The 57,671-nt window shown below is 61.2% G+C and carries 50 protein-coding genes and 5 pseudogenes (1 of these 55 running past the window's edge); 32 read left to right on the plus strand and 23 right to left on the minus strand.

Annotated elements, in window-relative coordinates:
- Positions 1 to 254, plus strand: a pseudogene (locus E1N52_RS34970) (IS256 family transposase); the annotation flags it as partial.
- Between the two features lie 152 nt (positions 255 to 406).
- Here the strand turns inward: E1N52_RS34970 and E1N52_RS34980 are convergent.
- Together E1N52_RS34980 and E1N52_RS34985 are read right to left on the minus strand one after the other, a co-directional pair.
- The gene (locus E1N52_RS34980; RefSeq protein ID WP_133188444.1) at positions 407 to 1,327 is read right to left on the minus strand and encodes a LysR family transcriptional regulator; all 921 of its coding nucleotides are present in this window, start codon (positions 1,325 to 1,327) and stop codon (positions 407 to 409) included.
- On the minus strand, positions 1,324 to 2,226 hold the full coding sequence (locus E1N52_RS34985) for a LysR family transcriptional regulator (RefSeq protein ID WP_133188446.1): 903 nt from the start codon (positions 2,224 to 2,226) through the stop codon (positions 1,324 to 1,326). Before E1N52_RS34985 ends, E1N52_RS34980 begins: the two co-directional genes overlap by 4 nt.
- A gap of 157 nt (positions 2,227 to 2,383) precedes the next feature.
- Between E1N52_RS34985 and E1N52_RS34990 the strand changes: the two genes are divergently transcribed.
- From E1N52_RS34990 to E1N52_RS35015, 6 genes are all read left to right on the plus strand, one after another.
- Positions 2,384 to 4,666, plus strand: coding sequence for a N,N-dimethylformamidase beta subunit family domain-containing protein (locus tag E1N52_RS34990; RefSeq protein WP_133188448.1), 2,283 nt, complete (start codon positions 2,384 to 2,386; stop codon positions 4,664 to 4,666).
- A gap of 1 nt (position 4,667) precedes the next feature.
- The gene (locus tag E1N52_RS34995; protein WP_205965712.1) at positions 4,668 to 6,065 is read left to right on the plus strand and encodes an aminotransferase family protein; all 1,398 of its coding nucleotides are present in this window, start codon (positions 4,668 to 4,670) and stop codon (positions 6,063 to 6,065) included.
- A gap of 376 nt (positions 6,066 to 6,441) precedes the next feature.
- A complete protein-coding gene (locus E1N52_RS35000) occupies positions 6,442 to 7,809 on the plus strand; it encodes an MFS transporter (protein WP_133188450.1) in 1,368 nt (455 codons plus the stop codon).
- Positions 7,810 to 7,839: 30 nt separating this feature from the next.
- Positions 7,840 to 8,955 (plus strand): porin, encoded by a 1,116-nt coding sequence (locus tag E1N52_RS35005; protein WP_133188452.1) that lies wholly within the window; start codon positions 7,840 to 7,842, stop codon positions 8,953 to 8,955.
- Positions 8,956 to 9,031: 76 nt separating this feature from the next.
- A complete protein-coding gene (locus tag E1N52_RS35010) occupies positions 9,032 to 9,457 on the plus strand; it encodes an acyl-CoA thioesterase (RefSeq protein WP_133188454.1) in 426 nt (141 codons plus the stop codon).
- Positions 9,458 to 9,549: 92 nt separating this feature from the next.
- Positions 9,550 to 10,473, plus strand: a complete 924-nt coding sequence (locus tag E1N52_RS35015) for a beta-keto acid cleavage family enzyme (protein ID WP_133188456.1) — start codon at positions 9,550 to 9,552, stop codon at positions 10,471 to 10,473.
- A gap of 495 nt (positions 10,474 to 10,968) precedes the next feature.
- Here the strand turns inward: E1N52_RS35015 and E1N52_RS35020 are convergent, their stop codons facing one another.
- A complete protein-coding gene (locus E1N52_RS35020) occupies positions 10,969 to 11,565 on the minus strand; it encodes a CFI-box-CTERM domain-containing protein (RefSeq protein ID WP_133188458.1) in 597 nt (198 codons plus the stop codon).
- 900 nt (positions 11,566 to 12,465) lie between these two features.
- On the opposite strand from E1N52_RS35020, the pseudogene E1N52_RS44640 reads away from it, so the two are divergent.
- A pseudogene (locus E1N52_RS44640) lies at positions 12,466 to 12,558 on the plus strand (IS5/IS1182 family transposase); the annotation flags it as partial.
- Here the strand turns inward: E1N52_RS44640 and E1N52_RS35035 are convergent.
- The 3 genes from E1N52_RS35035 to E1N52_RS35045 form a co-directional block, all read right to left on the minus strand.
- The gene (locus E1N52_RS35035; protein ID WP_133188462.1) at positions 12,534 to 13,274 is read right to left on the minus strand and encodes a GntR family transcriptional regulator; all 741 of its coding nucleotides are present in this window, start codon (positions 13,272 to 13,274) and stop codon (positions 12,534 to 12,536) included. The pseudogene E1N52_RS44640 and the gene E1N52_RS35035 overlap by 25 nt on opposite strands.
- 156 nt (positions 13,275 to 13,430) lie before the next feature.
- Complete coding sequence (locus E1N52_RS35040) at positions 13,431 to 14,780, minus strand: aspartate aminotransferase family protein (RefSeq protein WP_425468189.1); 1,350 nt, start codon at positions 14,778 to 14,780, stop codon at positions 13,431 to 13,433.
- 28 nt (positions 14,781 to 14,808) lie between these two features.
- On the minus strand, positions 14,809 to 16,005 hold the full coding sequence (locus E1N52_RS35045; RefSeq protein ID WP_205965713.1) for a phosphotransferase: 1,197 nt from the start codon (positions 16,003 to 16,005) through the stop codon (positions 14,809 to 14,811).
- Positions 16,006 to 16,541: 536 nt separating this feature from the next.
- Here E1N52_RS35045 and E1N52_RS35050 point away from each other — a divergent pair.
- From E1N52_RS35050 to E1N52_RS35130, 16 genes and pseudogenes are all read left to right on the plus strand, one after another.
- Positions 16,542 to 17,213: a haloacid dehalogenase type II gene (locus tag E1N52_RS35050; protein WP_133188543.1), complete on the plus strand. Its 672-nt coding sequence runs from the start codon at positions 16,542 to 16,544 to the stop codon at positions 17,211 to 17,213.
- A gap of 46 nt (positions 17,214 to 17,259) precedes the next feature.
- Positions 17,260 to 18,537, plus strand: coding sequence for an NAD(P)/FAD-dependent oxidoreductase (locus E1N52_RS35055; protein ID WP_133188464.1), 1,278 nt, complete (start codon positions 17,260 to 17,262; stop codon positions 18,535 to 18,537).
- Between the two features lie 84 nt (positions 18,538 to 18,621).
- Positions 18,622 to 18,918: an ATP-binding cassette domain-containing protein gene (locus E1N52_RS35060; RefSeq protein WP_133188466.1), complete on the plus strand. Its 297-nt coding sequence runs from the start codon at positions 18,622 to 18,624 to the stop codon at positions 18,916 to 18,918.
- Positions 18,919 to 19,203: 285 nt separating this feature from the next.
- A complete protein-coding gene (locus tag E1N52_RS35065; protein ID WP_133188468.1) occupies positions 19,204 to 20,823 on the plus strand; it encodes an ABC transporter substrate-binding protein in 1,620 nt (539 codons plus the stop codon).
- A gap of 90 nt (positions 20,824 to 20,913) precedes the next feature.
- On the plus strand, positions 20,914 to 21,870 hold the full coding sequence (locus E1N52_RS35070; protein WP_133188470.1) for an ABC transporter permease: 957 nt from the start codon (positions 20,914 to 20,916) through the stop codon (positions 21,868 to 21,870).
- Positions 21,867 to 22,781, plus strand: coding sequence for an ABC transporter permease (locus tag E1N52_RS35075; protein ID WP_133188472.1), 915 nt, complete (start codon positions 21,867 to 21,869; stop codon positions 22,779 to 22,781). Before E1N52_RS35070 ends, E1N52_RS35075 begins: the two co-directional genes overlap by 4 nt.
- Positions 22,778 to 24,613, plus strand: a complete 1,836-nt coding sequence (locus E1N52_RS35080; RefSeq protein WP_133188474.1) for an ABC transporter ATP-binding protein — start codon at positions 22,778 to 22,780, stop codon at positions 24,611 to 24,613. Before E1N52_RS35075 ends, E1N52_RS35080 begins: the two co-directional genes overlap by 4 nt.
- 458 nt (positions 24,614 to 25,071) lie before the next feature.
- The gene (locus E1N52_RS35085) at positions 25,072 to 25,806 is read left to right on the plus strand and encodes a cupin domain-containing protein (RefSeq protein ID WP_133188476.1); all 735 of its coding nucleotides are present in this window, start codon (positions 25,072 to 25,074) and stop codon (positions 25,804 to 25,806) included.
- Positions 25,807 to 25,808: 2 nt separating this feature from the next.
- Positions 25,809 to 27,134 (plus strand): NAD(P)/FAD-dependent oxidoreductase, encoded by a 1,326-nt coding sequence (locus E1N52_RS35090; RefSeq protein ID WP_133188478.1) that lies wholly within the window; start codon positions 25,809 to 25,811, stop codon positions 27,132 to 27,134.
- 56 nt (positions 27,135 to 27,190) lie between these two features.
- Positions 27,191 to 27,505, plus strand: a pseudogene (locus E1N52_RS35095) (aspartate/glutamate racemase family protein); the annotation flags it as partial.
- 154 nt (positions 27,506 to 27,659) lie between these two features.
- Positions 27,660 to 28,649: a threonine ammonia-lyase gene (locus E1N52_RS35100; RefSeq protein WP_133188480.1), complete on the plus strand. Its 990-nt coding sequence runs from the start codon at positions 27,660 to 27,662 to the stop codon at positions 28,647 to 28,649.
- A gap of 22 nt (positions 28,650 to 28,671) precedes the next feature.
- A complete protein-coding gene (locus E1N52_RS35105) occupies positions 28,672 to 29,661 on the plus strand; it encodes an ornithine cyclodeaminase family protein (RefSeq protein ID WP_133188482.1) in 990 nt (329 codons plus the stop codon).
- A gap of 21 nt (positions 29,662 to 29,682) precedes the next feature.
- A pseudogene (locus E1N52_RS35110) lies at positions 29,683 to 30,594 on the plus strand (amidohydrolase); the annotation flags it as partial.
- Between the two features lie 918 nt (positions 30,595 to 31,512).
- The gene (locus E1N52_RS35120; RefSeq protein WP_133188486.1) at positions 31,513 to 32,661 is read left to right on the plus strand and encodes an NAD(P)/FAD-dependent oxidoreductase; all 1,149 of its coding nucleotides are present in this window, start codon (positions 31,513 to 31,515) and stop codon (positions 32,659 to 32,661) included.
- A gap of 7 nt (positions 32,662 to 32,668) precedes the next feature.
- Positions 32,669 to 33,013: a (2Fe-2S)-binding protein gene (locus E1N52_RS35125; RefSeq protein WP_133188488.1), complete on the plus strand. Its 345-nt coding sequence runs from the start codon at positions 32,669 to 32,671 to the stop codon at positions 33,011 to 33,013.
- Positions 33,003 to 34,421 (plus strand): FAD-dependent oxidoreductase, encoded by a 1,419-nt coding sequence (locus tag E1N52_RS35130; protein ID WP_133188490.1) that lies wholly within the window; start codon positions 33,003 to 33,005, stop codon positions 34,419 to 34,421. The genes E1N52_RS35125 and E1N52_RS35130 overlap by 11 nt, the downstream gene beginning before the upstream one ends.
- 16 nt (positions 34,422 to 34,437) lie before the next feature.
- Here the strand turns inward: E1N52_RS35130 and E1N52_RS35135 are convergent, their stop codons facing one another.
- The 3 genes from E1N52_RS35135 to tnpB (E1N52_RS45605) are packed head-to-tail and all read right to left on the minus strand — an operon-like array spanning position 34,438 to position 37,133.
- Positions 34,438 to 35,340: a group II intron maturase-specific domain-containing protein gene (locus E1N52_RS35135; protein ID WP_205965714.1), complete on the minus strand. Its 903-nt coding sequence runs from the start codon at positions 35,338 to 35,340 to the stop codon at positions 34,438 to 34,440.
- On the minus strand, positions 35,286 to 36,896 hold the full coding sequence (gene tnpC / locus E1N52_RS35140) for an IS66 family transposase (RefSeq protein ID WP_133188492.1): 1,611 nt from the start codon (positions 36,894 to 36,896) through the stop codon (positions 35,286 to 35,288). Before tnpC ends, E1N52_RS35135 begins: the two co-directional genes overlap by 55 nt.
- A gap of 54 nt (positions 36,897 to 36,950) precedes the next feature.
- Entirely contained in the window at positions 36,951 to 37,133 is a 183-nt protein-coding gene (gene tnpB, locus E1N52_RS45605) for an IS66 family insertion sequence element accessory protein TnpB (protein WP_133188547.1), read from the minus strand.
- Between the two features lie 14 nt (positions 37,134 to 37,147).
- On the opposite strand from tnpB (E1N52_RS45605), the gene E1N52_RS45610 reads away from it, so the two are divergent.
- From E1N52_RS45610 to E1N52_RS35155, 3 genes are all read left to right on the plus strand, one after another.
- Entirely contained in the window at positions 37,148 to 37,408 is a 261-nt protein-coding gene (locus E1N52_RS45610; RefSeq protein ID WP_425468190.1) for a DUF5372 family protein, read from the plus strand.
- A 160-nt stretch (positions 37,409 to 37,568) separates the two neighbouring features.
- Positions 37,569 to 38,054, plus strand: a complete 486-nt coding sequence (locus tag E1N52_RS35150; protein ID WP_133188494.1) for a helix-turn-helix domain-containing protein — start codon at positions 37,569 to 37,571, stop codon at positions 38,052 to 38,054.
- Positions 38,055 to 38,340: 286 nt separating this feature from the next.
- Complete coding sequence (locus tag E1N52_RS35155; protein ID WP_133188496.1) at positions 38,341 to 40,434, plus strand: recombinase family protein; 2,094 nt, start codon at positions 38,341 to 38,343, stop codon at positions 40,432 to 40,434.
- 31 nt (positions 40,435 to 40,465) lie between these two features.
- On the opposite strand, the gene tnpB (E1N52_RS35160) is transcribed toward E1N52_RS35155, so the two are convergent.
- The 7 genes and pseudogenes from tnpB (E1N52_RS35160) to E1N52_RS35190 all read right to left on the minus strand — a co-directional run bounded on the left by tnpB (E1N52_RS35160) (position 40,466) and on the right by E1N52_RS35190 (position 44,467).
- Complete coding sequence (gene tnpB, locus E1N52_RS35160; RefSeq protein WP_133188498.1) at positions 40,466 to 40,675, minus strand: IS66 family insertion sequence element accessory protein TnpB; 210 nt, start codon at positions 40,673 to 40,675, stop codon at positions 40,466 to 40,468.
- The gene (gene tnpA, locus E1N52_RS35165; RefSeq protein ID WP_133188500.1) at positions 40,672 to 41,070 is read right to left on the minus strand and encodes an IS66-like element accessory protein TnpA; all 399 of its coding nucleotides are present in this window, start codon (positions 41,068 to 41,070) and stop codon (positions 40,672 to 40,674) included. Before tnpA ends, tnpB (E1N52_RS35160) begins: the two co-directional genes overlap by 4 nt.
- Positions 41,071 to 41,149: 79 nt before the next feature.
- Positions 41,150 to 41,560, minus strand: coding sequence for a reverse transcriptase domain-containing protein (locus E1N52_RS35170; protein ID WP_205965716.1), 411 nt, complete (start codon positions 41,558 to 41,560; stop codon positions 41,150 to 41,152).
- 331 nt (positions 41,561 to 41,891) lie between these two features.
- Positions 41,892 to 42,554, minus strand: coding sequence for a 3-oxo-tetronate 4-phosphate decarboxylase (otnC, locus tag E1N52_RS35175; protein WP_205965717.1), 663 nt, complete (start codon positions 42,552 to 42,554; stop codon positions 41,892 to 41,894).
- Complete coding sequence (gene otnK / locus E1N52_RS35180; protein ID WP_133188502.1) at positions 42,551 to 43,870, minus strand: 3-oxo-tetronate kinase; 1,320 nt, start codon at positions 43,868 to 43,870, stop codon at positions 42,551 to 42,553. Before otnK ends, otnC begins: the two co-directional genes overlap by 4 nt.
- A gap of 12 nt (positions 43,871 to 43,882) precedes the next feature.
- Positions 43,883 to 44,077: pseudogene (locus E1N52_RS35185) on the minus strand (NAD-binding protein); the annotation flags it as partial.
- Positions 44,078 to 44,251: 174 nt separating this feature from the next.
- Positions 44,252 to 44,467 carry a hypothetical protein gene (locus E1N52_RS35190; RefSeq protein WP_133188504.1) on the minus strand — a complete coding sequence of 72 codons (216 nt, stop codon included), beginning with the start codon at positions 44,465 to 44,467 and terminating at the stop codon, positions 44,252 to 44,254.
- 33 nt (positions 44,468 to 44,500) lie between these two features.
- Between E1N52_RS35190 and E1N52_RS44305 the strand changes: the two genes are divergently transcribed.
- On the plus strand, positions 44,501 to 44,650 hold the full coding sequence (locus E1N52_RS44305; protein ID WP_165979512.1) for a hypothetical protein: 150 nt from the start codon (positions 44,501 to 44,503) through the stop codon (positions 44,648 to 44,650).
- A 492-nt stretch (positions 44,651 to 45,142) separates the two neighbouring features.
- On the opposite strand, the gene E1N52_RS35200 is transcribed toward E1N52_RS44305, so the two are convergent.
- From E1N52_RS35200 to E1N52_RS35230, 7 genes are all read right to left on the minus strand, one after another.
- Complete coding sequence (locus E1N52_RS35200; RefSeq protein ID WP_133188506.1) at positions 45,143 to 46,120, minus strand: M14 family metallopeptidase; 978 nt, start codon at positions 46,118 to 46,120, stop codon at positions 45,143 to 45,145.
- Positions 46,117 to 47,589, minus strand: a complete 1,473-nt coding sequence (locus E1N52_RS35205; RefSeq protein ID WP_133188508.1) for an NAD-dependent succinate-semialdehyde dehydrogenase — start codon at positions 47,587 to 47,589, stop codon at positions 46,117 to 46,119. Before E1N52_RS35205 ends, E1N52_RS35200 begins: the two co-directional genes overlap by 4 nt.
- The gene (locus tag E1N52_RS35210; protein ID WP_133188509.1) at positions 47,582 to 48,691 is read right to left on the minus strand and encodes a tartrate dehydrogenase; all 1,110 of its coding nucleotides are present in this window, start codon (positions 48,689 to 48,691) and stop codon (positions 47,582 to 47,584) included. The genes E1N52_RS35205 and E1N52_RS35210 overlap by 8 nt, the downstream gene beginning before the upstream one ends.
- A gap of 319 nt (positions 48,692 to 49,010) precedes the next feature.
- Positions 49,011 to 49,508 carry an Lrp/AsnC family transcriptional regulator gene (locus tag E1N52_RS35215; protein ID WP_133188511.1) on the minus strand — a complete coding sequence of 166 codons (498 nt, stop codon included), beginning with the start codon at positions 49,506 to 49,508 and terminating at the stop codon, positions 49,011 to 49,013.
- Between the two features lie 44 nt (positions 49,509 to 49,552).
- Positions 49,553 to 50,962, minus strand: a complete 1,410-nt coding sequence (locus E1N52_RS35220; RefSeq protein WP_133188513.1) for an aspartate aminotransferase family protein — start codon at positions 50,960 to 50,962, stop codon at positions 49,553 to 49,555.
- 150 nt (positions 50,963 to 51,112) lie between these two features.
- Entirely contained in the window at positions 51,113 to 52,039 is a 927-nt protein-coding gene (locus E1N52_RS35225) for a 2-hydroxyacid dehydrogenase (protein WP_133188515.1), read from the minus strand.
- 4 nt (positions 52,040 to 52,043) lie between these two features.
- On the minus strand, positions 52,044 to 52,925 hold the full coding sequence (locus tag E1N52_RS35230) for a GNAT family N-acetyltransferase (RefSeq protein ID WP_133188517.1): 882 nt from the start codon (positions 52,923 to 52,925) through the stop codon (positions 52,044 to 52,046).
- A gap of 225 nt (positions 52,926 to 53,150) precedes the next feature.
- Here E1N52_RS35230 and E1N52_RS35235 point away from each other — a divergent pair, with 225 nt between their 5' ends.
- From E1N52_RS35235 to E1N52_RS35250, 4 genes are all read left to right on the plus strand, one after another.
- A complete protein-coding gene (locus tag E1N52_RS35235) occupies positions 53,151 to 54,665 on the plus strand; it encodes an aldehyde dehydrogenase family protein (RefSeq protein WP_133188519.1) in 1,515 nt (504 codons plus the stop codon).
- A 275-nt stretch (positions 54,666 to 54,940) separates the two neighbouring features.
- Entirely contained in the window at positions 54,941 to 55,609 is a 669-nt protein-coding gene (locus E1N52_RS35240; RefSeq protein ID WP_133188521.1) for a haloacid dehalogenase type II, read from the plus strand.
- A gap of 52 nt (positions 55,610 to 55,661) precedes the next feature.
- On the plus strand, positions 55,662 to 56,936 hold the full coding sequence (locus E1N52_RS35245) for an NAD(P)/FAD-dependent oxidoreductase (protein WP_133188523.1): 1,275 nt from the start codon (positions 55,662 to 55,664) through the stop codon (positions 56,934 to 56,936).
- Between the two features lie 58 nt (positions 56,937 to 56,994).
- Positions 56,995 to 57,671, plus strand: the start of a protein-coding gene (locus E1N52_RS35250) for an ABC transporter substrate-binding protein (RefSeq protein ID WP_133188525.1). The gene runs 922 nt beyond the window's last position; only the first 677 of its 1,599 coding nucleotides appear in the window; it begins with the start codon at positions 56,995 to 56,997; the stop codon falls past the right edge of the window.

Genomic DNA, 57,671 nt, shown 5'->3' on the forward strand with positions numbered 1-57,671 from the left:
GGCAGCATGTGCGGACCACGAATCCAATCGAATCGACGTTTGCGACGGTACGCCATCGCACGAGCCGCACGCGTAACTGTCTGTCGCGCGCGACCTTCCTCGCCATGGCGTTCAAGCTGATTGAAGCGGCCGAGCAGGGCTGGAGGAAGATTCGCGGTGCCGAGAAAATTGATCAGCTTCTGAAGGGTGTTCCCTTCAAAGACGGAACCCCGGTGATTGATAGCACACCGGCTCCTCAAGCGCTGGCCGCCTGATCATGCCGTCCCGCCCGCGTACACCACTATTGACGATTGCTCGCACCCGCGTGGATGCGCATGGAAAGTGTCACAGCAGAGGAGCCGCGCCGCCTCCGTCTGATTCCCGCCAGCCGCTACAAACCGGTTCACTTCTGGCTCCCCCGCTGACCTCATCGTCGATCGTCACCGGCGATTAATCGCGTCACCTGCTCCCAGAACCATTGGGCGCCCGGATCCCTGGCGCTACGCCGATGCCGGACCGCACTTAATGAAAAGCTTCGCTCCAACGTGCCGACGCTGCTGGCCCGGTAACGTCCGAGCAACGCAAGGGGCGCGATCAGACTACGCGGCAACCACACAGCGAGATTGCTCGTTGAGAGGATTATGGGTACGGCGAGATAGTGCGCGACCCGGAGTCGGACCTGGTTGGACAGGCCCTGCTCGGCAATCAGCTGTTCAACATCCGGAAAGCGGCCCACCAGCACGAACTCAAACTGTGCCAACAGTTCGCGCGTGACAGATTGACCCGCAAGCGGATGATGCTCGCCCATGACGAGCACATAGTCCTGATCGAATAAGTGCGCGCGCTCGAATTCGACGCCCATGTCGGGCAACTGCCCTAAGGCGATATGCGCGGCATTAGTTTCGAGCGCACTCGCGAGTTCGCCTAGCGGGATCCTGACCGAGCGGAGTCGCAGGTTAGGCGCGATCGTTGCCAGATGCCGGTGCAAAGTGGGCAGGAATGAAAGCTCGCCGCTGTCGCTCATGCTGATGACAAACGTGCGATCGGATTGCTCGGGCACGAATGTGCCGGCTTCCTGCAACGTGTCATGGATTTCACCAAGCGAGCGATGAATTCCCGGCGCGATTAGCTTCACCAGCTCGGTGGGTTCGACACCGCCGGAGCTGCGCCTGAACAGTTGATCCTTGAGCAGCAGCCGCAGACGCGTAAGAGCGCCGCTGACGACCGGCTGCGAAACGTCGAGGCGCAGCGCCGCGCGGCCAATATTGCGTTCTACGTAGACGGCGTCCAGCACTTCGAGCAGTGCCAGATCGATGCGCGCCTCGTTGGTCTGTGCGCGCCGGTTCATCGCGCCTCCCGCGAACTGCTCAGCGACGTACGGACAAGCTCACTCATCCACATCAACGCCGGGTCAAGCGCCGCGCGCGGGTGACGAAACAGATTGACTGCAACCGCACGTTGCTGGATCGGCGGCGCGACGATCCTGTATTTGCCAATCGCGACAATGGCGCGAGCAACACTGCGCGGCAACCACACCGCCAGGTCACCGCCGTGCAGCAACTCGGGCACCGACAGATAATACGACGTTCGCACGCTGACCAGTCTCGTCAAGCCAAGGTCCGCCATCAATTGCTCGACGTCAGGCGATTCGCCAGCCACCACGTACCGCGCCTGCTGCAACGCTTCGCGCGACGGATTGCGCGGTAACGCGTGCGAACGGGCGACAAGGAGCACAAACGGGTCGTTGAACAGATGCTCACGCACGATGTCATCGCCGAGCGCGCCGTAACTACCTATCGCGAAGTCGATTTCGCCGGCCTGCAGCGCCTGCGGGATACGCTGCGTTGGGATCTGGGTCGTCTCGAGCCGCACGCGCGGCGCCAGCTCCTCAACACGCTGCAGGAGCGACGGCACCGCGACGATCTCGATACTGTCGCTCATATGGAGGCGGAAGGTACGCTGCGCGGCACCCGGCTCGAAGCCGAAACGCTGCACGAGGCAGTCTTCGAGCAAGGTCAGCGCCTCGCGGATACGCGGCGCTAGCACGGTCGTCAGCTCAGTCGGCGCGACGCCGCTGCCGGTCCGGACGAACAGGCGATCTCCCAGCAGCTCACGCAAGGTGACCAACGCGTTGCTGACCCGCGGCTGGGACAGATTGAGCCTGACCGCCGCCCGGCTCACGCTGCGCTCGCTGTACACCGCATCGAAGATTCGCAGCAGATTCAGATCGATATCGTTGATATTCATGACACGAATATACGATCAAACGCCCGCCGTGTATTGGAAAAAATACGACGGACCTAGACTGCTGCGTAAGCCGTTTCGTAACGACACGGCGACCGGCTACACCGGTCAATCCACTTCGCGTCCGCGTCAGCGTCGCGCATCGAGGTAAGAGCAAAGCATGATTACAATCACCGGATACAGCGACATTCTCTCCGCCGAACCGGGGGAAACCGTCGAATTCAAGGTCTCCAGCAAGTCGCCACACCCTTTCACCGCAGAACTGGTGCGAGTGATTCACGCCGATCCTCATCCCGCTGGCCCCGGCATGCGCTTTGAGCCGCTTGGCCACGTGTTTGCAGGTACGTTCGCGTCGGTCGACAAGCCATTACAACAAGGTTCTTTTGCGCGTGTGAGTGCCGTGCCGGCGGTGGGCTCGGCAATCGGGCTCACGGCCGGCGCCCGGATCCAGCCGACTGCGCTCGGTCGCGGCGAGCAGTGCGTGCTATCGCAATGGAACACGGCACGACAAGCAGGTTTCGCGCTGCTGGTAAGTGAGCGAGGCATTGAACTGAGGCTCGGCGCAGGCCGGGGCCAGACGGAGGTGCGCGTGCTATGCGCGGCGCGGCTCGACGTCCGATGGTACGACATCTGGTTCGCGATCGACGCCGCATCGAACCGGATCGAGGTGGGCGTCGCCGAAGTCGACGACAGTGTCGCGAAGCCGTTGCGGTGCCGAACGCTCCAAACGCTCGACGCTGGATGGCGCGCGCCGCACCACGAAGCCGCCGCGGATCTGTTGATCGGTGCACTCGAGGACGATGCCGGCCGCGGCGCGCACTTCAACGGCAAGATCGAAGCGCCATTCGTCGCCAACACGCCGCCATCACTCGCAAGGCAAGCAACAACGGTCGAATACGCCGTGCCGCGTGCCAGTGACTTCCACGCGGATGTGCTTTTCGCCGCGTGGGATTTCGCACACGGCATCGACACGCTGGAGATCGCCGATACGACGCCGCATGCACGCCACGGTTCACTGCACAACCTGCCGACGCGGGCTGTGCGCAGCAGCGCATGGAGCGGCCGCGAGCGCTGCTGGCGCTCGGCGCCGGGCCACTACGCGGCAATCCATTTTCACGACGACGATCTGCATGACGCCGGCTGGGCGACCGATTTTACGTTTACCGTGCCTGCGTCGCTGAAAAGCGGCGCCTATGCGATGCGGTTGAGCGTCGAAAGCGCCACTGACTACCTGCCCTTCTACGTTCGCCCCGAGCTGGGCCGGCCGGGCGCCCCACTGGTGTTCGTCGCGGCTACCTACACCTACCAGGCGTATGCGAACTATGCGCGCGGCAACTTCGACGCTGCATTGCGCGACAAGGTCGAGCGATGGGGCGCGTATCCACACAATCCCGACGACCATCCGGAAGTCGGCCTCGCGACCTACAACCTGCATTCGGATGGCAGCGGCGTGACGTTCTCATCACGCCTGCGCCCAATGCTGACAATGCGCCCGGGCTTTTTGACTTTCGACGATCCGCGTGGATCTGGCTGCCGCCATTACATCGCGGACTCGCATCTGCTCGACTGGCTCGAGCACGAAGGCTTCGCATTCGACGTGGTCACGGACGACGATCTGGAGCGCTTCGGCGCCGCGCTGCTCGAGCCGTATGCCGCGGTGCTCACGGGCACACACCCCGAGTACCACACGGCCGCGACGCTCGACGCGTTAGCCGGCTACAAACGCAGCGGCGGCAACCTGGCCTATCTGGGCGGCAACGGCTTCTACTGGCGCGTCGGCTGTTCGGCGCGCGTGCCGGGCGCGCTCGAAGTGCGGCGCACCGAAGGCGGAGTGCGGGCATGGGCGGCAGAGCCCGGCGAGTACTTCCACGCGCTCGACGGCGAATACGGTGGACTGTGGCGCGGCAACGCACGACCTCCACAGCAGCTCGTCGGCGTCGGCTTCAGTTCACAGGGACCGTTCGAAGGTTCGCATTATCGCGTGCTCGACGCCGCACGCACGCTGGCTGGCGGGTCGCTGCTCAAGGACATCTCAGGGCCGCTGTTCGGCGGCTATGGCCTGTCCGGCGGCGGTGCAGCCGGGTTCGAACTGGATTCGACCGAACCTGCCGATGGCACCCCGGCTGGTGTTACGATCCTCGCGCGTTCCGAAGGCCATAGCGCAGCCTTCGGGCCGGCGCTCGACGCCCTGCTCTCGCACACGACGACACGCGCCCGAAAAACGCCCGACACACTGATTCGATCTGAAATCATTTACTACGAAACCGGCTATGGCGGCGCCGTGTTCTCGGTCGGTTCGATCACCTTCTGTGGCGCGCTTTCACACAACGACTACCGGAACGACGTGAGTACGCTGCTACGCAACGTGCTCGTCCGCTTTTCACACGTGCGCGATGCAAATGTCAATGCGTCGCCCGCAATCGAACAGACTGAGGTGAACTGATATGTCCGAGCACTTTCCCGCCCGCTTCGTCGGAGATACGCCGCATGGCGGCAGCGTGATGAGCTTCTATTTGCCGAAGGGCTCAGCACGCCCGCCTCGCGTTGCGCGCGGCGAAGGCATTTACCTCTACGACGAAAGCGGCGCGCAGTTTCTCGATGCCACCTCCGGTGCAGTCGTCAGCAATCTCGGCCATTCGAATCCACGCGTGATCGCGGCCATGATGGAACAGGCACAGCGTGTCACGTTCGCCTATCCCCGTTTCTTCGAGAGCGAGCACAATGTGCGTCTCGCCGACCGGCTGACCGGCCTCGCAGGCGAAGGATTCGAGCGGGCCTTCTTTGTCTCGGGCGGTTCGGAAGCAAATGAATCGGCACTCAAACTCGCGCGGCAATACGCGGTCGCGCGCGGCGAAGGCACACGTTACAAGGTCATTTCGCGCGATCCCAGCTATCACGGTTCGACGATGGGCGCGATGGCCGTCACCGGCGATTCGTTCACCGAATCCATCTATGGGCCAATGTACAGGGCCATGCCGAAGATTCCCGCGCCGCTGACCTATCGGTTGCCACCGGGCGTGAGCGCCGCCGATCACGTGGCGGCCTGTGTCCGGGCGCTGGAAGAGAAAATTCTCGAAGAAGGGCCACAGACGGTTCTGGCCTTCATCGTCGAGCCCATCGGAGGCTTATCGAGCGGTGCGCTCGTGTCGCCGGCGTCGTACTACCGTTCAATTCGAGAAATCTGCGACCGCTACGGCGTCCTGTTGATTCACGACGAAATCATGAGCGGCGCCGGTCGCAGCGGCGCGTTCCTGTCTTCACAGCATTGGGAAGGTTCGCGGCCTGACATCGTAACCCTGGCCAAGGGACTAGCTGCGGGATATACGCCGTTCGGCGCGGTACTTGCACCGAACCGCATCGTCGAGACCATTGCGAACCAAGGCGGCTTTGTTCACGGTCATACGTATTTCTCGAACCCGTTCTCGTGCGCGGTTGCAGCTGCTGTGCTCGACGAAGTGGTGGACCAGCGACTGGTCGAGCGAGCGGGACGGATGGGCAATTACCTCGACGCGCAACTCCGCGATCTGCAGCAGCGTTGCCGGCTGATAGGCGATGTCCGCGGCAAGGGGCTGTTGATGGCAATCGAACTGGTCGCCGACCCCGGCACGAAACGGCAGTTGCCTGCGACCATGAACGCCCCCGCGCGACTCACCAACTATGGCCTCGCGCACGGCATCGCGCTGTACAACCGGCGCGCCAACCGCGGTCAGTTCGGTGACATCCAGTTGATTGCGCCGCCGCTGATCGTGACGGAGCCGCAGATTGATGAACTGGTCGTACGGCTCGAGCGCTCACTTGCCGACTTCGAGCGCGACCTCGATCGCGAGGGCCTGCTCGCATGAGGTCATTGCCGAAACGCCTTCAAGATACAGCGCTCTCGCGAGCCGCGTAGTACGTGCGCGGGCCACCGCGCAGCGCATGCCATCGTCTTTCAACGAAGATGTGAAGCCGCGTCGCCTTCGGGCAACGCGGCTTTTTTCATTAGAGCTCCGATATATCGACGGCCGTAGACACGCGTTAAACCCACGTCGGCGTTTCCCCTATCTGCCGTCAAAGGCATGCTGGCAGACGCTTTGCGCGGATATTCGTTTCATGAATATCAACTAATCGGTAAAGCGCGTCGCGGACACAATTTTGACTTTCTACTGTTCGTCTCATGCCGTGTCACGTGCCTTCATGAGCACGGCCGGACTTCACTTTTCGACTAGGGAATCGCCCATGAATTCTTTGCCACAAGGCACCAATACTTCTGCCGCCCGGCGGCGACATGCGGTGGTGTCGGCCACGATCGGCAACGCGCTCGAATGGTTCGACATCATTGTGTTCGGCTTTCTCGCGATCACCATTTCGAAGCTGTTTTTCCCGGCTAAAGACGAGTTGACCTCGTTGCTGATGACCGTCGCGACGTTCGGCGTATCGTTCTTCGTTCGGCCGATCGGTGCGATCGTGCTTGGCATCTATGCTGACCGCGCTGGCCGCAAGGCAGCGCTGTCGTTGTCGATGCTGTTGATGACGGTCGGCACCCTGGCTATCGCATTCGCGCCGACGTACGCGTCGATCGGCCCGTGGGCGACGCTCGTGATCGTTGTTTCGCGCGTGATTCAGGGCTTCTCCGCAGGCGGCGAGTTCGGCAGCTCGACCACCTTCCTGCTCGAACACACGCCTGAAAGACAGCGTGGCTTCTATGCAAGCTGGCAAGTCGCAAGTCAGGGCCTGACCGCGTTGCTCGCTGCGCTGTTTGGCATGCTTGTGACGCTTCTGCCGCTCGACGCCCAACTCTCCTGGGGCTGGCGCGTGCCGTTCCTGTTTGGCGCGCTAATCGGACCGGTGGGCTTCTACATCCGTCGCAAGGTCGAGGAAACACCGGAGTTCGTCGCCGAGGCGCAAAAGGTTGCCGGCGGCGCAGCGCCGAGGTTCGCCAGCGGTCTGGGCGGTCTCGTGCCGGCTACCGGTCTGATCGTGCTGTCGACGATCGGCTCGTACGTCCTGCTGCTGTATATGCCGACCTACGCGATCCGTCAGTTGCATCTGACGCCGTCGCTCGCGTACTACTCCGTGATGGCCGCCGGCCTCGTGCAGCTCGTATTGTCACCATGCTTCGGTGCATTGGCGGATCGTGTTGGCGCGGCACGCGTGATGGCACCTGGCGGGCTCCTTGTTGGCTTCGGCATCTATCCGGCCCTCGTCTTCATCGATGCAGCGCCCAGCGTGACGCGCCTCGTCGCTATGCAACTGGTGCTCGGGATTGGTCTCGCCGCCTATTTCGCGCCCGTCCCGGCTTTGATGGGGCGCCTGTTTCCAACCGCCTCGCGCACAACCGGTCTGTCTATCAGCTACAGCTTTGCCGTAACGATCTTCGGCGGTTTCGCTCCGTTCATCATCACCTGGCTGATCGGGAAGACCGGCGACAACCTGTCACCCGCGTACTACGTCGCGTTTGGCGCGCTCGTCAGTCTGATCGCTTTGTGGTACTGCCGCGCGCATAGCGGCAGGGATCCGTCTGGCGCGATGGCGCCGTCCACCTCGCCCCTCGTTGCGCCGAAAACTTGCGGCGACGCAGCCCACGTCAACGACTGCATTCGTTAAGCCTTCTTTGCAAATTTTCCAGATAACGCCATGAAAATCACAACCCTCGCACTGGTTCCCGGGATGCTTGCTTGCGGTGTTGCAAGCGCACAATCGTCCGTCACGCTGTACGGTGCGATCGATACGGGCCTGCGCTATACCAGCAACGCCGCCACCGCAAAAAGCGCGACCAGTTGGGCGCTCGGCTCAGGTGCGCTGATGGGGAGCCGCTTCGGCCTCAAGGGCAGTGAAGATATCGGCGGAGGTACCGCCGTAAAGTTCGTGCTCGAGAACGGCTTCCTACCCACCACCGGCACATTCGATCAACAGGGGCAGCTATTTGGTCGTCAGGCCTGGGTCGGTATCGATAATGCGACCTACGGCACCTTGCAGATGGGCCGCATTTACAGCCTCCCGTTCTGGCAACTTTCCAACTACGACACGTTCAATTTTCCGAACTATCTGCAGGAAGCTTGGGAGACGCGCTTCTTCGGCGTGCGGCTGGATAACTCCATGAAGTATTCGATTGCGCGCAGCGGTTTTTCCCTGCAGTTGCAGCATTCGTTCGGCGGCCAGCCGGGCGACTTCCAGGCCGGCTCGACTGACGCCGTCGCGCTTTCCTACAACGGCAATGGCCTTGCTGTTGGCGCCATTGCGCAACGATCGAGCGACGCAGCGGACCGGCACGCGAACGTGTTCGGCGGCGGCGCAAACTATACGCTCGGACCGGTGGCGTTGTACGGGCTCTACATCTATTCCAGGCGCGACGCCGGATTTACGGTGGGCTCTACGACAGGATCGCCGCTAGCCAACACAAGCATGTTGTCCAATGTCAATACCGCGGCAGGCGTCAATACCCAGACAGCGAGTCGTGGCGACTCGTACGTGAACGTCGGCTTTAACTATCGCATAACCCCCGCGCTAAGCGCAGGCGTCAGTCTGATGTTCGACAACGTGGCCGGAGTTGCGGGAAGCGAGGGCGGCAAGCTGAAGACGCTCGTCGCACTCGTCGATTACCACCTGTCGAAACGCACCGACATCTACGCGGAACTCGACCGCACCGTCCTGAATGGCGCTTCCGTGACGGACCCCAACAGTCCGGTGGGCAGCTTCGGTGGACGGTCTAACCAGACGGGCGCAACACTCGGCCTGCGCACACTCTTTTGACACCGTTTGAGGCGCCCCTCTTGACCAGGTGGCGCGCCGGTTTGAAACCCCGCACAAGGATAAACGGAAACGAGAGATGGATAACAAGCGAGCATTCGAATCGGAAAAACGGGTCCGATTTCAACATTGCGATCCTGCGGGAATCATCTTCTATCCACAGTACTTCGTGCTTTTCCACGAACTGATAGAAGACTGGTTCAACCGCGGACTGGAAGTGAACTATGCCGACCTGATCGCCGTACAGCGGCTAGGCGTGCCCACTGTTCGACTGGAATGCGATTTTATCGTTCCGAGCACGATCGGCGACACGCTCCAGCTTCGCCTCGCGGTGCGAAGAGTCGGAACGACCTCCGTTGCTCTCTCGCTGATGGCGTTCTCAGGTGATGAACTGCGAGTGCGCATGGAACAGGTGATCGTGCTGTTTTCACTCGAGCGCCGCGCACCGGTGTCCATCTCCGAAGACCTTCGGCGTCGCATTGGGAAATTCTTCGCCTCTGAATAGGCGGCAGCAGGTCAAGAAGAAGTTTAAATCTGCATGGCTTTGCCGCGGTGAGCCCATGCAGGAATCAACCAGGCACTTCACGGAGACTTAGCATGGCTACAAATAAAGTGATCGTTCTCGTCGCTCCGACGGGCGGAATGGCGTTCAAATCGCAAAATCCGCATCTTCCGACGCAGCCCGATGAAATCGCTAGGGATGTCTATGACTGTTACAACGCTGGGGCCAGTGTCGTCGCGGTACATGCGCGCTTACCTAACGATGAAGCCACATGCAACGCAGAGATCTATCGCAGCATCAATGAGCAGATTCGGTCCAAATGCGACATCGTTATCAACAATTCGACCGGCGGTGGTGTTCACGGTGACATGATCAGACCGATCGAAGGCGGCATGTGGGACACCGTCTGGGAGGAGCGTCTTAAGGGCATGGGAGCTGGCGCTGAGATGTGCACCCTGGACGCGTGCACTTTTGTTGCCAGCTTCGGTGGGAAGGAAGTGCTGCTAAATACGTCACCTTCGCGTTGCCGATACCTCGCCGAAGAGATGAAAAACCGGGGTATCAAGCCAGAATGGGAGGTTTTCAGCCCCACGCACATCGTACAGGACGTCAATACCCTTATCCAGTTGGGGCTCGATGAGCCACCCTATGTGATCAATATGGTGATGAACGCGCACCGTGGTTTCCAGAATGCGATGCCGTATAACCCCAAATCTCTGCAGTACATGGTCGACTTGCTCCCGGAGAAAAGCATCTTCTGCGTGAGCGGAATCGGTCCGGCGCAACTGCCAGCGAGCGTAAACTCACTTTTGCTGGGCGGCCAGATCATCCGTGTTGGGCTCGAGGATAATCTCTACTACCGGCAAGGGCAACTCGCTCGCAATGTCGAACTTGTCGAGCGAACCGTACGTATTCTTCGCGAAATGGACTATGAAATCGCGACACCCGCTGAGGCCCGCCTAATGATGGGCTTGCCCCGTTCCGATACACCAGCGCGCCCGTATTTCTCCTTGACGTGACATAAAGCGCCCGGTTCCGGGAGCTCCAGTTGGCGGCAGTATTACTCGACAGCCACCAATCGGAATTCTGTTTGACCGGCTCCTGCATCAGATCGAGAGCGCGAATTCGCTGATGCGGGAAGTTGCTGTCGAGTTGCTCTATGCCGCCGTGGTCAACGATTCGCAGTATTGCCGACGTAGAAGCGAGCCGCCCGCCCCGATATAAGCCGGCCGACAACCCGACTGACATCTTCCGCGCTCGAAGGGCCGCTGCCCGGGGCGGAGCCGACGGTCGACCGACCGTGTGAAAGCGTTCGCGAACGTCCGTAGATGGCCGTCACCGGTAGTTCGGCAGCGGCGCGTTGGGCACTAATGTCGCAACGGTGCGTTCGATTCGGACTACGGCCGTTGGACGTAGTTTGGAGTGGCTGATGGGCCAAAGTCTTGCGCGCCATGACGCACTGGCTCCCTCAGTCACCGCGTACTCGGTTGACGGAAACCGTCGGCGGAGCGAACCTAGACCGGAGCGAGCATGGTGCCGCGGCAACGCCTGGCGCCGCAGCGACAGGTGTACTCGCTGGCTGAATCGCGCGCTTTCGCCGAGACTTCAAGCGCGTAGTCGACGATTGCAGACACTACTATATGGAATATGTAACGGAGCGCCGTCGATCTGCGAATCGCAAGCACGATGCTCGGTGACGTTCGGTAGTACGCGGCGACAAACAATCTTCCGATTGGCCGAGGTATGAGGAAGCGGTCTCGAAACTGTCGTAACGTGCGTACCTCGCTTGATTCACGTCCGTACAACTCGGTCGCGATAAAGCAGTTGCTGCCGCCGCTCGATTTGATGGGGCCGCCTAGGTAAGCGGTTATGCCTTCCAGGATCCCGCGCGCCGTTTCACGGCCAGCGTTCGTAAAGCTGGAAGCCGGGATCATGTCGCAACCAATGCAGTTGTAGTGGCTGTGGCCCAGGTTGCATTGAACACAAATCCATCCCTCGGACCCGTTCGCCAACGGGCCGAAGCGGAACGCCGTGCCGCCGTCATTGTTGCGGGCGGGAAGCGGATTAATAGTTTGGCAGTTCGGACATATGGCGGTCAGTGGTGCAACCATGACGACCTCATCACATCGTCGGCACTGGTAACAAGTGTAGTCAACGAGAGGAGTCGGAGCGAGTCAAACAGGTTGCCGCTGGTGTTACCTGATCCTGTTCCACGAGTCTTCCCACGGGACAACGGTCCAGGACTTGGCACAAGTCAAGGAGGGGGGGGGCGTAGCTCGTCGCACCGCTTCTGGGTCTGTTCGGCCGACGCGCAGCCCGTTCTGGAAAGCGAGCGCTGGCGTATGACCGCGTTAAGCACGAGCAGGCATTCAAGTGACGAATGCGCGACGGCAAGTTCGGCGGCATCGGGGCCATCTGACAGTGAGCGTCATTGTGCCGCGAATTAGCGCGGACCCCGGTCAATCGGACCGCCATCAGGTCCTAGGCCGCCGTTGAGATTGGCGATCTCATGCTGCCAGTCATCGTCCCAGGCGACGAAGCGGGCGCCATCGCTACGGGGCAACTGCGTCTTCGCAATGAGCGACGGCCGGTGTGCCGCGCCCACAAGCAGCACACCCTTCATAACGGAAATCTGACTCGCAAAGGCCTCTACGCGGCTCAATTTTCGGTCGGCGTAAACAACGTCGCACACCGAGGCCGCTCGCCTCCCATGTCATGACCATCTCGCGCCAGAATGCCTCGCCTTGCCGGGGGCGACGTGTGCCCGTCGGTCCAGCTGTCCCGCCCTTCGCGTTGTCCATCGCCTTGCTCCGCCGTTACGATGGCAATACCTTCGCATCGCGCTTATGCGCATTCAAGACGGGATTTGCTGACGGATACGCTGACTGCAAAGCAGAAGCGGCCGACATATCCTGATAGATCACCTGCGCATTGCGCCGCAGCGGACCTGCTGCTCAATCGATCTGCGATGCGGTTCGCTTAACGAGCATGCGAATCGATGCCCTGCAACGGAACGCTTTTTCAGTCGTATCAAACATTTCCGTCGTGTCGCCATTTGCTACGACAAGCTCGCATGCAGCTATTTCGCCTTCGCTTCGCTTGCCTGTGCCTTCGGACCGCTGGTGAGAATGTGGGCAGCCCCTAGCAATTTTCCGGCTTCCGAACGAAGCAGCTTGTTGCGCAAATCATCCCAGTGCTCCAGAAATGCATCACGAGCGGTTTCGAAGTCGCGGCTTTTCATGCACGCGATCAGGTGTTCATGTTCGCGCACTATCGTCTTCGGATCTTCGTAGAACTCCTGACGCTGAACCAAGAGAAGCTCAATTTCGCATTCCAGCATTTCATAGCAGCGCAGCAGTCGCGGACTGCCACTTGCGACGATGATTGCGCGGTGGAAATCCCGGTCCGCCGCGACCTGCAGAGAACGCGGAGCTTCGGGTGGTGCACTGCGTAGCCTCTCCACCGCCTCTATCGCGTCGTCGGGAATTTTACCGTTGAGGACAATCATCTTGACGGCTTCTGCTTCCAGGACGGCACGTAATCGAGTGACATCGACGATATCATCCGGGCCGAACTCGGGCACATAAAACCCGCGATTCGCCGCCTGCCGGAGGATCCTGTTACTCACCAGAAGTTGCGCAGCCGAGCGGAACGTGTGGCGGGAGACTTGATATTCCTCTGCCATGCGTATATCGCGCAGGAATTCGCCAGGTCTGAAGCGGCCGTTCAAAATGTGGGTTTTGAGCTTGTCGGCCACTTCAGCAACGGCCGACCCTCGCGCGGGTTCGCCGCTGTGGTGCGCTTTCGTGGTCAATATCATGGCAACTGGAAATTGGGATAGCAATCACTCGCCTGCAGGATTGTTAGGACTCGCACGCGCCTCGGGGGCGGGGCTTCGGGGCCCGCCATATTATAGTTTGGAACCGGGGGCTCGGCGTGGGCTCCCTGCGCGCCGGAATCGGGTCGGTGTCCGGGCTTAAAGCGACGCAAACGACGCTTCGATTTCGGTCAACAGACGGTCCGCATCCGCTTCCCTAAAGACGAGAGGCGGTCTGATTTTCAGCACGTTTGCGTCGGCACCCGTGGCAGAGATCAGCACGCGTCGCTGTCTGAGCCGGTTGACAATTGCGAGTCCGGTATCGATGTCGGATGCTTTCGTTTTCCGGTCCTTGACCAACTCGACACCGAAGTAAAGACCGGTCCCTCGCACGTCGCCAATCTGTTCGTGCTTTGCGGCGATGGAAGTCAAACCGTCAAGAATCATCTTGCCAACCCTTGTCGCATTGGCCATCAATCCTTCGTCCTGAATGACATCCAGAGTAGCTTCCGCTGCCGCAATAGCGACCGAGTTTCCGCCGAACGTGTTGAAGTAGCGCATATCGCGTCCGAAGCTTGCAACGACGTCCGAGCGCACGACGACGCCCGCTACCGGATAACCATTACCCATCGGCTTGCCCAGCGTAACAATGTCCGGATCTACGCCATGACGTCGATGACCCCACATGTGGGTGCCACTGCGCCCAAAGCCGCATTGCACTTCGTCCGCAATGAATAGGCCTCCGGCACTGCGCACGACGTCGGCAACAGGTTTGAGTACGTCGACAGGGTGCGAGTAGAGCCCGTCAGACGAAAACAACGAATCGACGATGAAGGCAGCAAGGCCGCCGCCATGACGCTTGATGTCCTCAATTTGCTGCGCGACGTTGTCCGCCATCCATCGGCCGATGTGTTCGGGCACGATACGGTACGAGTCCGGCGGTGGCACCGTACGGACCATCGGGCCAAGCGCGGACCGTTTTCCAAGCGACGGCGAAAAGCTCGCTGTGGCAGCGGAGTTTCCGTGATAAGCCTCAGATGTGACGATGACGCCCTCGTTACCCGTGTGATGGCGAGCAATTCGCATCGCCAGGTCATTGGCTTCGGAGCCGGTGCACGTGAACATGGTATGGCCGGCACCGATCTCCCCCTCGAAAGTAGCCAGCAGCTTCTCGGCGTAACGCAGGATACCGTCTTGCATGTAGCGTGTATGAGTGCAGAGCGTATCGAGCTGCCGGGATATCGCTGCGGTTACACGCGGATGCGCATGGCCCACGGATACCACGTTGTTATAAGCATCGAGATACTCATCGCCCGCATCGTCGTAAAGATACACGCCGGCGCCACGCGCGATTCGCAGAGGTTGAGAATAAAACAGGCGATACGCCGGTCCGAGCAGGCGGGAGCGGTGTTCGATATGTTCACGCGTCTTGCTGTCGAGAGATTCGACGGAGGCGGGATCGAAGCCGTTGGCCATATCTCCGCGAAACCCCTTTGGCAATGTACTCATTTCCAATCCTTGCAGTGATATCCCGAAACTACCGGGCGGTGGGCAGCAGAAGCTGGGAGACTTCGTCGAAGCTGCGCTCGAGGAACCATTCGAGCTGCACCCATCCCGCGGCGGTGTTGCGCAGGATGTACCTGCTGTTTTGCGGGAAAAGCCTTGCTCGCCAGGTGGTGAGCAATGCGCGCGTGACAACCCGGGCCATTGCAAGATGAGGGATCAACATCAATTCGCCGTCGGTCAGGTCCGCACCGCGCAAATAGCCGCGTAAGACGTCTCTCCCGTGGCCAAAAAAATCGGCTTGTCTGGCGTCATCGAGCTGGCCGGGAAGTTGGTTCATCAGCGCCGTCGACACGTCGATCGCAATAGCCGTGCGCACGGTGTCGCCGAAATCGATGATTCCGGTGACGAAACGTTCGTCGGTTGGGTCGACGACGATATTCGATGTGTTGAAGTCGTTGTGCAGGACCTGTGTACGGCAGAGCGCGAGTTGGGGCTCGATGGTCTTGAAGCGCTCCAGCGCCATTTCGATCTGCGCATGATGTCGTCTGTCGTCGACGTAATCCAACAAGTGGCGAAGATCGCTCAGATGCCTCACGTCCCAAGCCAACGTGCGCGAGTCTCCCGGGTGGGAGAAGGTACTGCACGCGTGCCGCAGAGCGGCTAGAAGTTCGCCGATCTTTTCTCGGTCTTGCGACGTTGAAGTCGTGGCTGCCAACGGCGCACCGGGCATGTACGAGAGAAGGCGGACATATCGATCTTCACCGCTGCTTGTTGTCACCTTCGGCAAGATCGCGCCCTTGACACTCGGCGATACCCGAGGCACGGGCAGGTCTGCTGCCACCTGTTCGAGATGCGCAAGCAGCTCAACCTGAAGACTTAACTCATCCCAGTCTTCGTTGGGGTTCGCAATCTTAAGAATCCATTTGCGACCGTCGTGGCCATCGAAGCGGAACGTGTCGTCCTTTTCAGTCGGAAAGCGAACGACACTGCCATTCAGACCAAATACCTCCTTGCCGATGGCAATGGATTCTTCCTCATCGACATGGGTAAATCCTGTGGCCAGGCCTCCGGCGTGGGAGAGCGGCAACCCTTCTGATGCGGTGTTTAACGACGAGATTCGAATCGAAGAGGGCATGAGCAGTGCCGTGTATGACGAGTGGCATGACGGAGACGTGCACGCTTTCTCGCCACACGCCTGTCTGCGCAGAACAAAAACCGGGCTGTCCATTCCACAACTCCAGAGGTTCGGTTTGGCAGCCGTGGAAGTCCGGCTTGGCTAGGATTGTAGAACAAAAAATACGGCTGGCACAAGGACGGCCGTCGGTTACATGAAGCACCTGTTCCCAGCGGGCGTTGCGCACTGGTTGAGAAAACCATTTGATGTGCTTCCGGCCAGAAGATCGTCTCGCACGCCGGAACGCCGCAGAATAGGCAATTCGGCGGCAGGAACGGTCTGTTGCGGGCTCCAGAGTGCGGGACAGCGTCTTGCTAGACGGACGGCCATCCGGTCCTATCCGGGAAATCCCGCGTTTCGGGGAAAAATCTGGCGCCGCCGATTTCTTTGCGCTATTGTTCAACAATTCTCTGCAGCCGACGCGCAGCGATGTCTCGAAATGCTCTGCTTGCTCGAGGCGCAAAACGGCACTGCTCAGATCTCGTGCATCAAACACGGCGAGCGTAGATCCGCAGCTAACTCGCCAGCCGACCTTCCTGCGATCTTCCCGTATCGACGGGCAAACATTCGATAAACAGAGGAACATTGACGTGAGCACCAGCCTGAGACCCAAGTACATTTCGTTCGATTGCTACGGAACGCTGATTAATTTTCAGATGGCAGACCTTGCGCGTCAGCTTTTCGCGGACCGCATCGCTGCCAAGGACATGCAGCAGTTCACGACGGACTTCGCGCGCTACCGCCTGGATGAAGTCATGGGTGACTGGCGGCCATACGACCAGATCCTCTGCAATTCGGTGCAGCGGACCTGTCGCCGCTGGGGCATCGAATACCGCGATAACGAGGGTCTTAAGTTTTACAACGCCGTGCCGACCTGGAAGCCGCATGCAGATGTGCCGGACGCGCTGGCGCGCCTTGCCGCGGAATACAAGCTGGTCATTTTCTCCAATGCGATGGACGCGCAGATTCCGTATAGCGTCGAAAAGCTGGGTGCTCCTTTCCACCGCGTTTATACCGCGCAGCAGGCCCAAGCCTACAAACCGCGTCTGCGTGCCTTCGAGTACATGATCGAGCAGCTCGATTGCAGCCCGAGCGACATTCTCCACGTCTCGTCCAGCATGCGCTACGACCATCTATCGGCGGACGACGCCGGGATCAAGAACAAGGTCTTCGTCTCGCGTGGCCACGAGCCGAGCTGGCCGGTGTGGGGCTGTCACGAAATCAAGGATTTGAGCGGTCTGCCCGCGCTCGTTGGTCTCTAAGCGTGACGGGTATGCGCGCGGAAGCCTGGCAGGCTGGGAGGATGTGATGAAGCTCGAATCGTACTGGCTCGATACTGCACCTGCGTTTGCCCGTGCGGTACCCAGCCCGGCCGTAGGCCGAACCGATGTTGTGATAGTCGGTGCGGGCTTTACCGGGTTGTCCGCGGCGCTCGCGCTCTCAAGGCAGGGGGCGTCCGTGACTGTGCTCGAGGCGGGCCGTGTCGTCGGTGAGGCGTCCGGCCGAAACGGGGGCCACTGCAACAGCGGACTCGCGCATGACTTCGCCGCGTTGGCCGGGCACATTGGCATCGCGAAGGCACGCGCGTTCTACCGGGCGTATGACGCCGCTGTCGACACCGTGGAGGCGGTCGTCGTGCAGGAGAACATAGCCTGTGACTTCGTGCGCGGCGGAAAGTTGAAGCTGGCGGCCAAGCCTGAACACTACGACAAGCTTGCGCGTGCGTGCGATCTGCTTCGCCGAGAGGTTGATCCGCACGTCGAGATGGTGCCGCAGTCGGCTCTCCATTCAGAGGTCAGTTCCGATCGTTTTTTCGGCGGTATGCTGCAAAAGACTAGTGCGCAGATGCACATGGGCAAGTTCGGCGTTGGGCTCGCGCACGCCGCGGCGTTACACGGGGCGCGGATCTACGAACAAGCGCCGGTAACTCAACTCGAGCAACTCCCGGGCGGGACGTTCCGTGTCACAAGTTCGCGCGGTGTGATCGACGCAGGACAAGTGCTACTAGCGACGGGAAATTCTCGGACAGGGCCGTTCGGGTACTTCCGGCGGCGAATGATCTCTGTCGGCAGTTTCATCATCGCCACGGAGCCGCTCGACGAGGCCTTGCTCGGGCGGCTGATGCCGCACCGCCGGACGTATGCCACCACGAAAAATATTGGCAACTACTTCCGCATCACGCCGGACAATCGCCTGCTGTTTGGGGGACGGGCGCGCTTCGCAATGTCCAATCCGCGCTCGGACGAAAAGAGCGGACTCATCCTGCGAGAGTCGATGGAAGCGACCTTCCCTGACCTGCGCGGTGTGGGCATTGATTACTGCTGGGGTGGGCTGGTTGATATGACCGCGGACCGCCTACCGCGCGCGGGCGAGCGTCGCGGAATGTACTACTCGGTCGGATATAGCGGACACGGTGTTCAGATGTCCGTGCATATGGGGCAGGTGATGGCCGAGGTGATGGGTGGCCGACCGGAGCGTAACCCCTGGCGCGACCTGGACTGGCCAGCGATCCCCGGCCATTTCGGCAAGCCGTGGTTCCTGCCTGTAATAGGTGCTTACTATCGGTGGCAGGATTGGTTGCATTGACTAGGGACGTTTCTCATCGGCCAACCCACGGTAGTAGCGGTTGCTGCCAGCAAAAGAATCGTCGCGGGGAGTGCGAGCGAAGGCATGAGCGAGATCGTGAAGGGCTTCGACTATACCGTGAAGAACGGCGAAGTGTTGGCCCTGATCGGCGCGTCAGGCTTGGGTAAGACCGCGCTCGAGCGGGTCGTGGTGGGGGCCGTCGAGCGACGAGGCGGCCTCGGCGCTCGACGCGGCCGCGGGCGAAGCAGTACTCGAACTACTGCGCGAACTGCGTCGAGAACTGGGATCACGGTGCGTGCGACGGTTTCGACGCCGTGGCGGCGATCTGTTCTCGGAAGTGCCGGGGGGGCGCTCCCTGCGACGAACGAATTCGGACCGTGAATATGGCCGGCGACGGAACAGTGGTCGGCCCCCGGGGCGTGCGGAAACGCCCATGTTTTCTGCCGATCGTCGGCACGTACCATCAGATGGAGGATGTCTGATATTGCCATCGATCAGCGGAGCAGAGGTCGGGCTCGGCGAACGAGGCTCCGCCGGATCAGTGAATGTGATGGCTACGGTTTAGTCCAGGACGGACTTCGTCGAACCATGACCTTCAGTGAATCATCGAGCTAACCAGCCGTTAACTATTTTTGCCACCCTTGGCTTACATCGCGGAGAAGTGCAATGAAAAAGGACACCTCACAGTACGGTGCCGTTGCGTCCGAGACCACGCTCGACCAGTTGTCAGCGAAGGGTGCTTCGCGCCGCGACGCGCTGCGTGCACTCGTCGCTGCCAGCCTCGCGAGCGTGACGGGCGGTGGTCTGCTCGTCACCAGCATGGCAGCCCACGCGCAAGCGACCCCGAAGCAGGGCGGCAAGATCCGCGTGGCCACCCAATCGTCGTCGACAGCCGATACGCTCGATCCGGCGAAAGGCGCGCTTGCGACGGACTACGTGCGCTGCAACATGATCTACAACGGTTTGACCGAACTCGATTCGCACTTGGGCGCGACCATGGCGCTCGCCTCGTCGGTCGATACGCAAGATGCGAAGGTGTGGGTCGCGAAGCTGCGCTCGGGCGTGCAATTTCACGACGGCAAAGCATTGACGCCAGCCGACGTGGTCTATTCGCTGATGCGCCACAAGGACCCGGCCACTGCATCGAAGGCCAAGACGCTCGCCGATCAGATCAGCGACGTCAAAGCAACCGGACCGAACGAAGTAACCATCACGCTGTCGGGGCCGAACGCCGACTTCCCGGCCATCCTCGCCGACGCGCATTTCCTCATCGTCAAGGATGGCACAAAGGATTTCACGAAAACGGCCGTGGGCACCGGCCCGTTCAGGCTCAAGGAATTCACGCCGGGTGTGCATACGGTCGTCTTCAAGAACGAGCACTATTGGAAGCCTGGCCTGCCGCACTTGGATGAGATCGAACTCATCGGCATCAGCGACGAAGCGGCTCGCGTCAATGCGTTGCTCTCGGGCGACGTGCAGCTCATCAACCAGGTGAGCCCGCAGTCGACCGGCCGCATCAAAGGTACACCCGGCTTTGTGGTGCTCGAGACGAAGACGGGGCAATACACTGACCTCATCATGCGCAACGATGGCGGCATCGCGGGCAACCAGGACTTCCGCCTCGGGCTCATGCATCTGCAGAACCGCGAGCAGATGCGCCAGGCCGTCTTCCAGGGTTACGGTGCGATCGGCAACGATCAGCCGATCGATCCGACCAACAAGTACTATTTCGCCGGCTTGCCGCAACGCAAGTTCGATCCGGACAAGGCGAAGTTCTACTTCAAGAAGGCGAACCTTGGGAGCACGCCGTTGCAGGTGTTCGCCTCGCCGGCCGCCCTCGGCTCGGTCGATATGGCGATGCTGCTGCAACAAGCCGCGCCGCAAGCGGGCCTCAATCTGCAGGTGATGCGAGTTCCCGCCGACGGCTATTGGTCTAACCATTGGATGAAGCATCCGCTCAGCTACGGCAACATCAACGCCCGGCCGACCGCCGACATGCTCTTCACGCAATTCTTCGAGTCCAGCGCGCCCTGGAACGAAGCGAACTGGAAGGACCCGCAATTCGACCAGATGCTGCTCGCGGCGCGCAGCGAGCCTGATGAAGCCAGGCGCAAGAAGATCTATGGCGACATGCAAGTGCTCGTGCATGAGAAGGGCGGTATCGGCATCCCGATGTTCCTGAGCTCTCTCGATGCGCACACGTCCAATCTGCAAGGTCTCGGATCGATCCCGCTGATGGGGTTGATGGGCGGCATGTTCGCCGAGCACGTGTGGCTCGAGGCTTGATCGAAGCACGCGCCGGTGTCTGGATGACAAGTTCCTTCGGACACCGGTGAGGAAACAGGACGCAAAGCTTGACCGAGGAGACGAACGCCCATGAAACGACAAGCCTATAGGCTCATCGCCAGCCGCGTGGGGCTGGTGTTGCTGACGTTGCTGATCGTCTCGGCCATCGTGTTCGCGATGACCGGCCTGCTGCCCGGCGATGCTGCGCAAGAGGCGCTCGGCCAGGCCGCCACGCCTGAAGCCGTCGCCGCCTTGCGGCATCAATTCGGCCTCGATCAACCGGCGCTACAGCGCTATCTGCAGTGGCTCTTTCATATCGTCAGGGGAGACTTCGGCATGTCGCTGGCGAACAGTCTGCCCGTGAGCGCACTCATTGAAACCCGCTTGCCGAATTCGTTGATGCTGGCCGGATTGACGACAGTCGTGGCGGTGCCGATCGCACTCACTGTCGGGATTGCGTCGGCGATGTATCGCGGCTCGTGGCTCGATCGCGCCTTGAACCTCTTGACGCTGTCGACGGTGGCCGTCCCCGAGTTCCTCGTCGCGACCATCGCCGTGTTGATCTTCGCCGTCAATCTTCATTGGTTGCCTGCGCTGTCGTATCTGTCGTCGGTGTCTTCGTTCGGCGATCTGGTGCGCATCTACGCCATGCCCGTGATGACGCTGTGCTGCGTTTTGATCGCGCAGATGGCGCGCATGACGCGAGCGGCGGTACTCGACCAGCTCAATTCGGGCTATGTCGAAATGGCGACCTTGAAGGGGGCGTCACAGGTGCGCATCGTCCTGCGCCACGTGCTGCCCAACGCGATCGGTCCGATCGCCAACGCCGTGGCACTGAGCTTGTCCTACCTGTTCGGCGGCGTCGTCATCGTCGAATCGATTTTCAACTACCCTGGACTCGCGAGCCTGATGGTGGACGCGGTGACCAACCGCGACATGCCACTCGTTCAGGGCTGCGTCATGGTGTTTTGCGCAGCATATCTCGCACTCGTATTGATGGCCGACGTATGTCAGATCATTTCCAATCCGAGGCTTCGTCAACGATGAATCGCCCCGCTCGATCCTCGATTCCGCATCCCGGCACCCAGATCTGCGACGAGGCGGCGCCTGAAGCGGTCAAGCGTTCGCGCCGCGCGCCACGGGGCCGTATGTCGTGGTTCGGCAGAATCGGTTTCGCGCTCGTCGGCTTCTGGCTGTTGATGGCCGTTTTCGGGCCGATGCTCGCCCCCTATAAGGAAGGGGCGCTCGCCTCGCCGTTCAGTTTCGCGAGCTATGGCTGGGCGCATCCGTTCGGCACCGACTATCTGGGCCGCGACATGCTGAGCCGCATCCTGATCGGTGCGCGCTACACCGTTGGGCTCGCCCTCGGGGCGGCGGTGCTGGCGAGCGGTATCGGCACCTGCCTGGGTCTCGTGGCTGCCGTTTCCGCTCGTTGGGTGGACGAAGCCATGAGCCGCTTCTTCGACGCATTGATCTCAATCCCCAGCAAGGTGCTGGCGCTGGTCGCCATCGCGGCGTTCGGATCATCGATTCCCATGCTGACGATGATCGCGGCGGTGGCGTACATCCCGGGCGCATTTCGCATCTCGCGTTCGCTCGCGGTCAATTTGATGACGCTTGAATACGTGCTCGTCGCGCGAGCGCGCGGCGAGCGGCTGTTTTATATCGCACGGGCCGAAGTGCTGCCTAACATGATCCATCCCGTGCTGGCTGATTTCGGTCTGCGCTTCGTCTTCATCGTACTGTTGTTGAGCGGTTTGAGCTTCCTTGGCCTCGGCGTGCAACCGCCGAACGCGGATTGGGGCTCGCTCGTGCGGGAGAACATCGGTGGCCTGTCGCAAGCGGCGCCCGCCGTGCTGATGCCGTCGATCGCCATCGCGACGCTCACGGTCGGGATGAATCTGCTGATCGACAGCTTGCGCCGCCATGCGGGCTTCGGCCAGGGAGGCCAGAAATGAGCGACGTGATGATCGAAGTGAAAGGCTTGTACATCGTCGCTGGCAGCGTGCGCGAAGGCGCGATCGAGATCGTGAAGGGCGTCGACTTCACCGTGAAGAAGGGAGAGGTGCTCGCGTTGATTGGCGAGTCAGGCTCGGGCAAGACGACGATTGCGCTATCGCTGCTGGGGCACGCGCGAGGCGGCTGTTCTATTGTTGGCGGCTCGGTGAAAATCGGCGGCGTCGAAGTGCTGTCACTCGATGCAGCCGGACGTCGCGGGTTGCGCGCGCGCACGGTCGCTTACGTCGCACAGAGCGCGTCGGCGGGTTTCAACCCCGCGCGCACGATCATGGACCAGGTGACCGAGCCTGCGCTGCTGCACAGGTTGATGACGCCTGCCGCGGCCCGCGAGAAGGCCGTAGGACTGTTCCGGTCGCTCGCGCTGCCTGCGCCGGAAACGATCGGCTCGCGCTATCCGCATCAGGTGTCGGGCGGACAGTTGCAGCGGCTGATGGCGGCGATGGCGCTGATTACCGATCCCGCCGTCGTCGTTTTCGACGAACCGACGACCGCGCTTGACGTCACGACACAGATCGAAGTGCTCGCCGCGTTCAAGAAGGTGATCCGCGAACTGGGCACCACGGCCGTCTATGTGTCGCACGATCTTGCCGTCGTCGCGCAGATGGCAGACCGTATTGTTGTGCTCAACGGCGGTACCGTGCGCGAAAACGGCACGACCGGGCAGGTACTCGATATGCCGGCTGATGACTATACGCGGCAACTACTCGCGGCGACACGCCGTTCAGAGCCGGAGCTCGCGATCGCGGACACAGATTCGCTGCCACCGCTGCTCGAGGTCCGCAATCTGAACGCCGGGTACGGACGGATCGACGCGAACGGCGTACCTGCCGTGTGCGTGCTCGACAACGTGAACCTGAGGATCGCGCGCGGCAGCGCACTCGGTGTGATCGGCGAATCGGGGTCAGGCAAGACGACGCTCGCGCGCGTAGTGGCGGGACTGGTGGATCGTGCCCGGGGCGACGTGCTACTCGACGGCAAGCCACTGCCCGCGAAACTTTCCGCGCGCACGCCCGATCAGTACCGCCGCGTGCAGATCGTGTTCCAGAATGCCGACACAGCACTCAATCCGAGGCACACGATCGCCGACATCCTCGCTCGGCCGATGAACTTCTATCACGGCCTGCGCGGCGCGGCGGCACAGAAGCGCATGTTCGAACTGCTGGATCTGGTGAAGCTGCCGGCGTCTATTGCCGGGCGTCAGCCGGGCGGTCTGTCGGGTGGCCAGAAGCAGCGCGTGAACCTGGCACGTGCGCTTGCGGCTGACCCTGCGCTGATTCTCTGCGACGAAGTGACCTCCGCACTGGACACCGTAGTTGGTACGGCGATTCTTGACCTGCTCGTGGAGCTGCGGCGCGAACTGGGTGTGTCATACATGTTCATCAGCCATGATATTTCGACGGTGCGGGCGATCTGCGATGACGTAATGGTGCTCTACGCCGGTCAATGCGTCGAAGCCGGCCAGCGCGATGTACTGGCCGCACCGCCGCATCACCCGTACACGGGGCTACTGGTCGATTCAGTGCCCGCACTGCGCCCAGGCTGGCTCGACGCGCGGCGCGCGCTCACAGGGACCGCATTGCCTTCGATAGGGCCCGTTAGCGACTCCACTGAACTGTGCAGTTTTCGGGCGCGTTGTCCGGTCCGCATAGACGGCAAGTGCAACGTTACGCCTCCCTCTGTCAGGAAGCTGCCCTCGGGCGCCGTGATCCTGTGCCACCACTCCGCTACGGAACTCGAGCTCGCACAGAAAACCAATCCGGTGACGGCATGAGCACTCATGCCGCATGCGCGGCGGAGAGCGAGCGCACCACCCGGATTGCGTGGATGGACGCCCCGTCGACGTCTCCTGAGGCGGCACGTTGCTGTTTGGGCGTCTGAAGGCGGGATACGGATTTCGAGTCCGGCGAGAGCTGTCGTCCGCGAGATTCACTCGAAGGATGTGCTGTTCTGGATTCCAGAACAACTGGATTGTGCTTTTTTACCGCTCAAATCAGTGCCCGCGAGACTTTTTACACTGGTTAAATGCTCGATACGGGAGGCTTGGTAGGACAGGATCGGACTCTAGCCACTTGACTAAAGTTTCTACGATAAGACTTTTCCATGGTCGACTTCGATGGGCAAGTACATTGAATTCCTAACTGATCATATGCATCGAGGCCCGCGCGGCCAGCAGCTCAATACTGCATTCCCTTCTTTCAGTCGATAATTGCGCAATGCGCAGGAGCAAAAATGACCGCGGCTTTTGTGCTGCACCGCGCCGACGGTGCGCCACTTTCAACCTCTTTCCGCAGGGCGGCGTTCGGAACTGACGACCCTTTTGGCCGAATTCGCGAGATCGCGTGGGAAGGATCCGACTCGATGAGCGCAGGTCGGGCATGCTTCATTGGTGAGGTCAGCGTCCCGAGTTTTCCCCACATTGAAACGATTGTCGTGGTGGACGGACAGCTCACTCTCGAAACGGTCGGGAAGCCGCCGTTGGTGCTCGGTCCGGGAGCGGGCGCCGTCGTCGGTTGCGGTACCGCGCTTCGCATGAGCGCGGAATCTCGCACGCGTTTTGTGTTCTGCGCCGCCGCTTGCAAGCGGCCGACGAAGACTGGGCTCACCGCGTTACGCGCCGACGCCGATTTCAAGCCAACGGCAACCCTGCCGGCGGACGTGCTGCTGGGGCCGGCTCCCGAATGCCGCAGCGACAATGTCTTCACCGAGGACGACGTGGAGTATAAGGCGGGCACGTGGGATTCGACGCCCTACCACCGGATTGTCCGCCCGCATCGCATGAACGAATTCATGCATCTCCTGGCCGGCGGCGTGCGGTTCGCGGCGCCCGACGGCAGCGTGCTGTCGATGGGCGCTGGCGACGCGCTTTTCGTGCCCGAGGGCGCGCCGATCGGGTGGGAAAGCAGCGAGCGGGTGGCGAAGTTCTACGTTGTTCAAAGCGTCCACGCTTCAACAGACCGAGATTAGTCATGTCCCCTCCGCTGAACCACATCCAAACTTCGCCCACGTTGCCGGCCGCCGCTGACGTGGTCGTGATCGGGGGCGGCATCATCGGCGTCTTTGCCGCCTACTACCTGGCCCGGCGCGGGGTTTCAGTCGCCCTTGTCGAGAAGGGGAGGATCGGCGCCGAACAGTCGAGCCGCAATTGGGGCTGGTGCCGGCAGCAGAACCGCGACGCTCGCGAATTGCCGATGGCGAGCAAAAGCTTGGATCTGTGGGAACGATTTGCCGCCGAAACGGGCGAAGACACGGGCTTTCATCGCTGCGGGCTGTTGTATCTCAGTAATGACGAGGCCGAGCTGTCTCGCTGGTCCAGTTGGGGCGACTTTGCGAAGACCGCCGGGGTGACAACGTACTTGCTCGATAGCCGGCAAGCTACCCAGCGGGGCAAGGCGACGCGCCGGGCCTGGAAAGGTGGTGTCTTTTCGCCCACCGACGGCACGGCGGACCCCGCGAAGGCCGCGCCCGCCGTGGCGACTGCGCTCATGAAACTCGGGGGCAGCGTCACCCAACACTGCGCGGCTCGCGGCATCGAGCTGGAGGGCGGGCGAGTATGCAGCGTCATTACGGAGGCCGGCGTCATCAAGACCCGAACGGTAGTTCTTGCAGGCGGCGCGTGGGCGTCCGCTTTCTGCCGCCAGTTGGGCATCCGCTTTCCTCAGGCCTCGATCCGCCAATCGATCCTGAGTGTGTCTTCTGTAGAACATCGCTTGCCGGATGCACTGGTCTCATCGGGCGTGTCGATTACTCGCCGCAACGACGGACGCTACGCGCTGGCCATCAGCGGGCGGGCGCGCGTAGATGTGACGCCCCAGTTCCTGCGGTTCGCGCCGCAGTTCATCCCTATGTTCGCCAAGCGCTGGCGCAGTCTTCTTCCGGGCGGCCTGGAAGGCGTTCGCGGCGGCCATGAAACGTTGAAGCGGTGGCGGCTCGATGCGCCGACACCGATGGAGCGGGTGCGCATTCTCGATCCGAAGCCCGATCAGGCGACGATTACCGAAACCCACCGCCGCGCCGTCGAACTGCTGCCCGAACTTCGCGAAGCCGACATCACGCACGCGTGGGCCGGTTTCGTCGACAGCACGCCGGACGGCGTACCGGGTATTGGCGAGTTGCCGAATGTGCCGGGATTAATCCTGGCTGCGGGTTTTTCGGGCCACGGCTTTGGCATCGCGCCGGGCGCGGGGCACTTGATCGCGGACCTTGCCAGCGGTGCAGAGCCGATCGTTGATCCTATACCGTATCGGCCTGGCCGATTCGCCAATTCCTCGTGGGGTAACGTCGCCGATTTCTAGGTCACAACTGAGCCATCCAATTCCTAATCAATGACATTTACGCCTCGAATCAGACTATGACAACCATCGCCGCGGTTCGCACAGGACCCGTGTCGGTCCAACCGATCAAGGAGCAAATTAGCGAGCAAATTCCTGATGCGCGGGTGATCAACATCGTCGATGACAGCTTGCTCAATGACGTTCGCGCGGCCGGCCATGTGACTCCGGAAGTTGCAAGTCGGATTCATTCATATCTGGCCAATGCGCAGGCGATGCGCGTCGACATCATCCTTAACGCCTGCTCGTCCGTCGGCGAAGATGTAGAAGCGGTGCGTAATTTTATTAGCACTCCAATCGTGAAAATCGACGAACTTACCATGGCCGTCTCTGCCCACGCAAACCCGGACACGGTCGTCGCAAACAATAGGTCATACGGTAGTCATCGATATGGCCAGGCCACACAGCGCGAGCTGTGCTTCCGGAACCGGGACAAATGACACTTACTAATTCTCTTTTTTCTTCGGCCACAGAACACAAGGAAAGTATATGACCAAAACTTCGCTATCGCTCCAGGATATAAAAAGCGCGGCAGCGCGAATCGGCACGTACATAACCCACACGCCATTGCTTCGAGAAAGCAAGATGGATAAATCTTTGGGGTGCCATGTTTATCTCAAACCGGAAATGCTTCAAGTGACCGGATCCTTCAAGATTCGAGGCGCTTTGAATAAGATCTTGTCATTAACCCGAAAAGAATTGGACAAAGGAATAATCACAAGCTCCTCAGGCAATCATGGTCAAGCGTGTGCTTACGCAGGCCAACTGCTCGGCATCCATACCACTGTTATAGTCCCGAACGACGCACCACACTTAAAGGTTGAAAATGCCAAATCAATGGGTGCGGATGTAATTTTATGGGATCGCACCTATGAGGAACGTTGGAAGAAAGTCCATGCGGAGGTTGAGGAGCATGGCTACACCATCGTCCACAACTATGAAGATTTTGATGTAATGGCTGGTCAAGGCACAATCGCATTGGAAATTATCGAAGATTTGGCCGACGTAGATACTATTCTCGTCCCGATAGGCGGGGGCGGGCTGATCTCTGGTATTTCCACGGCAATTAAAGAGTCAAACGCTAATATTAAGGTGATTGGCGTCCAGGCTGCTGCCTGTTGTCCTTATTATATGAGCCGTCAGGCAGGGGAGCGAACCAAGGCCGCAAGCATGCGCACAATTGCTGATGGCCTCGCATGCAATTTTCCAGGAAATAATCCCTACCCGATTATCGAAAAGTATGTGGATGAAATAGTGACCGTCTCGGAAGAAGCAATTGAGGAAGCAGTAAGGGCGGTAGCAAATGATGCAAAGCTTATTGCAGAGCCTTCGTCCTGTGTAGGGATAGCAGCTTTATTGTCAGGCGCCGTAAGTACCCGCCCAGATGAAAAAGTATGTATTGTCCTTACGTCTGGGAATTGGGATATCGATAGGATCGGGAGCATCCTTAAGAAGGAACATGTGGAAGGCGTCTTATAACATAATTGAAGAGGAGGCCACTATGAAAACTTTATTGCTGAATAAAGATGAAGTAGGGATGCTCATTGACCTGGATGCAGTGCTTGAAGCCGTCGAGAGCGGCTACAAATCCTTCAATAAAGGTAAAGTTATTCAGCCGGATTTTATTTGCATAGAATCACCGGACACACATGAAGGCATTGATTTTAAAGGCGGCCTTGACATGGATGGGGGATATATCAGCATTAAAGCCTCCTCCGGCGGATACAAAAGAAACCCTGAACTCGGACTGCCCACGGGCATGAACACAGTGTTGCTTTTTGATGCGAGCACCAGTGCGCTCAAGTGCATTATGGACGGAACATGGATTACCGGCTGTCGCACGGCCGCTGCAGGTGCGATCTCGGTAAAGTATCTTGCGCGAGAGAATGCAGAAAAACTCTGCATTATAGGCGCGGGCAATCAGGCTCGCAGACAGCTTCGAGCAATCATTAGGGTGAGGAATTTTACCGAGATCCTGGTGTGGAATGCGTCTTCAGAAGCACTTGACGACTATGTTCGGGAAATGACTGCAGAAACAGGACTCAACATCAGGCGATGTGGAACTGCCGAGGAAGCAGTACGGGAGGCTGATGTTGTTGTAACCGCCACAAGGGGCCGCAGAGGCCCGGTTGTAAAAAATCAATGGCTAAAACCCGGCACGCATATTGTGGCGATTGGAGCCGATATGCCAGGCAAGCAGGAGCTTGATGTCGATATATTTAAAAACGCAAAAGTGGTAAACGACTCTGTTGAACTTTGCGTGAAGTATGGTGATACATGCCATGCCATTCGAGAAGGATCAATAAAGCAGGCCGATATTCATGCCGAAATTGGTGAAATATTATTGGGGAAAAAGGCGGGCCGCGAAAACCCAGAAGAAATAACAGTATTTGATTCAGTTGGTATGGCGATACAAGATAATGTAACGGTCGCTATGCTCTACAAGTCCGCCCTCAAAAAGGGACTTGGCACTTTTTATGAATTTTTTTAGATAAAATTATTAGAGGGCGAAGCAGCAGGCACGCACGGAATCATGCATGCGTGCGGGCATGACGGACACACGGTGATGTTGCTGGGTGCGGCGCGCATCCTGAAGGAAATGCCGCAGTTACCTGGCAGCGTTCATTTCGTCTTTCAGCCGGGTGAAGAAGGCGGCGGGGGCGCGCAAGAGATGATCGACGATGGGCTATTCGAGCAATATCCCACCGAGGCGGTGTTCGGTATGCACAACTGGCCTGGGTTGCCAGGCGCTCATTTCGGCTTGCGCACTGGCCCGATCATGGCCGCAGGCTCACGCTTCAGGATCACGCTCACTGGTAAGGGCGCGCACGCCGCGCAGCCGCATCTGGGCATCGATCCTATCCCGCTGGCCTGTTCGATGGTCCTGCACTGTCAGACCATCGCGGTGCGTCACAAAGATCCCGTCGATCCCGCCGTGATCTCCGTGTGCATGATTCGCGCGGGCGACACTGACAATGTCATCCCGAACAGCGCCGAGTTGCGTGGAACGATCCGCACGCCGTCGTCCGTGTTGCAGCAACAATTGCAACGCGACCTCGAACTGATGTGCGAAAGGCTTGCTATCGCTCACGGCGCTCAGGTCGAGGTCACCTTCTTCCAATACTATTCCGCGACCATCACACGGGCCCAGACCGAACTGTGCGAAGCGGTCATTCGCAAGACGTTCGGCGACGAACGTACGCACGCCCACGTGCCAGCCAACATGACGTCGGAAGATTTCGGCTTCATGCTCGAAAAGCGTCCCGGCACGTATATGCTGATCGGGAATGCCGACGTCGGCGGGACTGCACCGGGTCTGCACAACCCGAAGTACGACTTCAACGACAGCATCATTCCCGCCGGCGTCCAGTACTGGATCACCCTGGCACAGCACTACTTCCAGACCCGCCAGCCAGCGCGTTAGCGCCCAACAACGCTCGCTTTGCCACCTTGCCCCAAGGGGACTCGACGATCCGTAAGTGACCATTGAAAGCATTCTCCTACACGCCCTTGCTCACCTGCACGTGCTGCTTCGGCCGCCGCGTTCAGTGCAAGGATGTCGGCATCTTGCTCACCGTGAACGCCAACTCTTCCGCGCTGGCACCTTTTCCTCCAGCAATGGCGATAAATTTCACAAAGTCGTCCGACCCGAAAGGCCTGTAAAAAGGCGTGGGGTTTCGAGCGGGTAGGGTGAGCCTGGCTGAGAGGTACGCCGAGGTGTAGGATGAAAACCGTCGCTCGCGTCGGATTGACTACCGCGTGGATATGCGGTCGATAGGCGCCCGCGTTCGGCACGGCTCAAGACGTCAGTCGCTGCACCGTACTGCACGAGGATATGGGCGATCGCCGTTGCGTCCGATCCCGTCATCTCTCAAACGCGACGGGCACAGACAAATCGCGGGACCTGTCCGTCCGCGTTTAAAAACTCAGGCAAACAAAAAGCCAATGCAAAACCGCTTGTCTTTCGGCCCACAACGCATCCGAACTGCTGAATTTCGTCTTCTTTCCCGCTAAATTGCTTTATAGATAGATTTATCATGTTGTCAGCGATGTCCTAGCAAGTCGCCGCAAATGAACCGTTTCAGTTCGAATAAGGCCGCCGCGCGTGACGGAAGGCTCATCTGTGACAATGCGTCAGTTAGGTATCCGCACGATCGACGCAGTGCGTCCGTTCCGTCCCCAGTGCTGATGCGGTAGTGATCAATAGACCTTGAAAAGATTCGCGCAGGCGATCGATCCGCTCGCCGCTTTGCATCCGCGGCGCTGATCCTCGGCCACGTGGTATTGACGTCCTGCTCGGCCGGATGCTCCGGTCGAACCACCCTCTGATAGGAGATGTCCGATGAAACACCCAGCTACCGTCAGCGCCGACGTGCTGGTAGTCGGCGGAGGACTGGTCGGCTCTGCCGTTGCTTACGGGCTTGCGCGCGAAGGCGCGAACGTGACCGTGCTCGACCAGGACGACGGCGCATTCCGTGCATCGCGCGGCAACTTCGGGCTCGTGTGGGTCCAGGGAAAGGGCTACGACCTAACGCCGTATGCGCGCTGGTCGCGCAATTCCGCGGCGCGCTGGCCGATGCTTGCGGCAGCGCTCGCCGAAGAAACCGGCATCGAGGTCGCCCTCCGTCAGCCCGGCGGATTCTACCTCTGCTTTTCCGAGGAAGAGCTGGCAGCACGCGAGAAGCGCCTTTCGACGCTGCAGCGCGAACTGGACGGCGACTATCCTTATCAGTTGCTCGACGCGCGCGAAGTGCGCGAGCGCCTGCCTGCGGTCGGGCCTGCGGTGGTCGGTGCGAGCTATTCCCCGATGGACGGCCACGTCAACCCATTGAAGCTACTGCACGCGCTGCATGCTGGCATGCAGAGGCGCGGCGTTAGGCTCGTGAGCGGCGAGGACGTGTCGCGCGTCGCGCCAGACCGTGGCGGCTTTACGGTGCATGGCACGCACCGCACGTGGCGCGCGGGCAAGGTCGTGCTCGCAGCGGGACTCGGCAACCGCGCGCTCGCGCCACAGGTCGGACTTAACGCGCCGGTTGCGCCGATTCGCGGACAGGTGCTCGTCAGCGAGCGCGTCGCGCCGTTTCTACATTACCCAACGCAGAACGTGCGGCAAACCGATGAAGGCACCGTGCAGTTGGGCGATTCAAGGGAAGAAGTAGGCTTCGACGACTTCACGACAACCGGCGTGCTCGCCGACATCGCGCGTCGCGGCGTTCGCACCTTCCCATTCCTGAAGGACGTGCGGCTGGTGCGAATGTGGGCCGCGCTGCGCGTCTACAGCCCGGACGGGTTTCCGATCTATGACGAATCAGCGCACTATCCAGGCGCGTTCGTCGTGACCTGTCATAGCGGCGTGACGCTGGCCGCGGCGCACGCGACGCGCGTCGCACCGTGGATCGCCGGCGCAGCAATACCGGACGAACTGCTCGCATTCTCCGGCGACCGCTTCGGTCTTGCCACCGCCGACGCGCTTCCGGTCCCAGCTCATTGATCACGTCATGACTTCCACACCTTTATTCAAGACCTTGCACGGCGCCGATGCGCCCGTTCGCATCTGTTTCAACGATCAGCCGATGTGCGTGCCCGGCGGCCGCTCGGTGGCCGCCGCGCTGCTAACAGCAGGTGTCTCGCGGTTTCGTGCGACGCATGTGTCCGCTTCGCCGCGCGCGCCGTACTGCATGATGGGCGCGTGCTTCGACTGCCTCGTGGAAATCGACGGCGTGCCGAGCCGCCAGAGCTGCATGGTGGCGGTGCGCGACGGCATGCGCGTCCGCTCTCAGGATGGCGCGCGTAATCTGCCGCCTGTCGTCACCCAATCGCCGGAGCAGGTTCATGACCGCTGAACACATTGCTGAACTCCACTACGAGCCTGTCGATGTCGTGGTCGTCGGCGCGGGCCCGGCGGGGCTCACGGCCGCCGCGCGCGCGGCGAACGCTGGGCTTTCGGTCGTGCTGCTCGATGAGCAGGACGCCGTCGGAGGCCAGATTTACCGCGGGATTGGCCATGCTGACGCCGGCCGCAAGCACATTCTCGGCCCCGATTACGCGGCAGGCGCCACGATCGCCGACGCGTTCACGCGCTCGGGCGCGCGTCACGTCGCGAACGCATCCGTGTGGCAAGTGACCCGGGAGCGCGGCGTACATTATCTGAAGGACGGCAAGGTCGGCAGCTTTCAGGCACAGCGCGTGATTCTCGCGACGGGCGCATTGGAACGCCCGTTCCCGATTCCGGGCTGGACATTGCCGGGCGTATTCACGGCGGGCGCCGCACAGATCCTCTTGAAGAGCGCGGGCGAAGTGCCGGCGGAGCCGCCCGTGCTGGTCGGCTGCGGGCCGCTGCTCTATTTGCTTGGCTGGCAATATGTGCGGGCCGGAGTGCCGATCCGCGCGCTCGTCGAGACGACGCGCAACGAAGACCGCTGGCGCGCGAAACGTCACGTGCTGTCCGCTCTGCGCGCGTGGCCGTTGCTCAGCAAGGGCCTGCAACTGATACGCACGCTGCGCGAAGCGGGCGTGCCGATCCACGAAGCCGCCGACGATCTATGCATCGATGCGAAGACCGATGAAGACGGCGTCGAGCGCGCCGCCGCGCTCAGCTTTACGACCCATGGGCACGCGCATCGAATTGACGCAAGCGTGTTCCTGCTGCACCAGGGAGTCGTGCCGAACATGCAGTTCGCGCTTTCGTTGCGAGCGCAGCATCATTGGGACGCGGCGCAACTGTGCTTCGCACCGGTCACCGATCTCTGGGGCGAACTCGACGTGCCCGGCATCTTCATCGCGGGTGACGGTGGTGGCATAATTGGCGCGCAGGCGGCGGCCGGCGAAGGCGCACTGGCTGGGCTCGCGGTTGCTGAACAGCTCGGCGCGATCGACCTGCCGACGCGCGACCGCGAAGCCTCATTGCACCGCCGCAGACTCGCGGACATGACGCGCATCCGCCCTTTTCTCGACAGCCTGTACCGCCCGCGCGACGCGAACCGTATCCCCGCCGACGACACGATAGTCTGCCGTTGCGAAGAAGTAACCGCGGGCGAAGTGCGCAGCTTCGTTTCGCTCGGCTGTCTGGGGCCGAATCAGGCTAAATCCTTCGGACGGTGCGGGATGGGGCCGTGCCAGGGGCGCATGTGCGGGCTCACGGTGACTGAAATCATCGCTCGCGCGCGCAACGTCGCACCGGAGACAGTCGGCTATTACCGCATCCGCCCCCCAATCAAGCCGGTCACGCTCGGGGAAATGGCCGGTGACTGAAATCAAGACCAGCGCTTCAGATGCATCGTCGTGCCATATCAGATTGCCGTTCGTCGCTGGCACGACGCTGGCAATTTTGGATCGCAAGCCTCGCCTCAAGATCACATTTGTGCCAACGCCACATATCGCGACGGGCTCTCCAGTCAGTTGTTTCCACATCGGGATTGGCGCGCCACATCGTGAACAGCCCAAGATCAGCGAAGAAGGCATTTGGCCATCGGGTGTGATCGCGAAGGCATCGACCCTGACCCGGACGGTGAAGCTGTCGACGCAGGATCGCTCGTACGCGGCGACGAACAAAGCCGTCGACGGACGAGAAGGTGTAGCGGGGGGCGTGCTGGAAATAGTCAAACCAGCCCCGCAGGGTCGGGTTGAGCGACGCAATGATGATCTCGATCGAATCGCCCCTGTGACGCTGGGTCAGGGCGCGGATTTTATCCCGCAGCCCAATTAGACTCTTCTTGCTCACCCAGCGTTGAACTGCCTCGAACCGGTAACCCGGAAACTCGAACCCGTGACCCTCCAGCCGGCAATCCCCAACGTGGGTTTTGTCGGGATGCAGTGTCAAGCCGATCGCATCCACCGAAGCCCGCATGCGAGTGAGCGCAGCTACTGCTTCCTGACGTGTACGGCATAACACCACGGCGTCATGCGCGTAGCGCACCATGACCAGCCCTGCCTGTCGCATTCCCACCTCAAGCTCGTGCAGGTACAGATTTGCCAACAGGGGACTGATAACCGCCCGTTGCGGACTGCCGGAAGTCGGCGTCCAACGCGTCATGTCTTCCATGATGTCTTGCTTGAGAAAGGTAAGCATCCGAACGAGGCCGTAGACCAAGTAGTTGACGAACGCAGTGAGAACGACTATCGGATGGGCGTTGCTTTGGCGGCTGCGGGCAGATGCGGCGCGACGTTCCACGGCAGCAGTTCGTCGATGCGGTTGGCCGGATGATCGGCAATGCGCTCGATGACGTAGGCGAGATACGCTTCGGGATCCAGACCGTTTAAACGTGCAGTCCCGATGAGCGAGTACATCGCAGCCGCCCGTTCGCCTCCTGCGTCAGAGCCGGCGAACATGAAGTTGCGGCGACCAAGAGCTACTCCGCGCAACGCGCGCTCGGCGATGAGGTTATCGATTTCCGCACGACCGTCGCCACAGTAGCGCACGAGCGCAGGCCAGCGATTTAGCGAGTACTGGATCGCCTTGGTTGTGTCGGACTTTGCCGAGAGCGTGGCGAGCGTCACCTCGAACCAGCGTTTGAGGTCCTCAAGCAGTGGCACCGCCTGCGCCTGACGCACACGGCGACGTTCGTCCGGCGGCTTGCCGCGTATCTGCGCCTCGATGGCGTAGAGCGCACCGATGCGCCGCAGCGCTTCTTCGGTCAGCGCATTGGGCCGAACGGCATGCAGGTCGTGGATTTTTCTCCTCGCATGCGCCCAGCAGGCAATTTCCTGTATCCGTCCGTCACGATACAGTTCCTGGTAGCCGGAGAAGGCGTCCGCCTGAAGCAGGCCCTTGAACTTTTTGAGGTGTCGCTGCGGATGTTCGCCAGCGCGATCAGGGGAGAAGGCAAACCAGACTGCCGGCGGTTCTTTTGATGCGCTGTTGCGATCGTCACGCACATATACCCAGAGGTAACCGGTTTTGGTGCGGCCGTTGCCCGGTGCCAGAACCGGCAGCGGTGTGTCGTCCGCGTGCGTTTTGCCATCGGCCAGTGTATAGCGGCGTATCGCATCAACCAGCGGATTGAGCAGCCAGGTCAGACTGCCCAGCCAGTGTCCCATCATTCCAGGCTCGATCGACACGCCGTCGTGCGCGTACATGACCGACTGCCGGTAGAACGGAAGGTGATATACGAACTTCGCTGCGACGATGTGCGCGAGCAGCCCCGGGCCCGGAAGCCCTCTCTCGATGGGACGGCTGGGCGCGGCCGCCTGCACGATGCAGTCGCAGCACGAGCAGGCCAGCTTCGGCCGGCGGTGACGGATGACACGGAAGTGCGCACGCACGTATTCGAGCTGCTCGGCCACGTCCTCGCCCAGTGGCTTGAGCACGCCCCCACATTCCGGGCAGTCTTCTTCAGCGGGCAGATGAACGCGCTCGTCGCGTTCGAGGTGCGCTGGCAGCGGTTCGCGAACGGGGGCTTCGCGGTGCGCCCGTGCTTTCTTCGGCGCCGCCGCAGCTGCTGCCCCTTCGTCGGCCAGCAGGTCTTCAAGCTTCAGCTCAAGCTGCTCGATCTGGCGATCAAGCTTCTCCGACTTGCGGCCAAACTGCATGCGGCGCAGCTTCGCGATGGTGAGCTTCAGGTGCTCGATTTCGATGGCGCGCGACGACAACTGCTCCTGCAGTTCAGCAACATGTGCGTCGCGCTTACACAAGATCTCATCGCGTTCGCGAAGCATCTCGTCGCGAGCGAACACCATCGCTTTGAGGGCGTCGATGTCGTCGGGGAGGTCTGTCGCGCGAAGGTCCATGCAGGCAGTTTACGCACACCGCGGCCCCCCGACATTGATGACGAACAAGACCGTTTACAATGCGCTGCGCGGGCGCACTGCTTCGACTGGCTGACGCCAGTCGAAGCCCTCGAGCAGGAGGGATAGCTGTGCGGTTGTTAACGCAACGACGCCGCCATCGGCACGCGGCCACGCGAAACGTCCTTTTTCAAGGCGCTTGTAACATACCTCGAAATGCAGGCTCTGGGGTTGCCACAGAACATCTTGTCCGCATCACTCACCCGTTCCACCCGTTCAGCGGACAGCAACTTCTCTGCGTAGGTGAGCGCTATAACCGGTCTGGCCGACGTCTCCTGCTGCGCATCGACGACAAGAGTTATTGCTCCGTTCCTCCGAAGTGGACCGATATGAGCGAGCCTGATCCCGAGATCTCTATGGGACGAGAGCGCGCGTTGTTCACGGTCAACGACTTGATGGAGCTTGCGCTACTCGTGAGACGCCTTTCGTACAGGCGTGCCGGAAGCGGTACTTGACCGTAAAGGAATTTTTGCCGTGCATGTAAGGTAATTAACGCCGCCATATCTATGGGCATGTCCTAAAAAATCGAAATATGTCAGCTATTGTAAGGCTAAAAAACTCAACATTCTAGAGCTTGACAAAGCCTGTTATGCGGCATAATTTGGTTACACTGAGATGCAACTACTTGGAGTGAATGTGCCGCCCAATGAACGCAAGCGCTCGAAGACGGATGTCCTCGCGGAGGACGGTACGTTGAATCCAACGCCGTCGAACGTTCTCGATGCCAAGTTCCACGAGGGTGGATTCTTCGATCCCCATGACGCTGTGCAGGTCAAGTACGAGATGTTGCGACGCGTCTCCGTTGAGAAGGCCTCAGTAACGCAGATCTCCGACGAATATGGTGTTTCGCGGCCAACCTTCTATCAGGCACGGGCGGACTTTGAGCAAGGAGGGATCGCAGGGCTGGTCCCGAGGAAACGAGGGCCGCACGGTCCACACAAGATCCAGGGCGAGGTGTTGGCGTTTCTCAAGTTGCAACTCACCCCCGGAGAACCGCTTCGGGCACGCGAACTGGCAAAGCTGGTTCGCAAGGAATTTGGTCTCGATGTGCATCCAAGAACGATCGAGCGAGCGTTCGGTGTAAAAAAAACGGCGGAATAGCAGGATGCTGTGCCTGGCCGTCGGCGGTTTCGTCGCCGATCGCCGCGCAATACGAGGTGATGCGTTCCGCTGCTCTTGGTCAGGTCCTGCCCGTAGAAGCCCGGCGCGGACTCAACGTCTTTCTTACGCGAGGGATGTGGGCTTGGGCACGCATGATGGTTCCAGGGCATGCACCGCCCGAAACAAGCATTACCCGGTCATCGTCGAACGCTCAGCCCATCGAGCGCCAGAGCTTTATCTACGTACTCGCAGGCATGGCTGTGACGGTCAATGAGCGGAGGACACCGTGAACGCGTCCCTTAAAGTTCAGACTCACCACCTCGAACGGAGCGCTTACCTCTACGTCCGGCAGTCGTCGATGCGGCAAGTCCTCGAGAATGTCGAGAGCACGAAGCGGCAATATGCCCTGCGTGGACGCGCGAAGGCGCTCGGCTGGCGCGACGAGCAGATCGTCACCATCGATAGCGACCAGGGGGAGTCTGGAGCATCGGCGTCCTGGCGGGAGGGGTTTCAACGATTGGTCACTGACGTGGGCATGGGCCGCGCAGGCATCGTCATGGGCCTGGAGGTGTCACGCCTGGCCCGAAACAATGCTGACTGGCATCGGCTCCTGGAAATCTGCGCGCTTGCTGATACGTTGATTCTCGACGAAGACGGGATATACGATCCAGCGAGCTTCAATGACCGGCTCCTGCTTGGGCTCAAGGGAACAATGAGTGAAGCCGAACTCCATGTTCTCAAAGCGCGACTACGAGGCGGAATCCTGAACAAGGTCAATCGCGGTGAGTATCGGTGCCTGCTACCAACCGGCTTCGTGTACGACGACCTTGGTAACGTAGTGCTTGACCCGGACTCCCAGGTCAGGGAGACAATCACTTACTTCTTCGAGACATTCTTGCGAGTCGGCTCTGCCAGCCAGACGGTCAAGGTCTTCAAGAAGGAAGGCCTCCTGTTCCCGTCCCGTATGCGCAACGCGAAGTTCTTAGTCTTCCAGCACCTCACCGCGTCGACGGCTCTTCGGATTCTGAACAATCCGCGTTACGCAGGTGCTTACGCCTACGGCCGGCGGCATTATCGCCGACTTGCAGACGGGCGGAAGGTGCCGAGAAAGCGCGATCGCAATGACTGGCTTGCTTGTATTCCGGACGCCCACCCTGGATACATTACATGGGAGCAGTTCCAGCAGAACCTTGCGGTTCTGGAGACGAATGGTCGCGGGTACAAAGTTGCGCGATCGTCGCCGCCTCGCGAGGGAGCTGCTCTTCTGCAGGGACGCGCCATCTGCGGTCGTTGTGGTCGGTACCTCCGGCTCCGGTATGCTACGCGACGCGGACGACAGGAAGCCTGGTATGTCTGCGATCGAGCACAAGGCGCTCGTGGAGAACCTTGCTGCCAGTCAATTGCGGGAGCGCCGATTGATGAGGCAGTTGGCGCATTGATCGTCGCGTCGATGACTCCGGCTGCCGTTGAGTTGGCATGGGAGATACGCAGGGAAATAGAAGCGCGTCACGATGAAGCCGACCGATTACGCCTGCGCGCTATCGAACGCGCCCGGTTCGATGCAGATCTTGCGCAACGGCGATTCATGCTGGTCGACCCAAGTAACCGACTGGTCGCCGACACACTCGAGCAAGAATGGAACGACAAGCTGCGCATATTGGCCGACGCGAGAGAACAAAGGGAGCGTAGCCAGCAGCAGGAGCGTCTCATACTCGACGATGCGATCCGCGACCGGCTCATCGCAATGACAGCGGACTTCAAAACACTTTGGCGTGATCCATCGCTGGCGAATCGAGAGCGAAAGCGGCTGCTAGCCTACATCGTCGAGGACGTCACACTGGTCAAACTTCCAGACGAAGGGACAACAAAGATTCACGTTCGCTTCAAGGCCGGCAAGACTGAAACGCTCACGGCGCAGAATCCCAAAACATCTGCCCAACAGGTCAAAACCCAGCCAGAGGTCCTCGAGCTCATCGACAAGCTTCTCGATGACCATACATGCTCTCAGATTGCGCAGCTCCTTAATGATCGGGGCATCCGTCCCGGCGGTTGTGTCCGTCCAGGTAAGGCAAACATCCGGTTTGATGCGCTGCGCGTCTCATATCTGGCTCAACGAAACGGCCTCCGCTCTCGTCGCGACAGACTGCGCGACCGCGGCATGCTCACGAAACTGGAGGCTGCATCTCGGCTCGGCATCCACGAAGCAACACTCACCAGGTGGGTCGAATACGGCCTTATCAAACGACACGCCTATAACGATTATGCGTTCCTCTATGAAGTCCCGGATTCCCACCCGCCTGTGAAGCACAGCAGCCGATGGGATCGACTCACTAACCGTGCGAAAGCGGCGCGAGCGAGCGTAGCATCTAAAACCCTCTGATCCGCGAATAGGAGTTGCAGTATGAATCCAGCTAGTTTGCGAACAGGCATAGCCCGCCGTCGCACCAGTAAAGCGCCTTCAACAGATCGCCGCGGCGGCCCCTGAACAGGAACACATGACCGGAGTACGGATCCCGATCCAGCATTGTCTGCACTTTCACCGCCAGAGAATTGAACCCGCAACGCATGTCTGTTGCGCCCGCAGCGATCCATATCTTCGTATTGCCCGGCAATCCGATCATTTCAGGCAATCCCGCAGAAACCGCTCGGCGAAGTCCAGCGATACACCACGGATGCGTACGCGTCGCTTGCCAACTTCAACCTCCACTTCGCAACTGGCACTCGGCGTCGTGGACGGCTCGCTCCTGGGCGGCGACGGCGCGTCAATAATGTTCACCGGCAACAATGCCGTCCCAGCGTCGTCCGGGCCAGTAATACGCGCCGCAATCGCCTCCATCTCCTTGCGGTAGCGCTGTCGCCACTTGAAGACCATGTTGACGTTCAGATCGTGCTCCCGCGCAATGCGCGACGCCGATGCGCCGGGTTTCAAGGTCTCCTCTCCAATGGCTCTGCGAAATGCCTCTGGAAAGTTCGCCCGTTTCGGCTCCGCTGTCACCACATCGTCAGGTCTGTCCATTTTTGCTCCCGCAAATTATTTCGCGGGCACCATATTGGACAACCACCGTCACCTTTTCCAGACGGCCATCATCAGATGCTTACTGAGAAAGGACTGGATGAGTTCCAGAACCCGGCCGTCCGAGATTCGCCCTCGCAAGAAGAGGTGAGTGCGGAATCGAGTCAAAATAGCTTTGCAGGTCGGCATCAACCACCCAGCAGTAGCCCGCTTTCAGATGCCGGTCTACTTCGCGTAGCGCATCCTTGCAGCCCAAGCCCGGGCGAAAGCCGTAGCTTCGCGGTTCGAACTCATGCTCAAAGATCGGCTCGATCACCAGTTTCGGGGCCGCCTGGACGACACGGTCCTTGACAGCGGGGATGCCGAGCGGGCGGCGTCCTTTACCTTTCGGTATGTAGACGCGCCGCACCGGCTGCGGGCGATAGCTGCCATCCTGCAATGCCTGCGCCAGTTCAGCGAGGTATCGATCTCGCGCTTGGGCGAATCGCTTCACGCTTATGCAGTCGACTCCCGCTGCCCCGGCGTTCTTCTTGACCAGTAGAACTATCGAACTCCAGGTCGCGACAAATTGCTTTTAAATCGTGTAGGTTTCGAACCAGAAGGCATCGACGTGCGGCGCATCGATGCAGGCGAAAGAGCAGGTGCGTGTGTCTGAATCGGAGACTGACAGCGTGTAATGCCCCTGATCAACAAGTCCGACGAGGAACTTCGGTTCATCGTGGATTGTGGCGGGTTCGTCGGCGTGACCATGTTCTCGCCGTTTCTCAAGAATGGACCGAATCGACGGTGGATATTTCGGGGGACGGGCAAAAATAGCCGGCGCGTTACCAGCGGGCGCCGAAGACCGCGCGCAGTTCTTCGAGTGCCGCTCCGTCGAGCGGTGTCGGCGGCGGATTTGTCATCAGCCACAAGCGCGCCGTCTCTTCCAGTTCTTCTAGCGCAAAGGCGGCCTGCGCGACAGAACGCTCCCACACCACCGGGCCGAGGCGTTCGAGCAATACCGCGCGAACGGTGTCGGCGAGCGCGGCGATCTGGACGGCCACTCGCGGTTCGCCCGGACGCCCATAGCGTATTAGCGGAACATGGCCTACTTTCATCACGTAGTACGGCGTGATCGGCGGCAGCACGTCGGCCTCGCTCCAGACTCCCGCCAGCGTCAACGCGACCAGATGCGTCGAATGCGTATGGACGATGCCGCGCGCCTCGCCATTGCGGGCATAGATGCCGCGATGCAGCGCCAACGTCTTCGACGGCTGCCCGCCCGACACCGCGTGACCGTCCAGATCGACCTTGGCGATGTCGGCCGGATCGAGCCGGCCTAGACAGGCGTCGGTCGGCGTGATCAGCCAGCCGTCGTCAAGCCGCGCGCTGATATTGCCGGCCGTGCCGACCGTGTAGCCGCGCTGGTGAAGACTCGCGCCGGTCACGCAGATCTCCTCGCGCACGCGGGCTTCGTTCGTGATGAGCAGACCGGCCGTGCCGCTCACGACGCGCCTCCGTCGAGATGACGCAACGCCTTGGCGAAGAAATCGGTCGAGCCGAAGTTGCCGGATTTCAGCGCGAGCGCGAGCGGTTCCGAATCGGTTGCTGTCGCAACGGTGGCCGGCACGCCCGGATCGATTTGCCCGCCGATCCGCAGCGTGCGCACGTCGAGCGCCTGCACCACCGCGCCAGATGTCTCGCCGCCCGCCACCACGAACTTGCGCACGCCGCGCTCGCGCAAGCCGCGCGCGAGCGCGGCCAGCGTTGACTCGACCAGATGCCCCGCCTGATTGACGCCGAGTTCGCGCTGCACCGCTTTGACTTCGTCGGGCGTTGTGGTGGCGTAGATCAGCACCGGCTCGGCGCGTTCGAGGTAGGGCTGAGCAAAGGCCAGTGCGTGCTCGACCACCGCTTCGCCGCGCGCCGCAGCGAGCGGGTCGACGCGAAACGCGGGCCGTGTCTCGCGCCATGTCGCTACCTGGGCGTTGGTCGCCTTCGACGCGCTACCGGCCAGCACTGCCGACAAGCCTTCCACGGGCGGCAACTGGGCAGCGTCGGCATGGTCGTCGAGCAGCCCCGCATCGCGGAAATTGCCCGGCAAGCCTAGGGCGATGCCCGAACCGCCCGTAATCAGTGGGAACTCGGCGCACGCGGCGCCGAGCGTGTGGAGGTCGGCGTCGGACACTGCGTCGGCGATTGCTATGCGCACGCCGTCGTTGCGCAACGCGTCGAACGCCGCACGCACGCTCCATACGCCATTGGCCACCGCGCCATATCGCACCAGCCCGACTTTCGACCGGGTCTGACGTTGCAGCACCCGCAAAAGATTCGCGTCGCGCATTGGCGTGAGCGGATGATTTTCCATCCCCGACTCGTTGAGCAGCACGTCGCCGACGAACAGATGGCCGCGAAAGATCGTGCGGCCGTTCTCGGGAAATGCTGGGCAAGCGATCGTAAAGGTGCTCTGGTTAGCGCCGTCGGCGCTCAGCGCATCGAGCAGCGCATCCGTCACCTGGCCGATATTGCCCCCATCGGTCGAATCGAACGTCGAACAGTACTTGAAGAAGAACTGGCGGCAGCCTTGCGCGCGCAGCCAGTCGAGCGCGGCGAGCGATTGCACGACCGCGTCGGCGGCCGCAATCGTGCGCGACTTCAGCGCGACCACCAGCGCGTCGGCTTCGATCGTTTCGTTGGATACAGGCACGCCGATCGTCTGCACCGTGCGCATGCCGCCGCGTACCAGCATGTTAGCGAGATCGGTCGCGCCGGTGAAGTCGTCGGCGATGCAGCCGAGCAGCGCGCGTTTCTTGGTAGCCGTCATAGCATCTCCCGCTCATTTCGCCGCCGGCACGTCGATGCCGGGAAAAATTCCGATCACTGAAGAAACGTCTGCGCCGCCGTGCCCGGCCGTCGATGCCATCATAAACATCTGATGCGTGGTCGCCGACAGTGGGAACGGGAATTTCGAGCGGCGCGCGGTATCGAGCACGAGGCCCAGGTCCTGGACGAAAATGTCGACCGCCGACACATGCACCCGAAAAACCGCGCGCAACGACGAGCGCGCGATACCTACGCTCATTGCACCAAGACCGGTGACACCGATATTTCTGGACATGCTTGTCCTCCACGAATTCGTTATGAGTTGTTGCGCCCGACGAGCCCGTGAGTTCACCGGACACATCTGCGCGTTACCCGCTCGACCTCAGTAAATACCCGCCTCCGCGTGCCGCCGCGGGGCGTTGTCCGTATGTGTTACGCCGCATTGCGCGCTGACATCGGATCGCGCGCGAATCGCGGCGGCGATGGCCACGTCTACGCACACCTGGCAAGAGAAGTCCCCGAGCAACGCTTCGTTGCGACGCGTGACGACCGTGCAGGTTTCCATGTAGTGGTTCAGGAACGTGAGCGTCTTGAGCAAACATGGATTCGCGGTGGCCGCCGGGATGGCGCGATGGTACGCGACGCCGTCCTCGCCATCGGCAACGCCGGTTCGATTCGGGCGAGCGCCGCGTCGATCGACGTGATGTCGGCAACGCTGAGGCGCATCGCGGCTTTCCACACCGCCTCCGCCGCGAGCGCGCGACCAAGCGCGAGGATTTGAACCGCCGAGTCGGGCTCGTCCCCTCCGCGGAGTCAATCCGCATGCAGTGCACGTTCGCGCTTGCAGCGCTCCGGACCTTTGCCGTTGCAAATAGCTATACGTCGTAACTGTTCGTCAACCTACAAAATGACATAGATTTTGCGCATCGTCTCTCGTCTCTCCGACGCACCTTCCGTGTCCCTCTCGAGGAAAAGCGTATCACCACCAGCGAAGTGAATCGTGTCCTCCCATCCGGCGTAGAGCGCGCGCGACCGGCGAGAATATGCATGACTTCCACTTGCCCAGCTGCACGCCGGTAGATGCCAGCCGTGTACCAAAACACGCCTGTATCGATCGCGTCGCGGCGAGGATCAGGCGCTGTACGCCGACGCCTTGACGGAAGTCGTTCCGGGCAATTCCACCGCGCCCCAGTCGCTGAGTCGCGTTAACGCCATGCTTTGCTTTACCTGCTGTATTTCCGGTGTTGGGTTACTCGAGACGATAGGTAAAGGATCACTGCGAAGCCGCGGTGCCCTGCTCGATCTTGCCGAGCCGCGCGACCGTCACGCCAGGGCGCAATTGCCTGAGCGAGGGCATGACGAGGACGCAATGATCGTAAGGCGTGCGCACCGGCTCGCCGTTCGACCAGCCGATCACGCTGCCTGCGTTCTCGAACACTTCGAGACCGGTGTAGTCGCCCGCAAACTTGAAGTCGACGCTGTCGGCGACAACCGCCTCGGTCACCCGCACAACGCGCATTTCGTCGGGCAGCGGGACAAACCATTGTTGCGGTAAGTCTTCTGCATCGACCACGCCCGAGAGCGTAAGGAAGCGCGCGGTAACGTCGCGTGCGACGGCAACGGCGCTCGCTTCCCAATGCTGGCCGCATTCGATCAGCAAGGCGTTCTTCTCGCTACCGGGGTCTCCGAATTCTCCGTAGTCGCGCATACGACGGCCTTCGCGGTGGCCTTCGTCGCATATCACGGTGGCGGGCGCGCCGAGTTTCAACGACAGTTCGACACCCTTGTCGAGTAGCCCTGCGACGATGAGCGGCGCACTTTTTTCGTGCATCGAATGCAGGTCGAGGAGCAGATCGACCGTATCGATTACCGGACGCATCTGGCGGGCTCTTTCCAGTTCGATCGAGGTTCTCGATCTATCGTCCAGCACCGCACGCGTCCACACGCGGTTGAAATCCTCGGCGACGAAACGTGCGGCATCAGGCTTTGCCGCATCGAATCGCCGGTAGGCCGCAACATTCGCGAAGGCGAGCGTAAGACGCCCACGACGCGGCCGCAACTTCGCGCGCAGCAGCTCATCGACCACGATCGCGCCGCACACTTCGTTGCCATGGGTGAGTGCATTGATCATCACATGCGCTCCGGGCACGCCCGAGCCAAAGGTATGCAGGTAGGGAATGCCGGTCCCGCTGCGTTCGTGCATCGAGATATCGGGGAATACGACTTCGATCGGATAGGGGTGCGTGTTCATTCAAGACCACCCTGACAGCGATATTTGATCGACAGGTAGTCGTCGAGCCCGTACTTCGACCCTTCGCGGCCATAACCCGATTCTTTCACACCGCCGAACGGCGCGGCCTCGCTCGCGAGCGCGCCCTCGTTGATGCCGACGATGCCGGCTTCAAGTCGCTGCGCGACGCGATCGATGCGGCGCATGTCCTCGCTATAGAAATAAGAGGCGAGGCCAAACGGCGTGTCGTTGGCGGCGCCGATGGCTTCGTCCTCGGTCTCGAAGCGGAAAAGCGGAACCACCGGCCCAAACGTCTCCTCGCAGCTGAGCTGCATCTGCGCGTTTGCGTCCGCGAGCACGGTAGGCGCGTAGTAGTTCGGGCCGAGTTCTGTGAGTCGCCTGCCGCCGGTTAACACCCGCGCGCCGCGGTTCACGGCGTCGTCGACGTGATGGGCGATCTTGTCGATGGCACGCGCGTTGATCATCGGGCCGATCTGCGCGGCCGGATCGGTGGCGGGCGCAACTTTCAGGGCCGCCACGCGCGTGGTAAGCAGGTCCGCGAACTTCTCGTACACGCCCGATTGCACGTAAACGCGATTCGGACACACGCAGGTCTGTCCGCCATTGCGGAACTTGGCCGCCATAAGACCGGCTGCGGCCGCGTCGAGGTCGGCGTCGTCGAAGACGATGAACGGCGCATTGCCGCCGAGTTCGAGCGAGAGCTTCTTGAGCGTGTCTGACGACTCGCGTGCCAGATACTTGCCGACCACCGTCGAGCCGGTGAAAGTGATCTTGTGCACGCGGCTATCGGCGAGCCAGTCGGCCACGGCGGGCACGGTATTCTCTCGCGACGCCGTGATCAGGTTCAGCACGCCCGCCGGCACCCCAGCCTCATGGGCGAGCAGCACGAGCGCGAGCGCCGTGAGCGGCGTGTCTTCGGCCGGCTTGCCGACGACGGTGCAGCCCACCGCCAGCGCGGGCGCGATCTTGCGTGCGATCATCGCGAGCGGGAAGTTCCAGGGCGTGATCGCCGCGACAATACCCACGGGCTCTTTCACCGCCGTCATGCGCTTGCCGCGCTGCTGGTTCGGAATGATGTCGCCGTAGACCCGCGTTGCTTCGGCGGCGAACCATGCAACATAAGACGCGCCGTACAGCACTTCGCCGCGGCCTTCCGCGAGCGGTTTGCCCTGTTCGAGCGAAATGAGTCGGCCGAGTTCGTCGGCATTCTCGATCATCAGGTCATGCCAGCGATGCAGTACCGCTGCGCGTTCCTTCGGCAGCGCGTCGCGCCATGCGGGGGAGGCCCGCGCGGCGGCGTCTGTCGCGACGCGCGCGTCGACGGGGCCGCTGTCGGCTACCTCGGCGATCTGTTCGCCGGTGGCCGGGTCGGTCACCGCAAAACGCTTGCCGCTTGCGGCGGGCATCCATCGACCGTCGATGAAGTTATCGGAGCGAACCAGATCGCTCAATGCGTACGTCTTACTCATCAGAAGCTCCTTTGCAATGTCCGGCAAGCCGTGCGGTAACTGCCTCGCCTACTTCTGTCGTGTTCGCGCGCCCGCCGAGGTCGCCGGTGTGCGGCCCTTCCTTAAGCACGGCTTCGATCGCAGCGACCATCGCATCATGGGCTTCGCGCTCCGCGCCCTGACCATTGCCGAGGAAGTCGAGCATCATCGCCGCCGACCAGATCATCGCGATCGGGTTGGCGATATTCTTACCGGCGATGTCCGGTGCCGATCCATGCACAGGCTCGAAGAGGGACGGGAACGCGCGGTCCGGATTCAGGTTGGCCGAGGGCGCGATGCCGATCGTGCCCGTACAGGCGGGGCCGAGATCCGAGAGGATGTCGCCGAACAGATTGGTCGCCACGACGACGTCGAAGCGGTCCGGCTGCAACACGAAGCGCGCGCACAGGATGTCTATGTGCTGTTTGTCCCACGCCACGTCGGGATAGACCGCGGCCACTTCGGCGGCACGCGCGTCCCACCACGGCATGCTGATCGAGATGCCGTTGCTCTTGGTCGCCACCGTGATCTTCTTCTCGCGGCGCCGTGCGAGATCAAACGCGAACTTCAGCACGCGCTCCGAGCCCTTGCGCGTGAAGATCGACTGCTGCATCACGACTTCGCGCTCGGTGCCTTCGAACATCGTCCCGCCCACCGACGAGTACTCGCCCTCGGTGTTCTCGCGCACTATCATGAAGTCGATGTCGCCCGGCTTGCGATCGGCGAGCGGCGACGGCACGCCGTCGAACAGACGCGCGGGACGCAGATTGATGTACTGGTCGAAATCCCGGCGGAACTTCAGCAGCGAGCCCCACAGCGAGATGTGATCGGGCACGGTGTCCGGCCAGCCGGCTGCGCCAAACAGGATCGCATCGGCGTTCGCGAGTTGCGCCTTCCAGTCGTCAGGCATCATCTGGCCGTGCTGTGCGTAGTAGTCGCAGCTCGCCCATTCGATATGCGTGTATTCGAGCCCGATGCCAAAACGTTGGCTGACGGCGTCGAGGGCGCGCAATGCTTCGGGCATTACTTCCTTGCCGATGCCGTCGCCGGGAATCACTGCGATACGGTATGGTTTGCGATTCATGCGAGGCTCCGCTTCAAGTCGCAAGAGATCAATTTCAACAAAGTCAGGTTCGCGCCTTCGATCAGCATTACTACGGATCTGCCGAAAGTCATTGCTTGTCGTGAATAGAGTGCCCAAGCGAGCCGATTTGCGCGCCATTCATTTTGTCGCCTACAAGGCGAGGGAACCGGGCAAGCGTCGGCTACCCGGCAGCTGCACGCCGAGGCACGCCCTTCGCGAAAGACTGAGGCATGAGCGGTATTGCCGTGCGGCTCGCACGGTCTGTGAGGAATGACGCGGGGTTTCGCAAGGACAGCGCCAGTGGCCCGAACTATACGCCTTACCGATCTTCGCGCGAAAAGAGCGTCTCGAGCGGGTAGACCGTCTTCACGAACGGCGACTTGATGACCAGGTAGCTGAAGTACTTCTCGATGCCAATATCGCGCTCTAGCAGTTCTTCGATAACGCTCTGATAATGACTGACGCTGCGCGTCATGAACTTGAGCAGGTAATCGTATCCGCCGCTCACAAGATGGCATTCGACGATCTCGTCGACATTGCGGATTGCCGCCACGAATTCGATGAAGTCCTCGCGATGATGGTCCGTCAATGTGACCTCGGTGAACACCACCTGCACGTCGCCGAGCTTTTCCAGCTGGATCCGCGCGCCATATCCAACGATATAACCCGCTTGCTCCAGCCGCCTCACTCGAATGAGGCACGGACTCGGCGATAGACCCACCGCGTCGGCAAGCTCGACGTTGGTGATACGGCCGCTCTTTTGCAGTTGCGAAAGTATCCGTAAATCGAGGCGATCGAGCTTGCAGCCGGTGCTCATGGTGATGGTCTCTATGCCGCATTTTGAAGTTGTTCCCGATCTTATCACGCAACCGTGCGGGTCGCGGCCGCGGGGCGGGATCGCAATGCGGCACGCACGTCGGGTTGCTCGAGCACGTCGTCGAGCGTTCTCTCGAGGCGCTCGAACATCAGTTCGAAATCGCTTTCCGAATAGCAAAGCGCAGGTGCAAAGCCAAGCACGTTGTCGCCGAACGCGCGCAACACCAGCCGGTTCTTATAGGCGGCAGCCGCGACCCGGTCAGGCAGGCAGAGGGACGGATCAAAGCCCTGCTTCGTCCCCTTATCCGACACGAGTTCGAGCGCGCCCAGCAGCCCGCGGTGACGCGAATCGCCGACGAGCGGATGCGCGAGCAGTGCGTCGAGCCCCTGTGCGAAGCGCGGAGCCAGTGCCACGCCGTTGGCGAGCAGGCCGCCCTCGCGGTAGAGCCGTATTACTTCCAGGCCGATCGCGGCGCTCACCGGATGTGCGGAATAGGTATGGCCGTGGCCGATCGCCGCCGACGCATCGCCGCCATCCGCGATGCCCTGGTACACAGCATCGGACATCAGCACCGCGCCCATTGGCGCATAGCCGGCGGTGAGACCTTTCGCGACTGTCATCAGGTCAGGCTCGACGTCTTCGGCTTCGCACGCGAACAACGGGCCGGTTCGCCCAAACCCGGTGATGACCTCGTCGGCGACGAACAGAATGTCGAGCTTGCGGCACGCTTCGCGCATCGCCTTGAGCCAGCCGACGGGCGGCACGATCACCCCGCCGGAGCCCTGGATCGGCTCGCAGAAGAACGCCGCGACGTTCTCGGCGCCGAGCGCTGCAACCTTCGCTTCCAGGGCGGCGACTGACGCGGCGATCAGCGCGGCGTCATCCTTGAACGTATTGCGGTACGCATAGGGCGACGGGATGTGATGCTGATTCGGCAGCGGCATATCGAAGTTCCGATGGAACACCGGCAGCGCAGTCAAGCCCGCACCGATCGACGATGAGCCGTGATAGCCGCGCTTGAGCGCGATGATGTGCTTCTTCGATGCACGGCCTGTCGCATTGAAGTAGTGAGTGATGAAGCGCAGCGCGGAATCGACGGCGTCGGAGCCACCCAGCGTGAAATACACGTGCTGCAGCGAAGCAGGCGACAGTTCGACGAGCTTGGCGGCCAACTCAATTGCAGGCCTGGAGCCGAAGTGAAAGTATCCGGTCGCATAGGGCAGGCGCGCCATCTGCTCGTTGGCGGCTCTCACGATGCTTTCCTGCCCATAACCGACGTTCACACACCACAGACCTGAGAACGCATCGAGCAGTTCGTTACCCTGAATATCATGCAGGAACACGCCGTGCGCAGAATCGAGGATGGTTACGCCACGCGCTTCGTGCGCGCGATAGCTGACTACCGGGTGGATCAGATGCTTGCGGTCAGCGTCGATGAGTGATTGAATCGGCATGGTTGGTTCCGTTTTGGGGCGGGCTGTGGAGGATTCCATCATACCGAGTGAGCGCATGTGAACGTGCTGCCAAAACGTCGCTATAAAAGCGCGGATGCCGCGTTTTATGATGCGCTCGCAGCATTTTCTGCTGCGAGCGTGCTGGCGGATCTAATAGCCGCGGCTGCGGTCGATTACACCCAGAAGCGGCTCGCTGGCGCAATGGCGGCGGATGTTCTCGAGCACCACATCGACCGCGGTGTCAGGCCGCGTCGCGCTCGCGATGTGCGGCGTGATGCGCACGCGCGGATGCCCCCACAGCGCATGCGTGGCAGGCAACGGCTCGGGGTCGGTGACGTCGAGGATTGCGTTGCGAAGCTGGCCGCTCGCAAGCGCAGCGAGCAGATCGTCCTGGTTCAGATGCGGTCCGCGCCCGACATTCACGAGCGACGCGCCTCGCGGCAACGCAGTGAAGAGCTTCGCGTTCAGAAGCCCGCGCGTCGCCTCGGTGAGCGGTAACAGGCAGACCAGCACATCCGTGCGCGCGAGGAACGCAGTGAGCGCTTCGCTTCCCGCATAGCAATCGATGCCGTCGAGCGAGCGCGGTTTGCGGCTCCAGCCCGCACACGGAAAGCCGAAGAGTCGCAAGCGTTCCAGCACGGCGGTTCCGAGCACGCCCAGCCCGAGCACGCCGACGCGCCGCGAGGCGGCCGCGCGCACCGGCATCTCGCGCCATTCGCGTGCCACCTGGTGCTGCGTGTAGTCGAACAGATCGCGATGGATCGTGAGCACCGCTTGGGTCACATACTCGACCATCCCCTCGACGATGCCCGGCTCGATCATGCGCACGACTGGCAGATGCTGCGGCACACGCGACAGATCGAACTGATCAATGCCTGCGCCGACGGAAAACATCACTTCGAGACTGGGCAACGTGCGTTTCAGGTCTTCTGGCGGCTGCCAAGCAGCAAGGTAGCGAATCGAAGCCGGGTCGCCGATGTCGGGCCACAGGCGAAACTCGATTTCCGGCGCTTTCTGCGCAAAGAGTCGCGCCCATTGTTGGCCGCGCGCCGGATCGGCCTTGTAGAGAAACGTCACCGCGTTAGCCGAGCGCCTGATTGATGATGGCGAATTGCCTCACGTCATCATCGGCGCGCGGCGAACCGTTGCGCGCCATCTTCGCCACGGTATCGACGCGTATGAGGCCGAGCCCATCAAGCCATTCGGAAAATGTGCTTTCGCCCGGCGTATCGATGCGCACAAACACTCCCTCGTTGCGCGCGAGCCAATGGCTGATGAGGGCCTTCGCGCGGCTCGAATCCTCGGAGTCGGGCGCGACCACTGGCCCGATCACGTAGCCGCGTCCGAAGCGCCGGAACAACGAGAAACCCAGCAGTTCGCCGTCGCGATCCAGAGCGATGCCGTCGGAGAGTTCCAGCAGCGACGGCAGCAGCGCACTGCGATCGACGCCGCTCGCACGCGAGGCGAGCGCGATCAGCTGGGGGGTGTCGTTCGCCCCGAGCGGGCGCAGCCGCTCGCCCGGCGGCAGTGAGACCAGTGGTGGCTGAAAGGCGGCGCCCTGGTGCTGATTGATCGTTCCGATCTTCGCGAAGCCAAGTTTTTCGTACAGCGGCTCGCCGGCGACGGTAGCGTGAAGCAGCGTGGTTCTGTCGCCCAGTGCTTCCAGCAGCAGTTCCATCAGCTTGCGCCCGATGCCGTGCCCCTGGCGTTCAGGCGACACGATCACCATGCCGAGCGAAGCGTGGTCGCCTCCGTATTTCCAGCACAGTGCCGTGCCAACGACACCGCTCGCGTCCTCGGCGACGAACCCCTCGCCCGCCTTTGCGACGAAGCGCCAATCATCCACGCGATGCGGCCAGTTGATCTGGCTCGATAGCGCATAGGCCGCGGCGAGGTCGTTGTCGGTAAAGGGCCGATAGGAGAGCGCGAGCTTCTCCATGCGGGTTTCTGTCGGGTCGGACATGCCGGCCTCCTTGCAAAAAATTACGCCGCCACTCTCGCATTCCGATGCGGCATTGTCTACGACCTTGACTGGGTTGGCGCAAATTCGATGCAAAACGCGCTGTTGCGGCATTCAAAACCGTCGCGATCTGCTGAATCGCGCTTTTTGTCAGTGACATATGTAGACCCGCTGGGCATATGATTTCTTCAACATTCACAGCATGAATCAAGGGAAGGGGAGACTCATATGGACAGTTTCGATCCGGGCAAGATCGTGGTGCGCGGGGGACACTTCATCGGCGGGCGATATGTCGATGAAGGTACTCAGCGGATTGACGTGGCGCGGCCGTCCGATGGCGTCGTCTATGCCACAGTGCCGCTCGCCGATGCCGCTATGATCGACCGTGCCGTAGAGAACTCGTGGGCTGCGTTCAGGACGAGCGGCTGGGCCACCATGGCACCCCGCGAGCGCGCCGGCATCCTGCGCCGCTTCGCGGACCTGGTTGCCGCCGACACTGACACGCTCGCCCCGCTCGAAGCTCTCGGCTCGACACGCCCGGTCCGTGATGCCGTCGCTTGGGACGTGCCGTTCACAGCCGAAGGCATCCGCTTTTACGCGGAGTTCGCGGACAAGATCGGCGGCGACGTCGCAGCAACCGATCACGACCATCTGGGCATGACGATCGCCGAGCCGTATGGCGTGATCGCCGCGATTGCGCCGTGGAATTTTCCGCTGGTAATGGCGTCGTGGAAGATCGCCCCCGCGCTCGCGGCGGGCAACGCAGTGGTCCTCAAGCCCTCGGAGATGACGCCGTTTTCGGCACTGCGCCTGGCCGAGCTCGCGGTCGCGGCGGGCGTGCCGGCGGGCATCTTCAACGTCGTGCAGGGCAACGGCCGCACCACGGGCGACGCGCTCGTGCGGCATCCGCGCATCGGGAAGGTGACGTTCACCGGCTCCACCCGCACGGGCGCGGCAATCATGGCCGCATGCGCCGAGAGCGGCACCAAGCCGGTTACGCTCGAGCTTGGCGGCAAGAGCCCGCAACTCGTTTTCGCCGACGCGCCGCGCCTTGACGAGGTCGCGCGCCGCATCGCCGGTGCGATCTCGGGCAACGCAGGTCAGGTATGCAATGCGGGCTCGAGGCTGCTGGTCGAACGCTCGATTGCGGACGAACTGACCGGACGAATCCAGCGGGTGTTCGCGCAGTTGAAGGCCGGCGCGACCTGGCGGCCTGACACCACTCTCGCGCCGATCATCTCGGAGTCGCAGGCAGCGCGCGTCGAAGCGATTGTGGAGCGCACCATAAAGCATGGCGCGACTCTGTGCTACGGCGGTAAACGCGTGGACGGCGGAATGCCCGGCGCGTTCTACTCGCCGACGATCCTTGCCGACGTCACGCAGCAATCCGAAGCCGTGCGCGAGGAAGTGTTCGGGCCCGTGCTCACGGTGCAAACCTTCGATACGGATGACCAGGCGCTCGAACTCGCCCGGCACGCCGACTACGGTCTCGCGGCTGGCGTGCATACCGCCGACATCGGTCGCGCGCTGCGATTCGTGCGTGGCATCGAAGCGGGCACGGTGTGGGTCAACCGCTACGGACGAACCAGCGACTTCATCATACCGACGGGCGGCTACAAGCGCTCCGGTATCGGCAAGGATCTCGGTCGGCAGGCTTACGAAGCGAACCTGCGCTTCAAGAGTGTGCTAATCGACATTCGGCCGTCATCCGGTGCTGTGGTTCGAGAGACGGCGGAAAACTAGCAGCCATGGCTCATTCAACGTGATTTGCCCGGGCACTTGCAGTGCGTTCGACGGTAGTGATGGAATCCTCACTTAGTACAAACCCGACACGGCAATCGTCTTGGGCCATTCACCGCAGACTGTGCTGTTAGGGTCACTAATAAAAGATGCGTTGTGCTTTTTGCCCACTCAAATCAGCGACACCCTGACTTTTTGCGCTGGTTAAATACTCGACAGGAAGAAGCTTTCTTCTCGCCACCGAACTTCAACGTTCACCTTACGATAGGACTATCATCATGATCGATTTCGAGCCGAAGTACATCACCTTTGACTGCTATGGCACGCTGACGAAGTTCCGCATGGCCGAGATGGCTCGCGAGGTTTACGGGGACCGTTTGCAAGGTGCGCAGCTGGAGCGGTTCGTCACCTTCTTCGCCGGCTATCGGCTTGATGAGGTGCTCGGTGCATGGAAGCCGTATCGCGATGTCGTCGTCAATTCGGTGCGCCGCACGTGTCAGCGGATGGGCGTTGCATTCGACGAGAGTGAGGCCGAGAAGTTCTATGTGGCCGTACCTACCTGGGGCCCGCACCCTGACGTCCCGGAAGGTCTCTCGCGGCTCGCTAAGAAGTATAAGCTCGTGGCTCTGTCGAATGCCTCGGACGACCAGATCCAGAGCAACGTCGACAAGCTCGGTGCGCCGTTCCATAAGGTGTTCACCGCGCAGCAGGCTCAGTCGTACAAGCCGCGCATGCAGGGCTTCGAGTACATGTTCGACCAGCTGGATTGCAACCCCGAAGACGTGCTGCATGTGTCGTCGAGCTTGCGCTACGACCTGATGACCGCGCACGATTTGGGTGTGAAGCACAAGGCGTTCATCAACCGCGGCCACGAACCGTCCACGCCGTATTACGACTACTACGAGGTCAACGACATCGGCGGTCTTGCCACGCTGCTTGGTCTCTAAGTACGCATTCGAGAATGCCACTGCGCACGCCATCGCATACGGAGGTCACACGATGAAGCTCGATTCCTACTGGCTCGACACCGCGCCAGCCTGCCAAGGGGTGAGCGAGGGACCGGCCGAAGGTCCCGTCGATGTCGCGGTGATCGGCGGCGGCTTTACGGGCCTCTCGGCGGCGCTGGCGCTCGCGAAGCGCGGCGCGGCGGTTGCCGTGCTCGAGGCGGGCCGTATCGGCGGTGGCGCATCGGGGCGCAACGGCGGCCAGTGCAACACCGGCGTGGCGCAGGATTACGTCGCGCTTCATGCGCAGCTCGGCGCGCAGCGCGCACGTGGCTGTTATCAGGCGTATGCGGCAGCGGTCTCTACGGTGGAGCGTCTGATCCGCGAGGAACAGATCGACTGCGACTACCTCGCTTCAGGCAAGCTGAAACTCGCGTCGAAGCCGCATCATCTGGACCGCCTCGAAAAGACCGCCGAACTGATCCGTCGTGAGGTCGATGCTGATGTCGAACTGATCGGCGGCGATCGCATTCGCAGCGAGGTCGGCTCGGGCAATTTCTACGGCGGCTTGCTGCAAAAGCGCGGCGGCCAGATGCATATGGGCAAGTTCGCGGTGGGGCTGGCGAATGCGGCCGCCCGCAGCGGCGCGCGGCTTTTCGACGGCGCAGAAGTGACGCGCATCGAAAAGGAAGGCGGCGCCTATCGGATCGTATCGGCGCGCGGCGAACTGCGCGCGAGCCAGGTACTGATCGCGACGGGGCCGTCTCGCCATGGACCGTTCGGATGGTATCGGCGGCGCATGGCGCCGGTCGGTTCGTTCATCGTCGTGACCGAACCGTTGCCGGGGGCGGATCTCGCGGAGCTTTTGCCGAACCGTCGGTCGTATGTAACGAGCCGCCTGATGCACAACTACTTTCGCGTGACGCCGGACTCACGGCTTCTCTTCGGGGGACGGGCGCGCTTCACGGCATCGGAGCAACCATCTGACGCGAAGAGCGGGCGCATCCTGAAAGCGAACCTCGCGCAGATGTTCCCGAGCCTCTCGAATGTGCGCATCGACTATTGCTGGGGCGGGCTGGTCGACATCACGGCGGACCGCCTGCCGCGAGCAGGCCAGCACGACGGCATCTACTTTTCGATGGGCTACAGCGGCCACGGCACGCAGATGTCGACGCACATGGGCCAGGTCATGGCCGCGGTGATGGGCGGCGATGCAGCAGCGAACCCCTGGCGCGACTTCGATTGGCCAGCGATTCCGGGTCATACGGGCAAGCCGTGGTTTCTACCGCTCGTGGGCGCTTATTACCAGATCAAAGATGTATTTTATTGACCAGACAGGCAGCGTTCCAGCTGTCGAATTCCAAAGGCGGTCCAATCCGGAGGAGATCATGAAAACAGATAAATCGCACCTGGTGCAGCTCGAAGAACTGACGCAGCGCGGCGCCTCCCGGCGCGATGTGCTCCGCGCCCTCGCCGCGGGCGGCATGATGTCGTTGACTGGCGCGGGCCTTCTCGCAAAGACCGGCACGGCCCTCGCGCAGGGCACGCCCAGGCAGGGCGGCAAAATCCGCGTGGCGTCGCAGTCTGCATCGTCCGCCGACACGCTTGATCCCGCGAAGGGTGCAAACAACACCGACTACGTTCGCGCCAACATGGTGTACAACGGGCTGACCGAACTGGACGAACACCTTGGCGCAAAGATGGCGCTCGCCGAATCGGTGGAGACGAAGGATGCAATCGTGTGGGTGGTGAAGCTGAGAAAGGGCGTACAGTTTCACGACGGCAAGGCGCTCGCACCCGCAGATGTCATCTATTCGATCATGCGCCACAAGGACCCGGCGACTGCATCGAAGGCAAAGACGCTTGCCGACCAGATAAAGGATGTGAAAGCCTCTGGCCCGAACGAAGTCACGATTACGCTCGAGGGCGCAAATGCCGATCTGCCCGTGATTCTCGCGATCTCGCATTTCCTCATCGTCAAAGATGGCACGAAGGACTTCAAAACGGCTATCGGTACCGGCCCCTTCAAGGTGAAGGAATTCTCGCCCGGCGTGCGGACGGTCGT

It is taken from the genome of Paraburkholderia guartelaensis (genome assembly GCF_004353905.1).
Lineage (GTDB): Bacteria > Pseudomonadota > Gammaproteobacteria > Burkholderiales > Burkholderiaceae > Paraburkholderia > Paraburkholderia guartelaensis.

Excerpts from the sequence above, each read along its gene's own strand:
- E1N52_RS44305 (WP_165979512.1), top strand. The coding sequence starts at position 44,501 with ATGGTACGCGACGCCGTCCTCGCCATCGGCAACGCCGGTTCGATTCGG.
- E1N52_RS35080 (WP_133188474.1), top strand. The coding sequence starts at position 22,778 with ATGAGCGACGTGATGATCGAAGTGAAAGGCTTGTACATCGTCGCTGGC.
- tnpA (WP_133188500.1), bottom strand. The coding sequence starts at position 41,070 with ATGGACAGACCTGACGATGTGGTGACAGCGGAGCCGAAACGGGCGAAC.
- E1N52_RS34995 (WP_205965712.1), top strand. The coding sequence starts at position 4,668 with ATGTCCGAGCACTTTCCCGCCCGCTTCGTCGGAGATACGCCGCATGGC.
- E1N52_RS34985 (WP_133188446.1), bottom strand. The coding sequence starts at position 2,226 with ATGAATATCAACGATATCGATCTGAATCTGCTGCGAATCTTCGATGCG.
- E1N52_RS35130 (WP_133188490.1), top strand. The coding sequence starts at position 33,003 with ATGACCGCTGAACACATTGCTGAACTCCACTACGAGCCTGTCGATGTC.
- E1N52_RS35000 (WP_133188450.1), top strand. The coding sequence starts at position 6,442 with ATGAATTCTTTGCCACAAGGCACCAATACTTCTGCCGCCCGGCGGCGA.
- E1N52_RS35065 (WP_133188468.1), top strand. The coding sequence starts at position 19,204 with ATGAAAAAGGACACCTCACAGTACGGTGCCGTTGCGTCCGAGACCACG.
- E1N52_RS35205 (WP_133188508.1), bottom strand. The coding sequence starts at position 47,589 with ATGAGTAAGACGTACGCATTGAGCGATCTGGTTCGCTCCGATAACTTC.
- E1N52_RS35075 (WP_133188472.1), top strand. The coding sequence starts at position 21,867 with ATGAATCGCCCCGCTCGATCCTCGATTCCGCATCCCGGCACCCAGATC.
- E1N52_RS35085 (WP_133188476.1), top strand. The coding sequence starts at position 25,072 with ATGACCGCGGCTTTTGTGCTGCACCGCGCCGACGGTGCGCCACTTTCA.
- tnpB (WP_133188498.1), bottom strand. The coding sequence starts at position 40,675 with ATGATCGGATTGCCGGGCAATACGAAGATATGGATCGCTGCGGGCGCA.
- E1N52_RS35200 (WP_133188506.1), bottom strand. The coding sequence starts at position 46,120 with ATGAACACGCACCCCTATCCGATCGAAGTCGTATTCCCCGATATCTCG.
- E1N52_RS35230 (WP_133188517.1), bottom strand. The coding sequence starts at position 52,925 with ATGTCCGACCCGACAGAAACCCGCATGGAGAAGCTCGCGCTCTCCTAT.
- E1N52_RS35090 (WP_133188478.1), top strand. The coding sequence starts at position 25,809 with ATGTCCCCTCCGCTGAACCACATCCAAACTTCGCCCACGTTGCCGGCC.
- E1N52_RS35040 (WP_425468189.1), bottom strand. The coding sequence starts at position 14,780 with ATGAGTACATTGCCAAAGGGGTTTCGCGGAGATATGGCCAACGGCTTC.
- E1N52_RS35120 (WP_133188486.1), top strand. The coding sequence starts at position 31,513 with ATGAAACACCCAGCTACCGTCAGCGCCGACGTGCTGGTAGTCGGCGGA.
- otnK (WP_133188502.1), bottom strand. The coding sequence starts at position 43,870 with ATGACGGCTACCAAGAAACGCGCGCTGCTCGGCTGCATCGCCGACGAC.
- E1N52_RS35100 (WP_133188480.1), top strand. The coding sequence starts at position 27,660 with ATGACCAAAACTTCGCTATCGCTCCAGGATATAAAAAGCGCGGCAGCG.
- E1N52_RS35020 (WP_133188458.1), bottom strand. The coding sequence starts at position 11,565 with ATGGTTGCACCACTGACCGCCATATGTCCGAACTGCCAAACTATTAAT.
- E1N52_RS35060 (WP_133188466.1), top strand. The coding sequence starts at position 18,622 with ATGAGCGAGATCGTGAAGGGCTTCGACTATACCGTGAAGAACGGCGAA.
- E1N52_RS35010 (WP_133188454.1), top strand. The coding sequence starts at position 9,032 with ATGGATAACAAGCGAGCATTCGAATCGGAAAAACGGGTCCGATTTCAA.
- E1N52_RS35105 (WP_133188482.1), top strand. The coding sequence starts at position 28,672 with ATGAAAACTTTATTGCTGAATAAAGATGAAGTAGGGATGCTCATTGAC.
- E1N52_RS35045 (WP_205965713.1), bottom strand. The coding sequence starts at position 16,005 with ATGGACAGCCCGGTTTTTGTTCTGCGCAGACAGGCGTGTGGCGAGAAA.
- E1N52_RS35210 (WP_133188509.1), bottom strand. The coding sequence starts at position 48,691 with ATGAATCGCAAACCATACCGTATCGCAGTGATTCCCGGCGACGGCATC.
- tnpC (WP_133188492.1), bottom strand. The coding sequence starts at position 36,896 with ATGGACCTTCGCGCGACAGACCTCCCCGACGACATCGACGCCCTCAAA.
- E1N52_RS35055 (WP_133188464.1), top strand. The coding sequence starts at position 17,260 with ATGAAGCTCGAATCGTACTGGCTCGATACTGCACCTGCGTTTGCCCGT.
- E1N52_RS35240 (WP_133188521.1), top strand. The coding sequence starts at position 54,941 with ATGATCGATTTCGAGCCGAAGTACATCACCTTTGACTGCTATGGCACG.
- E1N52_RS35015 (WP_133188456.1), top strand. The coding sequence starts at position 9,550 with ATGGCTACAAATAAAGTGATCGTTCTCGTCGCTCCGACGGGCGGAATG.
- E1N52_RS35215 (WP_133188511.1), bottom strand. The coding sequence starts at position 49,508 with ATGAGCACCGGCTGCAAGCTCGATCGCCTCGATTTACGGATACTTTCG.
- E1N52_RS35245 (WP_133188523.1), top strand. The coding sequence starts at position 55,662 with ATGAAGCTCGATTCCTACTGGCTCGACACCGCGCCAGCCTGCCAAGGG.
- E1N52_RS35070 (WP_133188470.1), top strand. The coding sequence starts at position 20,914 with ATGAAACGACAAGCCTATAGGCTCATCGCCAGCCGCGTGGGGCTGGTG.
- E1N52_RS34990 (WP_133188448.1), top strand. The coding sequence starts at position 2,384 with ATGATTACAATCACCGGATACAGCGACATTCTCTCCGCCGAACCGGGG.
- E1N52_RS35035 (WP_133188462.1), bottom strand. The coding sequence starts at position 13,274 with ATGATATTGACCACGAAAGCGCACCACAGCGGCGAACCCGCGCGAGGG.
- E1N52_RS34980 (WP_133188444.1), bottom strand. The coding sequence starts at position 1,327 with ATGAACCGGCGCGCACAGACCAACGAGGCGCGCATCGATCTGGCACTG.
- E1N52_RS35125 (WP_133188488.1), top strand. The coding sequence starts at position 32,669 with ATGACTTCCACACCTTTATTCAAGACCTTGCACGGCGCCGATGCGCCC.
- E1N52_RS35235 (WP_133188519.1), top strand. The coding sequence starts at position 53,151 with ATGGACAGTTTCGATCCGGGCAAGATCGTGGTGCGCGGGGGACACTTC.
- E1N52_RS35005 (WP_133188452.1), top strand. The coding sequence starts at position 7,840 with ATGAAAATCACAACCCTCGCACTGGTTCCCGGGATGCTTGCTTGCGGT.
- E1N52_RS35150 (WP_133188494.1), top strand. The coding sequence starts at position 37,569 with ATGCAACTACTTGGAGTGAATGTGCCGCCCAATGAACGCAAGCGCTCG.
- E1N52_RS35220 (WP_133188513.1), bottom strand. The coding sequence starts at position 50,962 with ATGCCGATTCAATCACTCATCGACGCTGACCGCAAGCATCTGATCCAC.